Source organism: Sulfitobacter sp. BSw21498, from assembly GCF_006064855.1.
Classification (GTDB): Bacteria; Pseudomonadota; Alphaproteobacteria; order Rhodobacterales; family Rhodobacteraceae; genus Sulfitobacter.
In genome coordinates this window covers 2,273,195-2,329,329 of sequence record NZ_CP040753.1, presented here as the reverse complement: position 1 = coordinate 2,329,329, position 56,135 = coordinate 2,273,195, and the positions used below count along the sequence as shown (strand labels likewise).

Annotated in this window: 57 protein-coding genes, 1 tRNA gene and 2 pseudogenes (2 of these 60 running past the window's edge); 30 read left to right on the top strand and 30 right to left on the bottom strand. The window is 56.6% G+C overall.

The window, feature by feature from the left end; genetic code table 11:
- The 12 genes from ureG to E5180_RS11270 form a co-directional block, all read right to left on the bottom strand.
- A protein-coding gene (gene ureG / locus E5180_RS11325; protein ID WP_138924469.1) for an urease accessory protein UreG crosses the window boundary here: on the bottom strand, positions 1-265 show its start. The gene continues 365 nt to the left of window position 1, outside the view; 265 of the gene's 630 nt are visible here — the first part of the coding sequence; its start codon is at positions 263-265; the stop codon falls past the left edge of the window.
- Positions 262-897, bottom strand: coding sequence for an urease accessory protein UreF (locus tag E5180_RS11320; protein ID WP_138924468.1), 636 nt, complete (start codon positions 895-897; stop codon positions 262-264). The genes ureG and E5180_RS11320 overlap by 4 nt, the downstream gene beginning before the upstream one ends.
- Positions 898-909: 12 nt before the next feature.
- Entirely contained in the window at positions 910-1,362 is a 453-nt protein-coding gene (locus E5180_RS11315; protein WP_138924467.1) for an urease accessory protein UreE, read from the bottom strand.
- Positions 1,363-1,371: 9 nt separating this feature from the next.
- On the bottom strand, positions 1,372-3,081 hold the full coding sequence (ureC, locus tag E5180_RS11310; protein WP_138924466.1) for an urease subunit alpha: 1,710 nt from the start codon (positions 3,079-3,081) through the stop codon (positions 1,372-1,374).
- A gap of 24 nt (positions 3,082-3,105) precedes the next feature.
- Positions 3,106-3,411 carry an urease subunit beta gene (locus E5180_RS11305; protein WP_138924465.1) on the bottom strand — a complete coding sequence of 102 codons (306 nt, stop codon included), beginning with the start codon at positions 3,409-3,411 and terminating at the stop codon, positions 3,106-3,108.
- Positions 3,408-3,593 (bottom strand): DUF6732 family protein, encoded by a 186-nt coding sequence (locus E5180_RS11300; protein WP_138924464.1) that lies wholly within the window; start codon positions 3,591-3,593, stop codon positions 3,408-3,410. Before E5180_RS11300 ends, E5180_RS11305 begins: the two co-directional genes overlap by 4 nt.
- Before the next feature lie 27 nt (positions 3,594-3,620).
- On the bottom strand, positions 3,621-3,923 hold the full coding sequence (locus E5180_RS11295; protein ID WP_005851167.1) for an urease subunit gamma: 303 nt from the start codon (positions 3,921-3,923) through the stop codon (positions 3,621-3,623).
- A gap of 1 nt (position 3,924) precedes the next feature.
- Positions 3,925-4,797, bottom strand: a complete 873-nt coding sequence (locus E5180_RS11290) for an urease accessory protein UreD (RefSeq protein WP_138924463.1) — start codon at positions 4,795-4,797, stop codon at positions 3,925-3,927.
- Between the two features lie 154 nt (positions 4,798-4,951).
- Entirely contained in the window at positions 4,952-6,265 is a 1,314-nt protein-coding gene (locus tag E5180_RS11285; protein WP_138924462.1) for a TRAP transporter large permease, read from the bottom strand.
- Positions 6,262-6,828 carry a TRAP transporter small permease subunit gene (locus E5180_RS11280; RefSeq protein ID WP_138924461.1) on the bottom strand — a complete coding sequence of 189 codons (567 nt, stop codon included), beginning with the start codon at positions 6,826-6,828 and terminating at the stop codon, positions 6,262-6,264. Before E5180_RS11280 ends, E5180_RS11285 begins: the two co-directional genes overlap by 4 nt.
- Positions 6,829-6,940: 112 nt before the next feature.
- A complete protein-coding gene (locus E5180_RS11275; protein ID WP_138924460.1) occupies positions 6,941-7,978 on the bottom strand; it encodes a TRAP transporter substrate-binding protein in 1,038 nt (345 codons plus the stop codon).
- Positions 7,979-8,172: 194 nt separating this feature from the next.
- A complete protein-coding gene (locus tag E5180_RS11270) occupies positions 8,173-9,024 on the bottom strand; it encodes a helix-turn-helix domain-containing protein (RefSeq protein WP_138924459.1) in 852 nt (283 codons plus the stop codon).
- A 93-nt stretch (positions 9,025-9,117) separates the two neighbouring features.
- On the opposite strand from E5180_RS11270, the gene pobA reads away from it, so the two are divergent.
- Positions 9,118-10,287, top strand: a complete 1,170-nt coding sequence (gene pobA / locus E5180_RS11265; RefSeq protein WP_138924458.1) for a 4-hydroxybenzoate 3-monooxygenase — start codon at positions 9,118-9,120, stop codon at positions 10,285-10,287.
- A gap of 98 nt (positions 10,288-10,385) precedes the next feature.
- On the opposite strand, the gene E5180_RS11260 is transcribed toward pobA, so the two are convergent.
- On the bottom strand, positions 10,386-11,366 hold the full coding sequence (locus E5180_RS11260; protein WP_138924457.1) for a zinc-binding dehydrogenase: 981 nt from the start codon (positions 11,364-11,366) through the stop codon (positions 10,386-10,388).
- A gap of 21 nt (positions 11,367-11,387) precedes the next feature.
- Positions 11,388-11,981, bottom strand: coding sequence for a TetR/AcrR family transcriptional regulator (locus E5180_RS11255; RefSeq protein ID WP_138924456.1), 594 nt, complete (start codon positions 11,979-11,981; stop codon positions 11,388-11,390).
- Positions 11,982-12,742: 761 nt separating this feature from the next.
- Between E5180_RS11255 and E5180_RS11250 the strand changes: the two genes are divergently transcribed.
- From E5180_RS11250 to E5180_RS11225, 6 genes are all read left to right on the top strand, one after another.
- Entirely contained in the window at positions 12,743-14,872 is a 2,130-nt protein-coding gene (locus E5180_RS11250) for a hypothetical protein (protein ID WP_138924455.1), read from the top strand.
- Positions 14,869-17,598, top strand: coding sequence for a hypothetical protein (locus E5180_RS11245; protein ID WP_138924454.1), 2,730 nt, complete (start codon positions 14,869-14,871; stop codon positions 17,596-17,598). The genes E5180_RS11250 and E5180_RS11245 overlap by 4 nt, the downstream gene beginning before the upstream one ends.
- Before the next feature lie 253 nt (positions 17,599-17,851).
- Positions 17,852-18,508 carry a thermonuclease family protein gene (locus E5180_RS11240; protein ID WP_206338722.1) on the top strand — a complete coding sequence of 219 codons (657 nt, stop codon included), beginning with the start codon at positions 17,852-17,854 and terminating at the stop codon, positions 18,506-18,508.
- A 12-nt stretch (positions 18,509-18,520) separates the two neighbouring features.
- Positions 18,521-18,964, top strand: a complete 444-nt coding sequence (locus E5180_RS11235; protein WP_138924453.1) for a hypothetical protein — start codon at positions 18,521-18,523, stop codon at positions 18,962-18,964.
- Between the two features lie 302 nt (positions 18,965-19,266).
- Positions 19,267-20,118, top strand: a complete 852-nt coding sequence (locus E5180_RS11230; protein ID WP_138924452.1) for a hypothetical protein — start codon at positions 19,267-19,269, stop codon at positions 20,116-20,118.
- 263 nt (positions 20,119-20,381) lie between these two features.
- Positions 20,382-21,095, top strand: a complete 714-nt coding sequence (locus E5180_RS11225) for a hypothetical protein (protein ID WP_138924451.1) — start codon at positions 20,382-20,384, stop codon at positions 21,093-21,095.
- A 141-nt stretch (positions 21,096-21,236) separates the two neighbouring features.
- On the opposite strand, the gene E5180_RS11220 is transcribed toward E5180_RS11225, so the two are convergent.
- Both E5180_RS11220 and E5180_RS11215 read right to left on the bottom strand, forming a co-directional pair.
- Positions 21,237-22,109: a TIR domain-containing protein gene (locus tag E5180_RS11220; protein WP_138924450.1), complete on the bottom strand. Its 873-nt coding sequence runs from the start codon at positions 22,107-22,109 to the stop codon at positions 21,237-21,239.
- 350 nt (positions 22,110-22,459) lie between these two features.
- The gene (locus E5180_RS11215) at positions 22,460-23,479 is read right to left on the bottom strand and encodes a hypothetical protein (RefSeq protein ID WP_138924449.1); all 1,020 of its coding nucleotides are present in this window, start codon (positions 23,477-23,479) and stop codon (positions 22,460-22,462) included.
- A 115-nt stretch (positions 23,480-23,594) separates the two neighbouring features.
- Here E5180_RS11215 and E5180_RS11210 point away from each other — a divergent pair, with 115 nt between their 5' ends.
- Entirely contained in the window at positions 23,595-24,527 is a 933-nt protein-coding gene (locus E5180_RS11210) for a hypothetical protein (RefSeq protein ID WP_138924448.1), read from the top strand.
- Positions 24,528-24,610: 83 nt separating this feature from the next.
- Positions 24,611-25,740 (top strand): IS3 family transposase gene (locus E5180_RS11205; protein WP_441351448.1). Its coding sequence is split into 2 segments (ribosomal slippage): positions 24,611-24,884 and positions 24,884-25,740, totalling 1,131 coding nucleotides; the frame shifts between segments, so codons are not numbered across the junction.
- 247 nt (positions 25,741-25,987) lie between these two features.
- On the opposite strand, the gene E5180_RS11200 is transcribed toward E5180_RS11205, so the two are convergent.
- Positions 25,988-26,956 (bottom strand): hypothetical protein, encoded by a 969-nt coding sequence (locus E5180_RS11200; RefSeq protein ID WP_138924447.1) that lies wholly within the window; start codon positions 26,954-26,956, stop codon positions 25,988-25,990.
- A 280-nt stretch (positions 26,957-27,236) separates the two neighbouring features.
- Positions 27,237-27,429 (bottom strand): annotated as a pseudogene (locus E5180_RS11195) (integrase core domain-containing protein); the annotation flags it as partial.
- Between the two features lie 69 nt (positions 27,430-27,498).
- Here E5180_RS11195 and E5180_RS11190 point away from each other — a divergent pair.
- Positions 27,499-28,658 (top strand): IS3 family transposase gene (locus tag E5180_RS11190; RefSeq protein ID WP_138922942.1). Its coding sequence is split into 2 segments (ribosomal slippage): positions 27,499-27,748 and positions 27,748-28,658, totalling 1,161 coding nucleotides; the frame shifts between segments, so codons are not numbered across the junction.
- Here E5180_RS11190 and E5180_RS15960 read toward each other — a convergent pair.
- From E5180_RS15960 to E5180_RS11165, 3 genes and pseudogenes are all read right to left on the bottom strand, one after another.
- Positions 28,627-29,845 (bottom strand): annotated as a pseudogene (locus E5180_RS15960) (DDE-type integrase/transposase/recombinase); the annotation flags it as partial. The gene E5180_RS11190 and the pseudogene E5180_RS15960 sit on opposite strands and share 32 nt — an antisense overlap.
- 292 nt (positions 29,846-30,137) lie before the next feature.
- Positions 30,138-30,213 (bottom strand) — tRNA-Ala (locus E5180_RS11170).
- Positions 30,214-30,329: 116 nt separating this feature from the next.
- A complete protein-coding gene (locus E5180_RS11165) occupies positions 30,330-30,656 on the bottom strand; it encodes a TIGR02300 family protein (RefSeq protein WP_138924444.1) in 327 nt (108 codons plus the stop codon).
- 112 nt (positions 30,657-30,768) lie between these two features.
- Here E5180_RS11165 and E5180_RS11160 point away from each other — a divergent pair, with 112 nt between their 5' ends.
- On the top strand, positions 30,769-31,461 hold the full coding sequence (locus E5180_RS11160) for a M48 family metallopeptidase (RefSeq protein ID WP_138924443.1): 693 nt from the start codon (positions 30,769-30,771) through the stop codon (positions 31,459-31,461).
- 61 nt (positions 31,462-31,522) lie between these two features.
- Entirely contained in the window at positions 31,523-32,173 is a 651-nt protein-coding gene (locus E5180_RS11155) for a GntR family transcriptional regulator (RefSeq protein ID WP_138924442.1), read from the top strand.
- Between the two features lie 22 nt (positions 32,174-32,195).
- On the opposite strand, the gene E5180_RS11150 is transcribed toward E5180_RS11155, so the two are convergent.
- The 3 genes from E5180_RS11150 to E5180_RS11140 all read right to left on the bottom strand — a co-directional run bounded on the left by E5180_RS11150 (position 32,196) and on the right by E5180_RS11140 (position 34,887).
- On the bottom strand, positions 32,196-33,158 hold the full coding sequence (locus tag E5180_RS11150; RefSeq protein WP_138924441.1) for an acetyl-CoA carboxylase carboxyltransferase subunit alpha: 963 nt from the start codon (positions 33,156-33,158) through the stop codon (positions 32,196-32,198).
- Between the two features lie 64 nt (positions 33,159-33,222).
- Positions 33,223-33,822: a LysE family translocator gene (locus tag E5180_RS11145; RefSeq protein ID WP_171048943.1), complete on the bottom strand. Its 600-nt coding sequence runs from the start codon at positions 33,820-33,822 to the stop codon at positions 33,223-33,225.
- Between the two features lie 105 nt (positions 33,823-33,927).
- Positions 33,928-34,887, bottom strand: coding sequence for an L-malyl-CoA/beta-methylmalyl-CoA lyase (locus E5180_RS11140; protein ID WP_138924439.1), 960 nt, complete (start codon positions 34,885-34,887; stop codon positions 33,928-33,930).
- A gap of 249 nt (positions 34,888-35,136) precedes the next feature.
- Here E5180_RS11140 and dgcN point away from each other — a divergent pair, with 249 nt between their 5' ends.
- Genes dgcN through E5180_RS11125 form a run of 3 tightly spaced genes read left to right on the top strand, consistent with a single transcriptional unit; the run spans position 35,137 to position 38,013 of the window.
- A complete protein-coding gene (gene dgcN / locus E5180_RS11135; protein WP_138924438.1) occupies positions 35,137-36,138 on the top strand; it encodes an N-acetyltransferase DgcN in 1,002 nt (333 codons plus the stop codon).
- Positions 36,139-36,183: 45 nt separating this feature from the next.
- The gene (dgcA, locus tag E5180_RS11130) at positions 36,184-37,149 is read left to right on the top strand and encodes an N-acetyl-D-Glu racemase DgcA (RefSeq protein ID WP_138924437.1); all 966 of its coding nucleotides are present in this window, start codon (positions 36,184-36,186) and stop codon (positions 37,147-37,149) included.
- Positions 37,150-37,152: 3 nt separating this feature from the next.
- Entirely contained in the window at positions 37,153-38,013 is an 861-nt protein-coding gene (locus tag E5180_RS11125) for a D-amino-acid transaminase (RefSeq protein ID WP_138924436.1), read from the top strand.
- Positions 38,014-38,044: 31 nt separating this feature from the next.
- Here the strand turns inward: E5180_RS11125 and E5180_RS11120 are convergent, their stop codons facing one another.
- Positions 38,045-38,356 carry a DUF1244 domain-containing protein gene (locus tag E5180_RS11120; protein WP_138924435.1) on the bottom strand — a complete coding sequence of 104 codons (312 nt, stop codon included), beginning with the start codon at positions 38,354-38,356 and terminating at the stop codon, positions 38,045-38,047.
- A gap of 263 nt (positions 38,357-38,619) precedes the next feature.
- On the opposite strand from E5180_RS11120, the gene pyk reads away from it, so the two are divergent.
- From pyk to rplT, 4 genes are all read left to right on the top strand, one after another.
- Positions 38,620-40,065 (top strand): pyruvate kinase, encoded by a 1,446-nt coding sequence (gene pyk, locus E5180_RS11115; RefSeq protein WP_138924434.1) that lies wholly within the window; start codon positions 38,620-38,622, stop codon positions 40,063-40,065.
- Between the two features lie 44 nt (positions 40,066-40,109).
- Positions 40,110-40,337 (top strand): hypothetical protein, encoded by a 228-nt coding sequence (locus tag E5180_RS11110; protein ID WP_138924433.1) that lies wholly within the window; start codon positions 40,110-40,112, stop codon positions 40,335-40,337.
- A 131-nt stretch (positions 40,338-40,468) separates the two neighbouring features.
- Positions 40,469-40,669 carry a 50S ribosomal protein L35 gene (rpmI, locus tag E5180_RS11105; protein ID WP_093731493.1) on the top strand — a complete coding sequence of 67 codons (201 nt, stop codon included), beginning with the start codon at positions 40,469-40,471 and terminating at the stop codon, positions 40,667-40,669.
- 15 nt (positions 40,670-40,684) lie between these two features.
- Entirely contained in the window at positions 40,685-41,050 is a 366-nt protein-coding gene (gene rplT, locus E5180_RS11100; protein WP_093731492.1) for a 50S ribosomal protein L20, read from the top strand.
- A gap of 61 nt (positions 41,051-41,111) precedes the next feature.
- On the opposite strand, the gene E5180_RS11095 is transcribed toward rplT, so the two are convergent.
- Positions 41,112-42,335, bottom strand: coding sequence for a YbfB/YjiJ family MFS transporter (locus E5180_RS11095; RefSeq protein ID WP_138924432.1), 1,224 nt, complete (start codon positions 42,333-42,335; stop codon positions 41,112-41,114).
- A 138-nt stretch (positions 42,336-42,473) separates the two neighbouring features.
- Between E5180_RS11095 and pheS the strand changes: the two genes are divergently transcribed.
- The 6 genes from pheS (at position 42,474) to mscL (ending at position 48,535) form a co-directional block, all read left to right on the top strand.
- Positions 42,474-43,547, top strand: coding sequence for a phenylalanine--tRNA ligase subunit alpha (pheS, locus tag E5180_RS11090; RefSeq protein ID WP_138924431.1), 1,074 nt, complete (start codon positions 42,474-42,476; stop codon positions 43,545-43,547).
- 146 nt (positions 43,548-43,693) lie between these two features.
- A complete protein-coding gene (locus tag E5180_RS11085; protein WP_206338720.1) occupies positions 43,694-44,062 on the top strand; it encodes a hypothetical protein in 369 nt (122 codons plus the stop codon).
- Between the two features lie 255 nt (positions 44,063-44,317).
- The gene (locus E5180_RS11080) at positions 44,318-44,995 is read left to right on the top strand and encodes an alpha/beta hydrolase family esterase (protein ID WP_254700458.1); all 678 of its coding nucleotides are present in this window, start codon (positions 44,318-44,320) and stop codon (positions 44,993-44,995) included.
- A gap of 83 nt (positions 44,996-45,078) precedes the next feature.
- Entirely contained in the window at positions 45,079-47,478 is a 2,400-nt protein-coding gene (pheT, locus tag E5180_RS11075; protein ID WP_138924428.1) for a phenylalanine--tRNA ligase subunit beta, read from the top strand.
- 16 nt (positions 47,479-47,494) lie between these two features.
- Positions 47,495-47,944 carry a YtoQ family protein gene (locus E5180_RS11070; protein ID WP_138924427.1) on the top strand — a complete coding sequence of 150 codons (450 nt, stop codon included), beginning with the start codon at positions 47,495-47,497 and terminating at the stop codon, positions 47,942-47,944.
- 159 nt (positions 47,945-48,103) lie between these two features.
- Positions 48,104-48,535, top strand: coding sequence for a large conductance mechanosensitive channel protein MscL (gene mscL / locus E5180_RS11065; protein WP_138924426.1), 432 nt, complete (start codon positions 48,104-48,106; stop codon positions 48,533-48,535).
- A gap of 71 nt (positions 48,536-48,606) precedes the next feature.
- Here the strand turns inward: mscL and ald are convergent, their stop codons facing one another.
- Positions 48,607-49,725, bottom strand: a complete 1,119-nt coding sequence (ald, locus tag E5180_RS11060) for an alanine dehydrogenase (RefSeq protein WP_138924425.1) — start codon at positions 49,723-49,725, stop codon at positions 48,607-48,609.
- A 144-nt stretch (positions 49,726-49,869) separates the two neighbouring features.
- On the opposite strand from ald, the gene E5180_RS11055 reads away from it, so the two are divergent.
- Positions 49,870-50,331: an Lrp/AsnC family transcriptional regulator gene (locus E5180_RS11055; protein WP_138924424.1), complete on the top strand. Its 462-nt coding sequence runs from the start codon at positions 49,870-49,872 to the stop codon at positions 50,329-50,331.
- Here E5180_RS11055 and trhA read toward each other — a convergent pair.
- Positions 50,328-50,978: a PAQR family membrane homeostasis protein TrhA gene (trhA, locus tag E5180_RS11050; protein ID WP_138924423.1), complete on the bottom strand. Its 651-nt coding sequence runs from the start codon at positions 50,976-50,978 to the stop codon at positions 50,328-50,330. The genes E5180_RS11055 and trhA overlap by 4 nt on opposite strands.
- 156 nt (positions 50,979-51,134) lie before the next feature.
- On the bottom strand, positions 51,135-51,341 hold the full coding sequence (gene rpsU / locus E5180_RS11045; RefSeq protein WP_005851231.1) for a 30S ribosomal protein S21: 207 nt from the start codon (positions 51,339-51,341) through the stop codon (positions 51,135-51,137).
- 113 nt (positions 51,342-51,454) lie between these two features.
- Between rpsU and E5180_RS11040 the strand changes: the two genes are divergently transcribed.
- The 4 genes from E5180_RS11040 (at position 51,455) to E5180_RS11025 (ending at position 54,628) form a co-directional block, all read left to right on the top strand.
- Positions 51,455-52,153 (top strand): COQ9 family protein, encoded by a 699-nt coding sequence (locus E5180_RS11040; protein ID WP_138924422.1) that lies wholly within the window; start codon positions 51,455-51,457, stop codon positions 52,151-52,153.
- A gap of 83 nt (positions 52,154-52,236) precedes the next feature.
- Complete coding sequence (locus E5180_RS11035; RefSeq protein WP_138924421.1) at positions 52,237-52,962, top strand: energy-coupling factor ABC transporter ATP-binding protein; 726 nt, start codon at positions 52,237-52,239, stop codon at positions 52,960-52,962.
- Positions 52,937-53,533 carry an energy-coupling factor transporter transmembrane component T family protein gene (locus E5180_RS11030; RefSeq protein ID WP_138924420.1) on the top strand — a complete coding sequence of 199 codons (597 nt, stop codon included), beginning with the start codon at positions 52,937-52,939 and terminating at the stop codon, positions 53,531-53,533. Before E5180_RS11035 ends, E5180_RS11030 begins: the two co-directional genes overlap by 26 nt.
- A gap of 102 nt (positions 53,534-53,635) precedes the next feature.
- Positions 53,636-54,628, top strand: a complete 993-nt coding sequence (locus E5180_RS11025; RefSeq protein WP_138924419.1) for an NAD(P)H-quinone oxidoreductase — start codon at positions 53,636-53,638, stop codon at positions 54,626-54,628.
- Between the two features lie 68 nt (positions 54,629-54,696).
- Here E5180_RS11025 and E5180_RS11020 read toward each other — a convergent pair whose 3' ends face one another.
- Positions 54,697-56,135: the 3' portion of a hybrid sensor histidine kinase/response regulator gene (locus E5180_RS11020; RefSeq protein WP_138924418.1), read on the bottom strand. It continues 1,111 nt past the right edge of the window; only the last 1,439 of its 2,550 coding nucleotides appear in the window; its start codon lies off the right edge, out of view; it ends in the stop codon at positions 54,697-54,699.

The following is a 56,135-nucleotide window of genomic DNA, read 5'->3' as shown; positions in this document are numbered from 1 at the left end:
CGATGGCGGCAAGATTGATCGAGGCATCTTCGCGAATGGCAGTATGTGGGCAGCCGCCGGTTTCGACACCGATGATCCGGTCTTGCGGCAGGACTTGAAGCCGCATGAGCGCTTCGGCGTCTTCTTGGGTGTAGATGTCGTTTGTGATGACGCCGATTGACCAATGGTCGCGCATGGCGCGGCACAGCGCGGCGGTCGTCGTGGTCTTGCCCGCGCCAACGGGGCCACCAATTCCAATGCGAAGCGGTCCATGGGGAGAGGTCATGTCTGGAACATCCTAGAGTAAAGCGTTTCATGTTGCATCGATGCGATATCAGCCAGAAAACAGGCGCTGCCGATATCGTCGACGGTTTGTGACAGGGCCAGCGTCACCGTTTGGTAGCACAAAGGGGCGAGCGCGGTGATGACCCGCTGCCCGTCCGTTTGGCCCAAAGGCACCGCACGGATCGCGGCCGAGACCAGCGCGCTGACAAAGGCATGCAGGAACAGGTTCGCGCCTTGCTCTACGGGCAAGCCCTGTGCTGTGCAGGCCGCACCAAAGGCAATGGGTAGGGTCAGGTCGGGCAAGTCATGCCCCCAGACGTCATTAACCACCCGTACGAAAGCCGCGCCCTGCTGGGTCATCTCGGTCAGTCGTTCCGACGATGGTGCCAGCGCGCGCGCCAGCGCATCCACCTCGTGCACCCCGTCGCCCGCAAAGCCAGCGTTCAGCAGGATCGCATCGGTCCGGCCTGCACCGTGGGCGATAATATCCGACAGCCAAGCCTGAAGGCTGGCCGCATCGTGAATGGTACCGTCCTGCACCGCCATCTCAAGCCCGTGGCTATAGCTGAATGCGCCGATGGGAAAGCTGGGGGACAACCATTGGGCCAATGTGATCAGCGCTTGGGTCTGCATCGTCAAAGCGGCCTAATGCGCGTGGCTGTGGGTGCGCCCGTGGCCATAGGCACCGCCTTCGGGAATGAACGGTTCGGACACATCGCGCAGCGTCGCGCCGAGCTTGGTCAGCATGTCGCGGATCACGTGGTCGTTCTGGATCAACAGCCGACCCGGTTCAAGCTGGCAGGGGCAGTGCCGGTTGCCGATATGCCACGCCAGACGCACCAGATCGGCGCCGGTGATCTCGAGCAGGGCTTCGCGTGCGGCGATGACTTCGATGATCTTGCCGCCTTCGAGTTCGAACGCATCCCCGTGGTTCAGTGATTCCGTATGCGCCAGATCCACCAGAAAGCCGCGATTGTGACTGGTGAGCAACCGCTTGCGGCGTAAAAAACGGTCGTCGTAGGTCAACACGCAGCTGTCATCCGCGTGGTCCCACTGGCCGTGGCGTTTGATCATATGGGCGGGGGGGAGATCGGTCATCTTGGGGCCTCAGAACATGAAATAGCGTTGCGCCATGGGGACGGTTTCAGCGGGCGCGCAGGTTAGCAGCTCGCCATCTGCGCGGACTTCGTAGGTTTCGGGGTTTACCTCTACCTTGGGGGTGGCCGAGTTATGGATCAGATCGGATTTGCCGATGTTGCGGGTGTTTTGCACCGCGATGGTCTGTTTGCGCAGGCCAAGTCTGTCGCGCAGTCCGCCCGATTGCGCGGCTTCCGAGATAAAGGTCACGGCGCAATGTTGAAGCGCGCTGCCATAAGCCCCGAACATCGGGCGGGTATAGACTGGTTGCGGCGTGGGGATCGACGCATTCGGGTCGCCCATCTGGGCCACGACGATCATGCCCGACATCAACACCATCTCAGGCTTCACTCCAAAGAAGGCGGGATTCCACAGCACCAGATCGGCCTTTTTGCCGACCTCTATCGAGCCGACCTCGCGGCTGACACCATGGGCGATTGCCGGATTGATCGTGTATTTCGCGATATATCGTTTGACGCGGAAATTGTCGTTGTCGCCGGTTTCTTGCGGCAAGCGCCCGCGCTGCTTGCGCATCTTGTCGGCGGTTTGCCACGTGCGGATCAGCACCTCGCCCACACGTCCCATGGCCTGACTGTCGCTAGCGATGATCGAGAACGCGCCGATGTCATGCAGGATATCCTCGGCGGCAATCGTCTCGCGTCTAATCCGGCTTTCGGCAAAGGCGACGTCTTCGGGGATGGATTTATCGAGGTGGTGACAGACCATCAGCATGTCCAGATGCTCTTCGAGCGTGTTCACCGTAAACGGGCGCGTGGGGTTGGTCGATGACGGCAGCACGTGTTCTTCGCCGCAAATCTTGATGATGTCGGGGGCGTGGCCGCCGCCTGCGCCCTCGGTATGGAAGGCATGGATCGTCCGGCCCTTAATCGCGCCGAGCGTATGTTCGACAAAGCCGGATTCATTCAACGTATCGGTGTGGATCATCACCTGCACGTCCATGTCGTCCGCGACCGACAGGCAGCAATCAATCGCGGCGGGGGTGGTGCCCCAATCTTCGTGCAGCTTCAGCGCACAGGCCCCGCCGTTCACCATTTCGATCAGGGCACCGGGCTGGCTTGCGTTGCCCTTGCCCGCGAGGCCGATATTCATCACCACGCCGTCCATCGCCTGCAACATGCGCCCGATATGCCATGGGCCGGGGGTGCAGGTGGTGGCGAGCGTGCCATGCGCAGGACCGGTGCCGCCGCCAAAGCAGGTGGTCACACCGGAATGGAGCGCGTCCTCCATTTGCTGGGGTGCGATAAAGTGGATGTGGCTGTCGAAACCGCCGGCGGTCAGGATGCGCCCTTCGCCGGCGATGATCTCGGTTCCCGGTCCGATGATGATGTCGACGTTGGGCTGGGTGTCGGGGTTGCCCGCCTTGCCAATCGCCGCGATGCGCCCGTCCTTCAGCGCCACATCCGCCTTGTAGATACCGGAGTGGTCGACGATCAGCGCGTTGGTAATCACGGTATCCACCGCACCATTCGCCCGCGTGACCTGCGACTGGCCCATGCCGTCACGGATCACCTTGCCGCCGCCGAACTTCACCTCTTCGCCATAGGTCGTCAGATCGCGTTCGACCTCGATGATCAGATCGGTGTCAGCCAGCCGTAGCCGGTCGCCCGTGGTGGGGCCGTACATCGCTGCATATTCAGAGCGGGGGAGTGTGGTGGTCATCGGTGTCTCTTTCCTCGAAGCGCCTTAGAGCGCGCCCATCACTTCAGCGTTGAACCCGTACACCTTGCGGTCACCGGCAAGCGGGATCAGATGCACCTCTCGGCGTTGACCGGGTTCAAAGCGCACGGCGGTGCCTGCGGCGATGTCCAGACGGTGGCCGCGTGCAGCGGTGCGGTCAAAATCAAGCGCGGGGTTGGTTTCGGCGAAATGATAATGGCTGCCGACCTGCACCGGACGGTCGCCGGTATTGGCGACCATCAGGGTGATGGCCGTGCGATCCGCGTTCAGGGTGATGTCCCCCGCGGCACAGAGCACTTCGCCGGGGATCATTGGCGCGCCTTGCGGGGGGCCTTGGTCCGCCCGCGCAGGGCGACGATCGCGGCGGTGGCGATGACGGCAAGGCCCATAAAGACAGGCATCCATTCAGCACCATGGGGGGCGATGTGCGCACCGGGGTGGGCAAGGGCCGGGCCGGCCAAAAGGGCGGCGGGCAGGATCATCAGATATTTCATAACGGGGGCCTTTCTTGCGAATGGGGTCTAGCGGATGGGGTTGTGCACGGTGACCAGCTTGGTCCCGTCGGGGAAAGTGGCTTCGACCTGCACGTCGTGGATCATCTCGGCGATGCCTTCCATACAGTCGTCGCGGGTGATGACTTGGGCACCGGCCTGCATCATCTCGGCCACGCTGCGGCCATCGCGTGCGCCTTCGACGACGGTATCGGTGATCAGGGCAATCGCTTCGGGGTGGTTCAGCTTGACGCCGCGGGCCAAGCGCTTGCGCGCGACTTCGGCCGCCATGGCGATCAGCAGTTTATCTTTTTCACGGGGGGTCAGCTGCATGTCAAAGCATCCATGTTTTGGGAGGGGCCGCGCCATGCAGGCGGGCGATGACCGGCACCAGCGACTGGCGCAGGATGTAACTGTCAGGCGCGAGGATGCGGGCATAAAGAATGCCCTCGCGGATCAGGCTGGCACCGGCGCTGGCGGGCAGCAGGGCGCGCAGGGGGGCAAGCAGCGCCTCGGCATCGGGGGCGGCATAGATCACGCTGGCCATAGCGCAGTTTCCGCCCGCCGTGGCGGTGCCCGCCAGCTGCGCGTGGATATTGCCAGACAGGCGCACGGCGTCGGCAAAGACAGGACGCCCGTCGCGGCGGATCGTGATGTTATCGGCAAAGCGCGCGTCAGTTAGCGTCTCGCCCATGGACACGCGTCCAAAGACCAGCGGTTCGACGCCAAAGAAACAGGCATCGTCAGCTAAATCTACGTCCAGCTTGCGACGCAGGGCAGAGCCGTTGAACAGGATCGTTTCCTGTGGCAACCAATCGACCCGCGCCCCGCCTTTTGCGACCAGCCGCGTCGTCATCTGTGCCATCGGGCCGGGTTGCGCCAGATAGACACGTTCGGCAGCCTGACTGGTCAGGGTCAGGCGGCTGTCCGCACCGGCAGTGGCGTGGATCGACAGCTCGTCGCCGCCCGTCATCCCGCCAGAGGTGTTGAGGAAAACCCCCGTCAGACCACCCGCCGCCGCCCGCGGAAAGAGCGCCTTGAAGCAGCCCTGCTGGTACAGATCGTCGATCACCGACGTCTCGCCATAGGTCTTGCTGCTGATGCGCAACGCCCCGCGGGCGCGGGGTTGCATCGGCACGGCGAAAGCCTGATCGGTATGGGCGGCGATGTTGATGGGGGGCCTCGTCCAGTTGAAAATAACTCCCATCTGGATAGCGTGATTCCCGTCGGGTGCGATCCGAAACGGGCATTTTTGGCGCAATTTGAGGCTGCTTCGCGACGGATGCCTATAATTTGGGCATATCCCGTCAGTGGCTTTGACCCGCAGCTTGGGCGCGGGTCAAAGCAGTTTTGCGGTCGGCCTACCCGTAGAAGTACTTGGGCAGATAGGTCGCGATCTCGGGGATCAGGATGATCAGCAAGACCCCGATCAGCGTGACGATCACATAGGGCGTCACAGAGGCATAGATGTCGCCCATCGTCACATCCGGCGGGGCCACCCCTTTGAGGTAAAAGAGGTTAAAGCCGAAGGGCGGGGTCATATACCCGACCTCCATCATGATGATGAACAGAATGCCGAACCAGATCGGATCAAAGCCATAGCTCTGCACCACAGGCAGGAACACGGGCAGGGTGATCAACATGATCCCCACCGGATCCAGCACCATGCCAAGGATGAACAGAACCGCGAGCATAAAGATCAGCGACCCCCAACGCCCACCGGGCACAAGGTTCATCATGTCCTGGATCAGGCTTTGTGCCCCAAGCGCCGTATAGGCCGTGCTAAAGGCGTGCGCCGCAAACAGGATCCACATGATCAGCGCCGTCAGCTTAAGCGTCGCAACCGACGCGTCGCGGATCACGACCCACGACAGTTGCCGGTTGATGCCGGTTGCGACCATCGCCCCAAAAACACCGATTGCAGCGGCTTCGGTCGGTGTGGCGAAACCGCCAAAGATGGCACCAAGTACGATAACCACGATCAGGATTGGCAAAATTACCGCTTTGAGAGAGCGGAACTTCTGGCCCCAACTTGCGCGTTCTTCCTTTGGCAGGGCAGGACCGAGTTCGGGCTGCATCCAGCAGCGCCCGCCGATATAGACGGACACGAGGAAAAACAGCAGCAGCCCCGGCCCGATGCCCGCTGCGAACAGCCGACCGACAGACACCTCGGTGAGCAGCGAATAGAGCACCATGAGGATCGAGGGCGGGATCAGGATGCCCCAGCCGCCGCCCGCGTTGATCGCCCCGAGTGCGAGCTTTTTGTCATAGCCCCGTTCCAGCATCTTGGGCAGCGCGATGGTCCCCATTGTCACAACCGCCGCACCCGAGATGCCCGACATGGCGGCAAAGATCACGCAGATCAGCACCGTGCCGATGGCCAGACCGCCACGCAGGCCGCCCCACCATTCGTGCATCATATCGTAAAGGTCATTCGCGACCCCCGATTTCTCGAGCAGGATCGCCATGAAGACAAACAGCGGGATCGCCATAAGGGTGGGTGATTGCATCGTCTCCCACATTTTAGAGGCGAGCAGATAGAACCCTAGATCGCCCATTTCGGCGTACAGGAAGATGACTGAAATCCCCCCAAGGGCAAAGGCAAGCGGCGTGCCGAGCATCACAAACAGCAGCAGCGCGCCAAAGAATAGCATGGTCAGAATTTCGACGCTCATGAGTGGCCTCCAGCGGCTTGGGCGGCTTCGGTGTCACCGGTAGCGGGTTGACCAAAAATTGCGGGATCATTGGGCAGTCCCATCAGGGTGCGCACATCGGCCCAAAGGCGTACGAACCCCTGCAACAGCAGCAGCAGCGCCGCGACGGGGATCAGGGATTTGGTCGGCCACAGCGGGGCCTTCCAGACGGAATTCGACCGCTCCATATCGGCGATGGCTTCTGACGCGATGTCATAGCCCTGCCACAGCAGCACACCGACAAAGATCACGAACAGCGGCCATGTTACGATGTCGACCAGCGCTTTGCGCTTGGGTGAAAACTGGCCATAAATAATATCGACGTTCACGTGACCGCGTTCGGTCAGCAGGTACCCGCCCCCGATGATCGCATAGACTCCAAAGATCAGCGTTGCCAGTTCGGCAGTCCAGATCGCGGGCTGTCCGATCAGATAGCGCATGACCACATCGGCCAAGAGCAGGGCAAAGATAATCAGCACGCAAAAGCTGATCCAATAGCCGATAATGCGGTTCAATTGCGTGATGAAGCGCGCAAGTTTAAACAAAACGTTTCTCCCTCAGGACAAAAACGAGCCGCCAGAAATGCAAAGACATATCAGGCGGCTACAATGATTTTCAGCGCGGCCTTACCGGGGGGTATCCCCCCGGATCAGACGCTTAAAGATAGCCGAGGTCGGTCATCAAGGTTTTGTAGATGTCTGCCGCCTTCGCCGCGCGTTCGCCTTTCTGCGCCTCTGTATCGAGGATCTTGGACGACGCATCCGCAAGGATTGCCAGCACATCGTCGGGCAGTTGCAACACCTCTACGCCATTCTCGGCAACGCCCTCGGAAATCGCGATGGCTTCGGCGTGTTGATATTCGGCCGAGCGTTGGAAGAAACGCGTCTCCATCGTGTCGAGCAGGGCGGTACGCAGATCGTCTTCCAGCCCGTCGACGGCATCCATGTTAAGGATGAAGGCGTCAGTGGTTTGACCAAGCGCGGGTTTGTAGTGGTATTTGCAGACCTCCCACAGGGACATGGATTGCGCCCCCACGGCGGCCCCCCAGTGTGCGCCATCCACAACGCCCGAGCTGAGCGATTGATAAAGCTCGGACCCCGGAATGTATTGCGGTGCGGCACCGGCGGACTGGAGGTAATCCAGCATCGTCCCCGACGACCGCAGCTTGAGTCCTTTGAAGTCTTCGGCGGATTCGATTTTCTTCGAGACGACGATTTCGACGGGCAGTACTTTTTCCGTCTTCATCATCACGCCGTCGGCGTTCAGGTCTTCGTTCACCAGCGCCTCAAGGCCAAGGTTCTTGATCGCGTGTTCCATTTCCCACGCCTGACGGAAGGTGCCGGGGATGCCGAACAGGAAGGACGCGGCCTGCGCCTGATCCTGCACATAGGACGGGCTGACCGTCCCCATGGGCACAACGCCTTTGCGCACGATGTTGTAGATGTCGGGGCCTTTGGCGAATTCACCCGCACCCAGCAAATCCATCTTGAACGCGCCTTCGGTGCGCGCCTCAAGCACTTCTGCCAGTTTACCGAGGCTGTCGTTGAAAGAGCTGGACGCCTTGGGCCAGTGCGCTTGCACGCGCCAGTTTACCTTACCTTGTGCGATACCCTTGCCAACCAGCGCCGGTGTTGCCAGCGCGCCAAGAGCGGCCCCACGCAGCATGGTGCGGCGGTTCATATTGCCTTTAGTCATTAGATTTCCTCCCAGAAACTTTGGTTTCTTTATTCTGCGCAACACGATTTGCGCAGGCTCCCTGACGTCACCTTCACGCATCGTCAGGGGGAGGTCAAACGGCTGTTAGCGATAACGGTTAATAAATCTGACGTTTGTCAGTTTTGGGGCGCGGAATTGCCGACTCTTCAACCTGTGGTGCAGGGAAGCAGTGGTCAGGTTGCGAACTGATGGCGGTATTGCGACGGGGTGACGCCTTGAACGGTACGAAATCGCCGCGAGAAATAGGACGGGTCGGCAAAGCCCAGACGGTAGCCCACCTCGGCCACTGAAAGGCGCGTGAATGCCAACATGCGGCAGGCTTCTTCGACGTGGCGGGCTTCGATATAGGCGGTGGCGGACTGGCCCTTGGCTGCACGGCACAGGCGCGACAGATGTCCTGTGCTGACGCCAATGCTGCCGGCAAAATCCTTGGCCGTCCAGCCCGCGCTGGCCGGATCACTGATCAACTGGTCCAGTCGCGACAGCCGGTCGTCGAGCGGGGCGCTGCCGTCCTTTTGCGTCGTCCCCCATGCCGCGATGCTGGACAGAACCGCTTGCCCTAGCCCCACAGCGATCTGAGCCCGAAACGGGGCGCCGGTCTGGGCGGTCACGGTTTCAAGCTGTGTCATCAGCGCAACCAAGGTGCCGGCCGCCCGCCCGACCGTGGGTTTGGACAGCGCTTTGCCCAGTTCTGCATTTAGCGGCCCTATGCTGTGCAGGATCGCGATGGGAAAGGACTGCACCATGCCTTGGGTGTTGGGGGTAAAGTCGAAGCTATGCACCATGCGTGGTGGAATAAACACGACCGAACCCTGTGTCAGGGCAAAGCGGTCACCCTCGATATTTGCGGTGCCACCGCCCGACAGAATATACAACACCTGCGCGAGCCGAGCGTGGCGATGCGGCGCGATATGCCAAGCGTGATCCGGTGCGCGGTCCTTGATCCGTTCGCAATGCAGCACATCGGGAAACCCTTTCGTTTCACCAAAAAGCGCATAGCTGGGGATCGGGGAAAGCTTTGTCATGCACGAATAGTACCAGCAAATGCAGTCGCGATCCATTTATCCTGCACGTTTCGTACAATAGGTTAATTCGATAGTCGGGCAGGGAAACCTAAAATGAAAACTCAAGTCGTCATTATCGGTGGCGGACCATCTGGTCTGTTGTTGTCGCAACTGCTGAATAATGCAGGTGTCAGCACTGTCGTTCTTGAACGGACCACCCGCGACCATGTTCTGTCTCGAATCCGCGCCGGTGTGTTGGAAGACGGCACGACGAACCTGCTGCGCCACGCCGGTGTGGGCGCGCGGATGGACCAGCAGGGCTTGGCGCATCAGGGCTGCTATCTGACCGACAACGATCTGATGGTGCATATCGATTTCCAAAAGCTGATCGGGAAACAGGTCATGGTTTATGGCCAGACCGAAGTCACCCGCGATCTATACGAGGCTCAGGACAGAATGGGTGCGACGATCATCCACGAGGTCGAGGACGTGGTCATTGCCGGCGCAGACACCAACGCGCCCACGGTGTCCTTTCTCAAGGATGGTCAACACCAAGAGATTACCTGCACCTACGTCGCAGGCTGTGACGGATTTCACGGTGTCAGCCGCAAGACGATCCCTGCCGCCAAACGCAAGGAATTCGAACGGGTCTACCCCTTTGGCTGGCTGGGGGTTCTGTCGCGTACGAAACCGGTGAATGACGAATTGATCTATGCCAGCTCCGAACACGGCTTCGCCCTTGCCTCTATGCGCAGCGAAAGTCTGAGCCGGTATTACATTCAGGTGGCCTCCTCAGAGAACGTCGCAGACTGGAGCGATGACCGTTTTTGGGAGGCGCTGAAGCAACGGCTGCCTCAGTCCGTGGCCAGCGCATTGATCACCGGTCCGTCGATCGAAAAATCCATCGCGCCGCTGCGGTCGTTTGTGAGCGAGCCGTTGCGGTGGGGCAATCTGTTTCTGGTGGGCGACGCTGCGCATATCGTCCCCCCGACCGGCGCCAAGGGGCTGAACCTTGCGGTGTCGGATGTGTTCTATTTGCACGACGCGTTGATCGCGGCGCTCAAGCGAGGGGATAAGCGCGGTATTGATGGCTATTCGGCACATGCGCTGGCGCGGATATGGAAGGCGATGCGGTTCAGCTGGCAGATGACGACCATGCTGCACCAGTTCGAGGGCGAAGACAGCTTTGCACCACAGATGCGTCGGGCGTCGCTTGCCCATCTGGCACAAAGCGAAACGGCGCGGCGGGATCTGGCCGAGAATTATACAGGGCTGCCGTTCTAAAAATCGCGGCCTAAGATCGACCTGCGATACGAAAACGGCCCGCCCTCTGACGCATGATCAGGGGGCGGGCCGCGCCTTTGTTTTCGGTGCAGCTGCGTTTAGCCGCGGATCATCACTTTACCAGAACGACCCGGTGTCAGCGACGCTTTCAGTGCGCCAGACAGATCGTCCAACCCGAACTGCCCGCCATCTTCCAGCACCAGCTCGCCTTTGGCGACCAGCGTCACCAGCTCTGTGATCAGGCGCTTGCGCTCTTCGGGGTCCATCTCGCCGCTCACGCGGGAACCCCAGAAGCCTTTTACCGTGATGTGCTTCATGATCAGCGCACCCGAATTCAGCGGCATCGGCGCACCGGTGGCTGTCCCGAAAACGACAAGCTCGCCGTCCAGTCCCAGCAAATCGACCAGAACGGCAGAGATGTCACCACCGACAGAGTCGATTGCTGATGCGGCCCCCTTTTCACCGATGATCGCGCGGGCTTTGTCCTGCCAGCCGTCTTCGGAGGTCGACAGTACATTGTCGATGCCCAGATCGGTGAGCTCTTTCACTGCCTCTTCGCGGCGCACGAGGTTCAGCAGGTTGATGCCGCGGCTTTTGGCGAGTGTGGTCATGATCTTGCCCACGGCCCCGTTCGCAGCGGTCTGGACGATCCAGTCGCCCTTCTTTGCCTTCAGCGTTTCCAGCAAGGAAATCGCGCTGAACGGCATGGCGATCAACTGCGCACCGGCGACATCAGAGATCGCGTCGGGCAGGGGAAGAACGCCAGTGGCGGGGGCAACAAAGTAGTCAGCCCATGTGCCATGCACGCCCGCAATCGACACGCGCTGGCCGATCATTGCCTCATCCACGCCCTCGCCAACGGCCTCTACCGTGCCAAGCGCTTCGCTCCCGCCAATCGCACCGGGAAGCTCGGGTTTGTAGCCGTAGTTGCCGCGGATCGTCCACAGATCGTGGTTGTGGATCGGGGACAGGGTCATCTTGACCAGAACCTCGCCCGCGCCTGCGGTGGGGGTGTCGACTTGGGTGCTTTCAATGACGTCGATGGGTTCGCCAAAGCTGTTGTGGACTGCTGCTTTCATAGGGGTCTCGCTTTCTTGTGTTTATCGTATGGCTAGAAAATCGGTGGTTTCTGACAAAGCCTGCTGTAGCGGGATTTGATCCTGCGAGAGTTTTGACAGGATCGCGGCCCCTAGGAATTTGGCATAAAGCATCTGCGCGGTCGCACGCGGATCACTGATCGGCGGGACGGAGCCGTCGTTCGCTCCGGCAACCAACAGGTCCGCAATACGGGTCACAAGTTCTGCCACGCCGTCATTTAGAATACGGCGCATGTCATCTGACAAATCGGCGACCTCGGCACCCAATTTGACCACAAGGCACTGGTTGGCGATTCCTTCGGAGTGCGCATGCGCCAGCCATGCTGACCAAAAGGCCGTAAGCTTGTCATGCGCAGACCCCGCCCCGCTGCACAGGGTATCGATGCGCGCCAGATAGTCGGCGACATAATCATGCAATAGCGCCTGACCAAAGCCGTCCTTGGACGGAAAGTAGTAATAGAACGACCCTTTGGGAACGTCGCTTTCCTTGAGGATGCGCGCCAGCCCGACGGCGCCGAACCCGTGCTTGCTGATGAGCGATCGTCCGGCGGTCAGGATCTTCTGCCGCGTTTGATCTGATTTCTTTTGCTCTGTCATAGGAGGGAGATAGGAGCTATTAGACCGGTCGTCTAGTACAGGAGGAAAATATCTTTGTCCGCGTTGAGCCGCGCTAAAGATGCGCAGCACATGTAACGCCTCGCGAACGCGCGTCAGTCAGCCCCGAAGGGTGCGAAACATTTATGCTGGATTTTTGGTAGGTGTATGGTGGAGCCTATACCTGACGAACCGAAGCCTCGAATTTATTTTTTAAAAACTTAGTGTTACGTAGAATTGCGTTAACAATAGAAAAATAAAGTTGAACGACCACGTTAAAGGTGGATTTTTATCTGTAAAGGAAAGGCTTTTTCTAACACCTTTATCGGCGATGTTCGAGCGCCGTAAATCAGTACAGTATATCCATTAAATCCTTAGAAATAGTCGCAATGGGGTGGGTGTGGATTGTGGTAGAGAATGTGTCGGCCCGCCGCCAGTGAGAATTAGAACCCAATTCCTTGCGCCTGTTCTGCTACGCTAACGATATATATTTATTCAATAAATTATTATTGGAGTGTCGGTTCAGTACCTGTGTCGCTCTGTGTACCGGATAGCTGAAAAGTGTGTCGGTAGCGTTGTCCCAGTCTAAAGTGCCGACACAGCGCGGGGACAGCTATCAACACAAATATTTTATCTAATTAAATCAGATTATTAGACGTAATTATGTTTGGTTTTTCCGCAAACGTACCGATTTTCTCACATTTGAGCTTTGGATTGCAAACATTCCGCCAAAATAAACTCCGAATGACACAGGAGGAGAATAAATGAAGGGCGAATTTGAAACCCCCAAGGCTTTGGTTGCGGAAACAAACGGGAAATCAGGCATTAGCTATCACATGCTACTTCAGCACGTAAAAGATCGTCGACGTGTGGAACTCGAGATCGAGCACCCTGGGCGTCCAAGTAACGCGAATGCCGTATCGAACACTACGCGGTCACTAACTGCATTTATGGAAGCCAATTCAATTTCAAAAGACGACATAGTTCGCGACGAACTGGTTGGCACTTTACAGTGGGACCTTTCGAAAAAAGCTCTTGGAAATGATAACACGGCAAGACGTTGGAAGGGTGAATTGCGTACGCGTATTCGTCCATGGGCTAAAGAGTTACTCCAATTTTCCGATACGACGTACAGCAAAGAAACTTTTGGTGAGCGACTTACACGGCTACGGATTTCATCTTTGCTAACAAGGCGCAACTTAGCCTGTGAAATCGTTAAGGACGGCGCGAAACCTGATAGTACCAAAATCCGAAATTGGGAACAGGGAAGCAAGCTTCCACGTCCATCCAGCCGGCATGATATCCAACGGCTTGAAAAGCTATTTAATGTTCGTCCGGGATATCTGTTAGAAAAGCTTCCGAAGATCCCGATGTCAGCTCTTAGCCATGAGACCGGACTACCTGCGAGCATTCAGCGGAGGGTGTCAAAACATCTCCCTGACAACTATATGCAGAGATCTTTGACTGAAAGAGACGAAATTCTGAGCTGGATCTCGGAAAATATCTTATCGACGCCGAAAGAAATTCTGGAAGACGGATCTTCCACATCGCCGGGGCAGTCACTGGATATTTCAGCTTACGCGCTCGCAAGGAAGCCGAGTGGGCGTTTAACCATGGCACCCGCTCATCTTTTAAAAGAGCTGGACGAGTTAATATCGTTTAAGATGGCAGCGATGGTTCCGTTTAGTAAAAAGAGAAATGAGAAATGGGGCCGAGTATCGGCAGACAAAGCCGACTACGAATTGCGCGCTTTCCTTGGTTCACTTCAACAGATGGGTCTTCCGGAAGAAATTATTTCCCTCTCAATATGTCTTTCACCCGAGGCAGTTGATCGCTTCATCGAATGGAAAAGAGCGCGCAGAGGAGGGTATACAAAAGCAATAGAAACTCCTCTCATACTTTTGGAGTCTTTACTCCATGCCAAATTTGGCCTTGTTGCCCAAACGCCCAATTTTGGACAGCATCTTATTCATGTTCCGGGGCTAATTTCTAAAGCGACTATTGAAAAAGTTAAGAAAAATTGGGGTGACGCATGCGCTGATGCCAAGGAGCATCTAAATCAACGAATAAAAAACGTTGCACAGGCATCAAGTAAAGGCCGTGATCCTTTCGAGGCATTACTGCCGGTACTAAACGCTGATGCTCCCCTTAACGAATATTACAAGATAGTCTACGAAATTCGACGTCGCATGCCGGATCAAACTTATCCTGTCAGAAGGGCGGAGGCACTACGTGCGCTAATGTTATTGCGAATAGGCTTGGAACTTGGGTTCAGACAAAAGAACCTCCGGGAGCTTTTGCTTTGCCCTCGACAGCATAAGCCTCGTAGTTGGAAGGAGTTGATACGTATAAAACGTGGAGAACTGTCGTACGAAGATTCCGGGTGGAAAGTTAGAATCCCCGGGTCTGCTTTCAAGAATTCAGGTTCCAATTCAGTTGAAGAAGAAAATACATTTCTCCTTAGCGATCGAGATCATCTGTTTACCGAAATTTCTGAGTACATCGATGCCAGGGCCGATCTTATCGGCAATGAAAATTGTGCAGATGAGTTCTTTGTTAAGAAAACCACCAAAAACTCTAAGAGCTGCGCATTGAGTTCCTCTGCATACTACGAAGCTTACCGCTCTATGGTAACGACATATGGGATATACAACCCTTACACTGGTCGTGGTGCTATTGCAGAACTTCGTGCGCACGGGCCACATTCTATACGCCATGTTTTGGCGACAGCAGCAGTCAGGAGTACAGGCGGATACTCTGACGCAGCGGCTCTGCTTCTTGATGGCGAAGCAACGATACGAGAAACGTATGCGCGTTTTTTGCCGGGCCAGAGGCATGCGCGTGCTCGAGATATTCTGTGGTCAAGCCTGCCCGCTGATGGGAGCAAAGTATGAGCCGTCGTTACGACATTTCAGTGATTCGTACACTTCTTACAAATGCGCGCCACATTGAGCGAGTCATTCATGACTTATACGGGAAGGACGCCGCTAAACACAAAACTTCCTATATGGTAGCTGACGCGGCGGGTGGAATAGGTCAAAGCTGTCGATTCGAAACTGTTGGTCAAGAGGCTGGGCGTTTTAATAACTGGAATCCATCTGGGACAAAAGCATATGGAGATTTGGTAGATGCAACGCAAATAGTTCGTGACTGCACAACTGCGGATGCGATCCAATATTTAGGCGACCTATTGAATGCATCGCCACGCTTAGAGGTAGTCGACGACATTTCAAAGCCGTTGCCCAAATTGCCTGAGTTGGTGAAAATTTCTTCGGACACGCTCCGAAAGCTGCGCGCTCGCCTCTCGAAATCTCCATGGGCTTTGGACTATCTTAAAGGGCGAGGACTGGATCCTGACTTTCTAATGGATCACTTCGGTGTTGGCCTTTCGGGCCTCGATTTTTCCCACGGCGGAATAAAACGTGGCAATTGGATAACTGCGCCAGTTGTCGGCCGAAATGGCGTGCTATCAAAACGAATTATGAAGATTACAGTTCCAGGGTTTAGCCTGAACCCTCTTGATGAGGATAGTTGGTGTGCGGGTGCCCCGGAGACTACGTGGAGCGGTTCAATTGAGGGAAAACGTTGGCTCTTCGTGATACAGGGAGTGAGGGATCTATGGCATGTCCGCCAAGCAATCCGCGGCACATCGCTTGAAGCCAAAATGTCGATAATCTCGTCCACTCATAGCACAGAGAAACCCGCGGAATGGGACGACGTAAAATTTTGGGCACCATGGGAGCGCATTTTCCTCGGACAAAATAACGATGCCGCTGGGGAGGATCTCGCTAAACAGGTGCGTGAATTAGCATGCCGTGAATTTTTACGTGCTGAACCCCCGCGCGACCTCGGGAAGAACTGGGCCGCCTTTTTCGAAGCAGATACCCAAAAGCGCGGTGTTGTAGAATTTGAAGCCCTATTAAATGCTGCACCGGCCATAGGATTGCCTATGCCGATTACAGATAACTCGGTTCCACTTAGCGAACAGGACGATGGGGTTTACGAGGATCAGCGCATTAATATCAACGGTGCTTTCGTGAACGGGAAAATGTACTATCCATTTCAAGTTCGCCGAGTGGCTACGATAAAAAGAAAACGGCAGATGCCGGATGGAAGCTCCCGTATGTTTCCCGAAAAAGCAAGCTACTATGAGACTCGGGTAGTCCGTTCAGATGGTGTAATTTTGGGAATGAACACCGCACCCGCGCCATATGGGGTTGAGGAAGAGGATAAAGTGACTGTCCTTGATGATGGTACCGAAGTTCTAACCATTCCAAAGCCACGCGACTATTCAACATGGTCTTGGAAAAACATAGATACATTCGTCACAAACTCAAAAAGAGGTCAACCTTGCAGCCGTTCAACAGGTGAGGTCATGGAGGACATCATTGCATTTCTGCGCCAACTAACTTGGTTGCCCAATGATACCGATTATCATCTTATTTCAGCATACGTGATGATGAGTTACTGCTACAATGCATTCGAAGCCATCCCACTTTTATTACTTAATGGGGAAAAAGGTTCGGGCAAAACATCACTTGCCGAAGGAATTGCAGATTTGTCCTTCAACGGTAAAGTACTTGGTGGAGGCTCAGAAAAAGCGTTTGTGCGCTTTATCGATCAGGGACGCGGTCTATTAGTCCTTGATGATTTGGAATCTGTTGGGCGCAGAAGTAACGACGAAGGTGGTTACGGCGACATTAATCAAGTTCTCAAAGTCAGCTATTCTAAATCAACAGGTCTAAAATCAGTGGTTGAAAAAAACGGCACCACGCGGACCTTGAATTTTTATGGACCAAAAGTCATTACCAACATTTCTGGTATTGATGCCGTTAACGCGACCCGGATGTATCAGATAGGCTGCAGACCAATGCCTGCTGCTGTACAAGAATCTGGTCTTATTCGTGGTCGAGATTTGAGTGTTTCCGAAGTACTACGCCAAGAGCTCCACTCGTGGGGCATGTCCAATATCGTTGAAGCCGATCGGATTTACCGGCAGAGAGTAGCATCGCGCGGCGGCCGGGCTGAACAGATCGCCGCACCGCTCGAAACTATCGCAGAGATGACCGGAAACCCCAGATTCTTAGAGGCAGTTCAGAGCGCCATTCGGCGATTAGCATACAGTAAAGCCGACAACCTATCGGCAGAGGATTTTTTAATTCAGGCTGTCGAAGCCATCATCGAGCGAGGTGCAAGGAATTTCATTTCACTTTCACAGATTCAGGCTGAGTTGGCCTTAATGCCCGAGGCTCGGGTGCTCGACCCCGCTTCGGCTGTGCCACGCGATCTTTTATCACTACAAGATCTCACCACGATTGGACGTATGTTGAAGACGCTGGCTATCCGTACTGGGCAATCAAGCAGAGCCCGTTTAAGTGGCCAGGCTGTCCGCTACTATGCTCTCGACGATGAATTCGTGGCTAATGTTATCGAAAATGCCAAGCAGGAGCGTCGCGTGGTAGGCGAACCCGCCGAGGTTTTTAGTCCAGATGCGGCAAGGCAGGCATTCGCTTTTTGCGAGACAAAAACCTGCAGATCATGTCCCTACAATGTAGTCTGCGACGCAGCCCTGCCAGGTATTCGCGCGGGAAAGTCGCCAGTAGATAAAGTTCGATCTTAGCGAAGCGACCGCATTATGATCTGTTCGGCCCAGCTCATAGCTCTCTCAGTCCACTACAATACTTATAGTTATATTCACTCAATCTGACCAATCCACACTGAGTTGGAATGATCGCGCACAGGAAGAAATTTACCTTTTATACTTCTTCATTAACCGAGTTTTTGCGCGTCATCGTTCTGTATGCGTCAATCAAAGATCGTTATCGTGTGGCATAGATGCGCCTTTCGCAACCTGAAGTATTGCGTTCTGACGAATGGACTATCTGGGGTGGCGGAAACCTTCCAAACGAGTCAGAGTGGTGCTGACTTTGATTGGAAATGAGATGGATAGCTCGACGAAAATAGGACTTTTCGCGCTCGCAGTACCAGGTTTCGTAGCCTTGGTGTTGTTGGGTTATCAAAATTACCGCACTCCAGAGGCATTTGCTCGCGGGCTTTCGCAAAGAGATAAAACATCACTTAATGCAGAAGTATACGAGACATCTGGTCAAGCCGATGCCGACATCACAGGTCGCGCTTCAATAATCGATGGCGACACGATCGAAATTCAGGGCCAGCGTATACGTTTGCACGGAATAGATGCCCCTGAGACCAGCCAGTTTTGCAAGAACTCAACGGTTCGCTATTCGTGCGGTCGGGATGCAACGAACTTTCTCAGCAGCATTGTAATAGGACGGATTGTGGCCTGTTCGTCCAAAGATACAGATAGATACGGAAGAACCGTGGCTGTCTGCCAAGCCGATAATATCGATCTTGGGATTACAATGATCCTAAACGGGTGGGCGCTGGCATATAGAAAATACGAACCATCCTACATCCTGTTTGAAGACGAGGCGCGGCGTGCTCGGAGAGGGATTTGGGCTGGCGAATTCATTAACCCAAAGCGCTGGCGAGCCGGCGAAAAATTTTAGAGAGGAAATACTGTGTCTGATAAAGAAGATCGAAGAGATGTATTGGTCAGAGTCGAGCATACCCCTACGAAAATAAGTTTTGGTCCTTCCCAAGAGATCGATTTGTCTGGAATTCCAGAAGCTCAGCGTGCGGCTATGCTTGTCGAATATCAGAGGGGAATATTAGACGTTAGCAAGAAGGCTCATGATATGAAGGTTGACGTGGACGCCCTTCATGCCACGCTAAGCCACTTAGGTGGCGCTACACATGAGGCAGCGAAAGATGGAACGTCAGTCACGATTACCCATACTCAAGACACCTCCATCGGTCGCACTGAAATAATAATGGGCAACACCGCCGAAGCTCAACGGGGACAGCTGTCTCGGTCGCAAACCGGAGATACTAATTGGACCCCTTACTACATCTTCGGTGGTCTCGCGGCACTTGTCCTGGTTGTCGTCATGCTTGCGGGTTAGCGGATGGAGTCCCATAATTTTAAGGTTCCGATCGGAAAAGGCCCCAAAGAATTGCGGGTGGACTTCTACCGTTTCCTGACTCCCATACCACTCAGTTCAAATGAAGAACAGGCGGTGTTGAATGCATTCGACACCGAGGTTCTCCCTAATTTGGAGCGAACAATTGCACTGATAGGTGGTGGAAGTCATGTAAACTTCTCCAAAGTATTAAAGACTTCGGTCGGGGATATCGTGATTGGATATGACACAACGAAGAAGGGGCTATTTTCGAGATTCATTTCTATGCTTGGGATGAATTGGATATGACACGCCGCCAAAGTAATTATGGTTATAGAGCCCGCGGCCGTGTGCGAAATAGATCGAAAAATCCGGGGATGGAGCGAGCACGCCAGCATATCGCTGAAGCAGAGGCGCTAACCAAAGAGTTAGGCGGAACTGACAAGGATGTGAAAGAATATTTTTTCTCCCTATCCGCGGGGGACATAAAGCCAATTCTTGACGAATACGGGCGGCTTTACGGATCATCTGCTCGAGATTACGCAGAAAAAACGATACCAAATTGGCGTATCGGCCGCACCCACATGAGCGGAATGGTGGCAGAGCGTCTATTTGGACTTCTGCCTCCAAAGATGCCGCTGGCCAAAAAGTATGAGTTGGTAGAAAATCTGTGGACTCACCTTGGGCCCAAATCGAACACAACTTTTACTGTAGGCTACAATACATCGATTGAAGATATCCTTTCCACTATCACATCGCACTCAGAAAAAGTTATCACTGATTTTCAGATGCCTGAGAACTTAGAAAATCGCTTCAAGTGGATTTCGTCTGGAGACGTCAAGACAAAACAGAATATTTTAAACCACCTACAGAAGATGGAGCGCAAAACTGTTTTCGATGGTGTCCAAATGCAAGTTCCAGTCCTTCAGTCTCATCTCAGCTCGCCAAATGGCCAATATTCAAAGTCCGCGACTCAAGCATTTCAAGTCGGTAGCCATTATATCAGGCTTGAGTTTGAGGCTTCCGCTGAAGGTGTTTCAATAGGCAGCATTCGGACCAATCCCTCGTTGGATCCAGATGGTAGTTCCGTTTCCGGTCTTGGTTGGGTTCTTTGGGTTTTGGGAGCGATCGCGCTATTTCTTATTTTTGGTGGGTAGAATGTTGGGATTTTGGTCCTCCCCAGTGCAAAGGTACGAGGTGTGTTAGTCAGGAGTTTGTACGTATAGTGGGTTGCGGTGTTTTCCTAAGGTGGGCCGAGGTTGATGGCGCTAAGCACTTTCCGTCAACGCTTATCCAGAGCTAAACTCAGCTTTTTATATTAATTGGAGCGTGGAGCGAAGCGTGTTGACATCTTACTGCGCACTGATCGTTGATCGGGATTATGGCTCGGACTATTTAAATTTCAATTGTTAGGTTGGTTATGGGACGAGATACCTTTGCTCTCATTATCTCGATATGCGCTTTACTCGTAGCCGCTTGGGAGCCAATTGAGAGACACATTCTCCGCAAGGAAACAGCGCTCCTTAACAGAAATTGGAATATTGATATTGGCTTTGATATTGGTGTTTCGTATCGTGAAGATTACGTTTTCATAAATACGTCTGAGCGCGAAATTACAGTAGTTGACACCGAATGTGATGTCGCGAGCAAGTTGCCCAAGCCCGAACTTGCGGGGCCATTTCATCTGCGTGATGGCGCGAGCCTTGGAATCTGTGAAATTCAGACCAGCGAGCCTCTACCGATAACATTACAACCGGGTGCGTCGACAGTGTTCGATCTTCATCTGTCGCTGCTGCCATTCGGCGACCTTGGTCAACTATTATATAAATTTAGACAGGCAAAGCCAGACGCGTCCCCACATGATTTTGTAGCCTACCTCTACTATGAGTATGGCATAGACTATGCTGGCAACCCAGTTAGGCCTGAGTGGGTGCTGCCGACCTCGGAGGACAAGATTAATGGCGACGTTTCTAATGTAGGCTTGAATTTTATGACGACGGCGGGGGCAACTGCATTTGATGAAGATAGCGCCCCGGAATATTTCTACGTGCATTTTATGGCTGTATCCACGGCGCGAGGAACCACTTTCCATACGGGATTACAGTCTGTTCAGTTGGCTCCAGGGGGGCTTTAGGTCGTTAAAAAAAGCGGGGTTAGGTATGAAGTTGGAAAATTAACAGCATAGTTTCAAAACGCTAAAATATTTTTGAATCACACTATATTTGATGATGGTTTTTTATGTCATCGCCCGATGGCCATTTCGCCAGACAGAACGTCACGTCCGAAGCAGATTCACTCGCTCATCGATAAATGACGCGATCTCTGCGGGTTCGTGTTGTCTGGCGTCGACATACCCGTCGTGGCCAAAAATACCTTCGACCTCACCATCGTCCATTCTTACGAACATGATCCGATCATGGTCGCGTCCATTAATGATCTCGCGTACCGCCCTGAACTCGATCCCGCACCAGTTTTTCCGTTGATAGTCGCCGCCGGCAAACACCACAATTAGTCGAGAACGATCACGGTAAATCCCCTGAAGAAAGGTATCGAGAGAAGGGCGTGCGAGCTGCGCAGTATAGTTTCGATCATAGAAGTATCGATCAGGACCGAGCAGCCGCTCCAAGTGCTGCGCGACCTGCTCTACATACTGGCGAGCCTCGCCGGGAAACGACAACGCGACGTCAAACTGATGTTTCGACAGATTTATCCTCGGGCCCGCGCTTGAAGCCCAACGGGGAAGTGAAATGCCCTTCCGGCTTAATTCGGCCGGTAGATCGACGTTCTTTACTGCCCAATGTGTCCGGTTCAACTCCCACTTCTCAATCTCCAGTTCGAAAGTCATTTCGTCGAGTTGCGATGCTGTCAGGAATGTATCGAGCGGATAAATCTCGTAGTCGATGCGGACATCTTTACCGCGGACGGTCACATCCCGGATCAGCCCAAAATGCGGATCAAGTCCTTTGGCTGCTTCATATGCAAAGATGCAGGGAAAGCGACGGAGCTGATCTATCTCTTCCACGCCAAGCGCTCCAAATTCATTTTCAAACGCTTCGCTGGTATATTCCCGAACACACCTGCTGCGCTCGATCAGCCAAGCGTCCCCATTCCAAGATTCACTTCTGGAGGAAACAAAAAGATTATACATGGAGGCCCTATTCAATCCGTTTCGTTGAAACATATCAGGTTTCAATGGGTTGTCACGATAGCGCACCTAACGTCAGCTTCGGTCCGCATACCGGACCTTAGTGAGAAATGCAGCTTCCGCCCGTCAATCCAGAGGTATTCGCAACGGCATCGAAAACTGAGCGCTTGCAGACCGAACGATCCCCGCATCACTCAACGTTAACTTTTCTTACGCTCGTAGTTAAAGTCCGGTCTAAGCCCTCTTTGGCCGTGCTAAGCAGGTAGCTGTTCTCAGTTGCAGCTTCGCATGTTATTTAATGGCCGACCCACTTCAGGCAGACAATTCCTCGACGCTCATCGCAGTGAGATTTCCTAAAGCGGACATCTTGCTGTGTCTATTTCCTGCTCGCCACAGTCGGGACAAACGGTCTCGTTTTTCGGATAGGCGAACCCACAGGACCTGCATGGTTTTGCATCGGTCATGTCTTCAAGAAAGGCGCAGCGTTTACACAAGGTCTTGGTGTCGCGTAGAGACAGGTACCTCCTCATATCAGAAATCCATGCAAGCATCGCATCTCGCATCCAGTCGTATTTGCGAGCGAGAAGCTTACGGTGATAAGCTTCGTATATTTCAGCTTTGACGGCTCTTCGCTGGTTCGCTGTGGTGCCTGGCTTTTGGGCCGGTGTGGCAAATACATGAGCGCAGTAATGTCCTCCGACGCTACCGTTACAAATCCAAGTTGCAGCCTTCTTGCGAAATTGAATTGAAAGGCTTGCGCAGATCGGGCAGCAATCCCTCAGGACGGGCACGACTGCATTCTTTATCTCTGCATATTCTTCATAAAGGGCGGGGCGATAATCAGGCTGTGGTTCTTTAGATTCAAATTCCTTTTTTGCCTGCTCAATGTACGGTTTGACACGAGGCACGCGGAATGTGTGTTGCACGTAGAGGATGGCTTCCTTCCCCGCGCCACAGGTCTCGCAGTGTGTTCCCAAGACTCTTGCTCGAGCAGCCTTCCAAGACTTCCAGTGCCAAGGTGGGCCGAGTTTTTTTCGTGACACGAAGACGATTCTTGAGGCTTCATGACCTGTCATCGTTCTATTGCGGAGGCCTGCGTCCACATGTTCAAATTCATCAGGAAGTGGGATCATTGGGCTCTGTTTTCTATCGCTCAACGTAAAATAGGGCGCATTGCTTTTGCCGCGCAAGCTATATTCTTTATTCCGAACGCCAAGGTGCAGGTTGAGGAGGCCGTTGATGAGGGTGACCGCAATTGAAGAAAAAACTGAGCTTCCACAGCGGACGGTGGGAACGTCCGTATCGAGATCATCAATGAAATCTGTAGCGAATGACTGCAAGAGGCTCAAATTTTCCAATGCTGCGGTAAACATTAATGCCGTGCCCGTAAATCATGTTGGGAATGAGTTTTTCGGCTCAACACGAAATCATCTTTGCCTTTTCTTGCCTTACGATCGTATATTCGAAGCATAGAAAAACGGTGCATAAATGAATTTATCTGGCAAAGCATTACTCAACATTCACGAGCGCGAACTCGAAGAACGCCATAACGCCTTCAATAAATCCGCCAATACCCGGAAACGGGTAGTTTATTGGATTGGTTTTCTCGATGGCGCTTTGTCCTCGCAGCGTATTGAGGAGGGTGAAGAAGACGCCATCTTGGCCGAAGCTGGAAAGTTTGCTGAGTTCTTCAACGACCCGGATGCCTCCGATCTGGCGGATGACATTCGGGCGAAGTGCTTTTCGTCCGAAACAGACCTGGTGGATCAGCTGAAGCAAGTGATCGACGACAAACGGGCAGAACTTGGTTCAGGATCAACTTCCGTTGAAACTGATGAAATGAATGAGTTTCTCGGGTTTTGTGCTGGAATCATCTGTGATGGGAGGGTTCTTGAAGCCGAAGTTCGCGCCATTCTCCAGCGTTTCAAATCTTCACACATCCTGATGAATGCATCTCCGTTCTCACCCCTGAAAGCTGCAGTTGAAACGGCAATGGATGATGACATCCTAACGGACAATGAAGCCGAGGAAATCCAGGAATGGATTGCACAACTGGTGGGAGACGGCTTCATCGACACCGGTATCCCCAACATTGGGTCAGTTGCAAAACTTGATGAGCCGATTACAGATCCAAACGAAATAGAAATTGTGGGTTCTGTATTCGTCCTGACTGGTCCAATGCGTATGGGGCCTCGGTCTTTCATTATGTCCGAGATCGTAAGCGTTGGCGGAATCTGCGCATCTCGGACAACGAAGAAAACTGACTTTGTAGTGATCTCCTCAACAGCTTCACGCCACTGGCGCACCACTCACTTCGGCACAAAAATCGAGCGTGCCCGTGAGTTGATCGAGGAAGGGCAGAAGCTGCGTTTTGTGTCCGAGGTTACCCTCGAAAACGTCATTAAGGCCGCCAGGGCTTAATTCACAGACTGGCAAAGTGAAGTGGTCCGGCAAAATTGGACAGCGTGCTAAGATGTATCCACCACTGATGAATGGATACGAGAATGACGAAGCGACGGAACTTTTCAGACAAGTTTAAGGCTGCTGTGGCGCTTGAGGCGCTACGTGGTGACAAGACAGTTCAGGAGATTGCAGCCAAGCGCCAACTTCACCCGACGCAGGTGAGCACATGGAAACGGCAGGCGATTGAAGGCATGGCCGGGGTGTTTTCGGACAAAATCAAGAAGGCTGAGAACAAGGACGGCGAGATCAAAGATCTGCACGCCAAGATCGGCCAGCTTGCGGTGGAGAACGATTTTTTGTCACAAGGGCTGAAGCGATGAGCCCGTCTGAACGTCGCGAGATGATCCGTAAGAAGAACACGAAGCTGAGCCTGACGCGCCAATGCAAGTTGCTGAGGATCAGCCGGTCGTCGCTGTATTACACGCCCGTAGGTGTGAATACTGAAACGTTAAAGCTGTTGAATGAGATTGATCGGGTCTTCACGAAATACCCGTTCTTTGGCAGCCGCCAGATTGCAGCTTACCTTCCCCAATCTGGGTTCTCGGCTGGGCGGCATCGTGTGCGTCGCCTGATGGGCATTATGGGATTGCAGGCCGCATACAAGGGGCCAAACACCAGCAAGAAGCATCCTGAGAACCGCATTTACCCGTACCTGCTGAGAAAGCTGGCAATCACGCGACCCAATCAGGTTTGGTGTAGCGACATCACCTACATCCCGGTCAAGCGCGGCTTTTTGTATCTGGTGGCAATCATGGATTGGGCAACGCGCAAGGTGCTGTCCTGGCGGCTCTCAAATACGCTGGATGCCAGCTTCTGTGTTGAGGCGCTGGAGGAGGCAATCGCCAAATATGGAAAGCCAGAAATAATGAATACGGATCAAGGCAGCCAATACACAGGGGCGGGCTGGATCACCACTTTGACCAAGACTGACATCAAAATCTCAATGGATGGCCGCGGCCGCTATTTAGACAACATCTTCATTGAACGGTTGTGGCGGTCACTCAAACAGGAGGCTGTCTATCTGCACGAAATCACTGACGGCTTCCAAGCAAAACGCATCATCGATAACTGGATCGGGTTCTACAACTCAGAGCGCCCTCACACCGCCCTTGATAAGCGCACGCCGGACACCGCATACTTCACCCAAGCAGAAATACGAAAAGCGGCATGAACATAGACCAGATGCATCTTAGCAGAGCCGCAAAACTGTCCTAAAAAGCCGGACCACTTCACATGGTAGTGGGGTAATCCCTAAAAAAATGGGGGGATTACTACCAGACTGTCTGGTGAAAAGCGTGCAAATTCCTTGCTACGATCACGCGCTTTTCAAGCTAAGCACAGCAAACTCGACATTGATTTCTGACGAATGACCGAAGCCAAAATCCCTTTAATCGTTGGGCGAGGCTTCGGCGTTTATTTTATCTTTTAGGCTCAGCTTTGCAGTACCAGCTACCATTGTTTGAATTGCAGTACTCGATCACACAGTATTTGTGAGTGTTCTTGAAACCGAATTTTTCAGCTACATAATAGTCATGACAACGTTGTAGCTCTGATCGTTTAGCATCTTCTCTCGAAATTTTAACTGAAGACGAATCTCTCAGGGTTTTTGCGCCAGCGTTCAGTGCTTTTACAAAAAGGTGGCTTCCCTTTTTGCCAACCTTCTTCAGACGCATTCCTGTATCCGAAGCTATGTCTGTTCCATCAGTACAGCGCGCTGTTGGCAGAAGCCTACCTCCGGTCCTGTCTGAACTCACTTTTCTGAGTTTTTCTCGGTTCAACTCAGGATAATACTTTGGATACTTTGGTAATTTGAACATTGTTTCGGCAGCTGCGTATTCTCCGTTTTTTAGCTTATAGACGCCGATTTCGTACTCCCATCGGCCTCGTTTTTCCATTTGTTGCTGTACTGGTTCGAGCAGGCCGTTTGGGGATTTTCCTTGGTTATAAATCATTCGGCATAATCCAGCGTTTACAAAGGATCTATCGCTGTTCGAGTTAGATCTTTTCGGTGACTTAGTGCTGACTGACGTGTGCTTTGCCGGTACGGTTTTCCCGGTTTTCCAGTTGTACTCAGTGACGAACTTTTCACCAGTTGAACAAAACGAGTCCTGTGGGATTCTTCGGTTCTTTTTCCACTCAGTGATGATCTTGTCCTCTTGATGAGGCTTCAATGATCCTATCGAGACTGCGTACCAGCCGTTTTGCGTCTTGAATATTTTTGCATTTTTATTGTTCGGCGTGCTTCTTACATATTGCCGAGCGAGGTCGTATGTCTTCTTTGAAGAAATTATAAGTTCGCATGTACCTGGTTTGATTAGTGATTGGGCGTTGACACTGTTTAAGCTCACACCGAGAAAGAACATCGCTAAAGCAATCATTTTTTTCATTAATTTTTCTCGTATATTATGGATGAAATATATTTTCGCACCTCATATTTTCGTTCACAGAAGGCCTTATAGCAACATTTTATTGAACAATTGCATTTTGTAGCTGGATGGTTTGGCACTGACCGCAGTGATATCCCTTCCTTTGACCCTATGGCTAACCGACTGATAAAATTGATAATCTATTCTAAGGTGCGTCTGTTCTGAATTGTCCGTTGTCAGGGTTTTTGGCACCAAGTGTGGCTTAAACTAAGAGAGAGTTTGGCTCATCTGGTTGGCTTGATTATGCAGCGCGCTGTCGGTGGTGCAATCGTCGCGTTTCGACTGTCTTACGTTTTATCCTTTCTCGTTATTGGGGGAATGGCTTTGTCGCGACCGAAGTAGACGTCGGCGGGCATGACATTGTTGATGCTCTCGTGGTAGCGGCGGTGATTGTAGTGATCGACGAAGTCTTCAATCTGGGCTTCGAGATGACCGGTGACCTGCCCCCCGAAACTTCCCTCAGTTTAATGTAGAGTTTGCTCAACCTTCGAAGGAGCAAACAGATGCGACAGAGCCGTTTTACTGAAGCCCAAATTATCGGAATGATCAAAGAACAGGAAGCTGGCATGCCGACGGCAGAGGTGTGCCGCAGGCATGGCTTGAGTCCCGCGTCGTTCTACAAGTTCAAAGCCAAATATGGTGGCATGAACGTTTCTGATACTCATCGCCTTAGATCGCTGGAGGATGAGAACGCCAAGCTGAAGCGCCTTCTGGCGGACACGATGTTGGACAATGTTGTGTTGAAGGATTTGCTGGGAAAGAACTGACGACACCGAATGTGCGACGGGCCGCAGCACGCAAGGCAATGCGAGACCATGATATCTCGCAGCGCCGGGCGTGCAGGCTTGTCGGTGTCGATCCCAAGACCGTCCGGCGCGATCAGTCACCGGATAATCCAGAAGTTCGCGAAGAGATGAAAGCGATTGCCAGCAAGCGACGGCGCTTTGGCTACCGCCGGATCGGTGTGCTGCTGGAACGCAAGGGAAGGATCATGAACCACAAGAAACTGTATCGCCTTTATACTGAAGAAAAGCTGGGCGTTAGACGGCGCAGGGGCCGCAAGCGTGCGCGTGGCTCGCGGACACCAATGCCGGTTGCTTTGCGTCCTGGCGAGCGTTGGTCCTTAGATTTTGTGTCGGATACGTTCGGCGCGTCACGCAAGTTCCGCATGCTGGCTGTAAACGACGATTGTTGCCGCGAGAACCTCTGCTTGGTGGCTGACACCAGCATCTCGGGCGCTCGTGTCGCGCGGGAACTTGACGCGCTTGTCCGTATTTATGGAAAGCCTGCCTGCATTGTCAGTGATAACGGCACGGAGTTTACCAGTCGTGCGATCCTAAAATGGGCCGGTGATAACGACGTTGATTGGCATTACATCGACCCCGGCAAACCCCAGCAGAATGGCTTCATAGAAAGCTTCAATGGCAGCCTGCGCGACGAGCTGTTGAATGAGGAAATCTTCGATACGTTGGATGACGCCCGTCGCAAGCTGGCACTCTGGCGATACGACTACAACAACGTCAGGCCGCACTCATCGCTTGGGAACCAAACACCGGCAGAAGCTCGTCGAGCGCTTGAGCAATTTGAGGGCTCCGCGCAAGACGCGCTTGCCCAAACTGACGACGAAGAATATGAAACCCAGACCCGCAAACTCTCGTTATGAATGAGGGAGCCTCGGGGGGCAGGTCACCGGGAAGAAAGTAGTTTTCGAGTTAAGATGCGGTTCTTCGTGGTTTTATGCCACCGCTCTATCTTACCTTGGGTTTATGGGTGGTATGGTGTGCCGCCCGAGTGCTTCATGCCCTTGTCTTGCAACCACTCAGTCCGATTCCCAGAGACGTAGCCGGATCCGTTGTCGCTCAGCAGGCGCGGTTTGTGAACGACATGCACTTGATCACAGCCGGACGCCTGCAGCATCAAGTCGAGGGTGTCTGTCACAATTTCAGCAGCATATTTGTGCAGAGTTTCCATGAGATGATGTGGCGTCTGTAATCATCCAGGATCGTGCTGAGGTAGAACCGACGCTACCCAATGATCTTGAGATAGGTGAAGTCGATCTGCCAAAGCTAATGGATGGCCGTCGTCTTGTCTTTGTACTCACTGGCCTCCTTGATCACGATGAAGGCAGGGCTGGTGATCAGGTCGTGCGCTTTCAGAATTCGATACGTTGAATTTTTGTTACAAAGTAACTTTCCTTGTCTGTAAGCGTCACCGCCAACTCGCGCGGCGATAGTTCGGTCTCTTTCAATGCCAATTTGATCACCTTGCGCCGCACCTCGTCAGGGATGCGGCTCCAGACGTGTTTTGGCTTGGGGGATTCATCTTGCAGCTCAGCCTCACCACGCTGAAGGCACCAATTCTCCCAGTAGTAGAGCCTGGTGCAGGGAACTCCCAGCTTAGCCAGTGTCTTGCGGGCTGACAGATGGCTTTCTTCAACCAGTCGAATCATCTCTAACTTTTCAGGAGCAGCATACCTCATTCGTGGTCGCCCCCATCGCCTGTCATGCTTTTTTTGAGCAGACGGAGTTGGAGCGTTTGTTCCGCCACGATCTCCTTCAGGTCACGGGCATCTCTGCGCAGATCTTTGACTTCGTCAGTCGTGGCAGTAAGGGCCATCTCGCCAGCCAGTCGGCGCTTCCGAGCTTGCACGAAGTCCTTTGACCATTTGTAATAGATGCCTTGGGAGATGCCCCCGCGGCGGCACGGCTCAGAAATGCTGTCCTCACCGCGCAGACCGTCCAAAACGATCCTGATCTTCTCTTCGGATGAATTGTGCTTGCGTGTCGCCCGTTTGATATCTTTGACGATCTTCTCGCCAAGGCTTTTGCGTGTTCCAGCTGTCTGTCTCATCTTCCACTCCTCAGTGGTTACGATGAGCCAAGAACACTCGCTTAACAAATACCGCTACTTGGACCCATAAGCGCTGTCGTCCGACAAGACCGAATCGATATCGGCCCTCTGCCTCCGATCACAATCTCACCAACGGGAGATGCGGACGCCGCCAAAAGTTTTAACGCAATATCTCGCCCTATTGTCCGGCGGATAAAATCTGTCGATACATAATATCAATATATAGATCTAAAATCGACGCTTGCACTAAATGTGGTGTTGTTTTGGTGCATTTTAACGCGTCGAATGGTTATGGTGGAGCCTAGCGGGATCGAACCGCTGACCTCCTGCATGCCATGCAGGCGCTCTCCCAGCTGAGCTAAGGCCCCATCGTGGATCAGGGATCCGGGAAGTGTATCAACCGTGTAAGGCCGATGCGCCGCTGAATAGGCGGTCGCGAGGGCGGGATCAAGAGGAAAATCTATCCCGCCATCGCAAAATTCAATTAATCTTCGTCTTCGGAGGCAACGTCCGCGATTTCTTCGAGAGGAACAGTATCCTCATCGTCGTCATCATCGTCCAGAATGTCGTCGTCCAGATCTACGTCTACGTCGTCATCATCCACCAGCGACTCTTCATCATCAGAGTTGCCTTTCTTGGATTTGGCTGTGACGGCGTCTTCTCTATCGGCGGCGATCATGCGGGATTTGGAGTTATCTACCTCGACCACTTCGCCGGAGTATGGGCTGATGATCGGATCTTTGTTCAGGTCGTAGAACCGTTTGCCCGTTGTGGGGCACAGGCGCTTGGTTCCCCATTCTTCATTGGGCATCGAAGACCCCTTTTTGAAAGTGTTGTTGCGTATAGATGATTCAGGCCAAGTGCCATATGAGATAGGCACTGTCAAAGGCAATCGCCACCCCATCGCGACCCGGAACCCTGAAATGCCTGATCCTGTCCTGCCCGGAAACCCACCTATCCCGCTGATCCTGCGCCGCTCTGCGCGGGCGCGGCGCATATCGCTGCGGATATCGCAGCTGGACGGGCGGGTGACCCTGACCATGCCAAAACGTCTGAAAGAGGCCGAGGGAATCGCCTTTGCACGCGAGAAAGAGGCGTGGATTCGGCAGCATCTCGACGCGCGCAGTGAGGATGTGGTGGTGGGCATCGGGGCAGAATTTCCTTTGGGCGGGCGGATGCTTCGAGTCGAGGTAGGGCAGGGCAGGCGGGTGGTTCTGGGGAGCGATACGATCTGTGTCCCCGGTCCGGCGGATCGCGTGCCCGTGCGGCTGGCTGCCCATCTAAAGGAGCTTGCGCGCGACCGGCTGACGGGGGCCTGTGACGACTATAGCGCGTTGCTGGGGCGTCCTTATGCCAAGCTGACGCTGCGCGATACGCGGTCGCGGTGGGGGTCCTGCACCTCTGACGGGGGGCTGATGTTTTCGTGGCGGTTGATCCTGACCCCGCCCGACGTGCTGGACTATGTCGCCGCCCACGAGGTCGCACATCTGGCGCAGATGAACCACTCTCCGGCCTTCTGGGCCGAGGTCGAACGGATTTACGGACCCTATCAAGAGGCGCGTGGCTGGTTGCGCAGGCATGGCAGCGACCTGCACCGGTTCAAGTTTACCGCGTAGCGCAGCGCCTCGGCGCGTTTACCACATTGACGCACCGGCGATTCGTGATCACAACGGCGATATGAACCTGAACCCTCGTCCTCTTGATGCGCATCCATTGGCGCATGACCGCGTGTACCGGCAGTTGCGGACCCGTATCATGTACGGGGATCTGCCACCGGGACAGGCTTTGACCCTGCGGGGGATCGGTAAGGAATACGAGGTGTCGATGACCCCTGCGCGCGAAGCCGTCCGGCGGCTGGCGGCAGAGGGGGCGCTGACGATGTCCGCGTCGGGCCGGATTTCCACACCCGAGCTGAGCAACGAACGCATCGAGGAACTGGCCGCGCTACGTGCGCTGATCGAGGTAGAGCTCGCCAGTCGTGCCTTGCCCCGTGCCCACCTTGCGCTGATTGACCGGATGCAGGCGATCAACAATGCTATTTCCGACGCGGTGAACAATCGCGACGCCGTGAATTATATCCGTATGAACCTCGAATTTCACCGCACGTTGTATCTGCGGGCGCAGGCACCGGCGATGCTCGCGATGGCAGAGACCGTCTGGTTGCAGATGGGCCCGACGATGCGCGCGCTCTATGGCCGGCTGCGACGGACAGAGCCGCCGCATTTTCACAAGCTGATTATCGCAGCCCTGCGCGCCGGGGATGAACCCGGTTTGCGTCTGGCGGTGCGTACGGATGTGACGCAAGGCTTGCGGATGCTGGTGTCGTAAGGCCCTGCGGGGCGGCGTAGAGTTACGCCGCCAGTCCCTTGGCCCCGAGGCCGAGGAACTTTTGGCGGCGATCCGCGACCAGTGCCTTGGCGTCTTTGCCTGACAGGTCATCCAGCATCGCGGTAATCGCGCTGCGTACCGATGCGATGGCGGCTTTGGGGTCACGATGCGCGCCGCCACGGGGTTCGGGGATGATGCGATCGTTCACGCCGAGCTGTTTCAAATCTTGCGCTGTCAGGCGCAACGCTTCGGCGGCTTCGCGCATCTTTTCGGCGTCTTTCCACAGGATCGACGCGCAGCCCTCGGGCGAGATCACGGAATAGACGGAATGTTCCAGCATGGCGACACGGTTTGCCGTGGCAAAGGCCACAGCCCCGCCCGATCCGCCTTCGCCGATAATGACCGACACGAGCGGCACGCCGACTTGCAAACATTTTTCGGTCGCACGGGCGATGGCTTCGGACTGGCCGCGCTCTTCGGCACCTTTACCGGGGTAGGCACCGGGGGTGTCGACCAGCGTGATCACGGGCAGGCCGAATTTATCCGCCAGCTCCATCAGGCGCACGGCCTTGCGGTAGCCTTCGGGGCGGGCCATGCCGAAATTGCGTTCGATGCGGGATTTGGTGTCGTTGCCCTTTTCGTGGCCGATCACGACGACAGGTGTGTCATTGAACCGCGCCAGACCGCCCATGACAGCCAGATCATCGGCAAAGTTCCGGTCGCCCGCCAGCGGCGTGAATTCGGTGAATAGGGCTTCGATGTAGTCTTTGCAGTGGGGGCGGTCGGGGTGACGTGCCACCTGACATTTGCGCCACGGCGTCAACGACTTGTACAGATCGTCCAGCATTTGATGGGCTTTTTCGTCCAACGTCTTGGCTTCGGCGCTGACGTCCATCCCTTCAGAGGTCCGCGCCAGTGCGCGCAGCTCTTCCGCTTTGCCTTCAACTTCGGCCAGTGGTTTTTCGAAATCCAGATACTGTGTCATCACCTGCTCCGCGCTTTGTTCAGGGCTATATGGCGTTGATTTGCGGTCTTTGCAACGTGACCTGTCAGCTGGCCGGCCAAAGGGCAGGCAACAGCGATGCCACAAGCAGCGCGGCCATGGTCACGTTAAACACCCGCAAACGTCGGGGATTCGTCAGAAAACGGGCCATCTGCCCGCCAAGAAGGGTCCAAAGCGTTACCGAAGGCAGCGCCATCACCGCCACGACAAGCGCCGTGATCACCAGCGGCAAAAAGCCGGCGGAAGGCACATAGATCGTGATGACGCTCAGCCCGAAAGCCCAGGCCTTTGGATTGACCCACTGGAACCCAGCGGCTTGCAGAAAGCTGAGCGGCTTGGCGTTCGGGTCGGCGGTTTGTACCGGCGCAGCGGTGGCGATCTTGAAGGCGAGGAAAGCCAGATAGATCAGGCTCAGCAGCTTGAGCACGGTATAAATGACGGGGAATGCGTCGAACACGCGGATCAACCCAAAGCCGGCAAGCAGCAGCATGACCATAAAGCCAAGGGTGATCCCCAGCATATGCGGCACCGTGCGCGCAAAGCCGAAATTCGCCCCGGACGCCATCAACATCAGGTTGTTCGGCCCCGGCGTGATAGAGGTGATGAGGGCGAAAAGCGCGAGCGCGGAAAGGACATCAATGGACATGCCGCCTTGATGCCCCAAGCCGCGGGGTATGCCAAGCCCGCTTCGCTACGGGGGGGCAACAGCGGCGCAGGAACAAGGCCCGCGCCGCTGTGTCGTATTGCGGGGCTAGCGCGAGGCGATCATCTCGGACTGGCGCACGATGACCTCGGCCTGTTTGATGCTGGCGATATCGACCAGACGACCTTTGTAGACGGTCGCACCTTCGCCGTTGGCCTTGGCTGTTTCCATCGCAGCCAGAATTTCGCGGGCTTCGGCGACGGCTTCCTCCGAGGGGGTAAAGACCTCGTTCGCGACGGCGATCTGCTTGGGGTGGATGGCCCATTTGCCGACCATGCCCAAAGTTGCCGACCGGCGTGCCTGCGCGCGGTAGCCTTCGTCGTCCGAGAAATCACCGAACGGACCGTCGACCGGCAGCACACCGTGGGTCCGGCAGGCAGCTACAATGGCGGTCTGCGCCCAATGCCACGGATCGGACCAATGCTTTGTCCCGTCGTGCAGCATGTAATAGTTCTCTTGTGTGCCGCCGATGCCGGTCGTCTGCATCCCCATAGAGGCAGCAAAGTCGGCCGCGCCAAGGCTCATCGCTTGCAAGCGCGGGCTGGCAGCCGCAATTTCTTCGACATGGGCGATGCCCGCCGCCGATTCGATGATGACCTCGAACGAGATCTTCTTGCTTCGGCCCTTGGCGGTTTCAATCGCAGTAACCAGCGCGTCAACGGTATAGACGTCTGCCGCGCAACCCACTTTGGGGATCATAATCTGGTCCAGACGCTCGCCTGCTTGCTCCAGCAGGTCGACGACATCACGGTACCAGTAAGGTGTGTCGAGGCCGTTGATCCGTACGGACAACGTCTTGTCGCCCCAGTCTACGTCGCTGATCGCTTTGATGATATTGGCGCGGGCGCTGTCTTTGTCCGAGGGGGCAACGCTGTCTTCCAAATCCAGGTTGATGACATCTGCGTCAGAGCTTGCCATTTTCTCGAAGATTGCCGGGCGCGAACCCGGGCCGAACAATTGGCAGCGGTTGGGGCGTGCAGGGGCTGTGGGCTGGATGCGAAAGCTCATATGCGAACTCCTTGAGTAATAAAGTTACGACTTGATTGCCTTGGGTGGTATTAAATTGCGCTGCGCCCTGCAAGAGTGATCTCGCAGCTGCAGCATCGAGCGCTAAATTTCTATGCACAATTCTTGCGCTAATGGGCGAATCTTTGCAAATATTCTGCGGTCTCTCTTGCGTCGGCCATTCATTTGCAACCTTATCGCGCCGAAAGGCTGCGAAACTGAGCCAAAGCCAAATTACAGGAGCATGTGATCATGATCAAAACACCATACCTTCTTTTCCTGGGCGACGCGCCAGATCATCTTGCTGCTAAAGTAGCGCAAGGCATCAAGGACTGGCGTCCCGATAATGCCGTCGGCCAATTGCGGCTGGACGGGTGTAAGGCGGATCTGGGCCTGACCGATATGACCCTAGCGCAGGCGAAAGAAGCGGGCGCAAAGACGTTGGTCATCGGTGTCGCAAACCGCGGTGGCACCATCAGCGCCACATGGCGCGCCGTGCTGGTCGAAGCGCTGGAGGCCGGCTTTGATTTGGCATCCGGCCTGCATAACCTGCTGCGCAACGAACCAGAACTGGTTGCCGCCGCCGAGAAACACGGCCGCACCTTGCATGATGTGCGCATTCCGTCGGTGCAATATCCCATCGCGAACGGTGTCAAACGCAGCGGCAAGCGGGTGCTGGCGGTCGGCACTGATTGTTCTGTCGGCAAGATGTATACCGCGCTGGCATTGGACGCGGCAATGAAGGAAAAGGGGCTGAAAAGCAGCTTCCGCGCCACAGGCCAGACCGGTATCCTGATCACCGGCGAAGGCGTGCCCTTGGACGCCGTGATCGCGGATTTCATGGCCGGTTCGATCGAGTATCTGACGCCTGACAATGATGACGACCACTGGGATATCATCGAAGGGCAGGGCAGCCTGTTCCACGTGTCCTATTCCGGCGTCACCATGGCGCTGATCCACGGCGGCCAACCCGATGCGCTGATCCTGTGCCACGAGCCAACCCGCAAAACCATGCGCGGTCTGCCCGACTATACGCTGCCCACGCTGGAAGAAGTACGCGACGTGGCGCTGACGCTTGCACGGGTCGCCAATGCCGGATGTCAGGTGGTCGGCATCTCGATCAATACGCAGCATCTGTCGGAAGTAGAGGCAGACGCATATCTCGCCGAGGTTGAGCATCGCTTGGGCTTGCCAGCCGTGGACCCGTTCCGCCAAGGTGCCGCGAAACTGGCGGATGCTTTGGCAGCCCTCTGATCGGCCCTTCGGGGAGAGTTTAAGTGGCAAAATGAAGGAGCGGATATGCGTATCGAGGTAAGCCGGGATGTGTTCCGGCTGGCGCAGGTCTTTACGATTTCGCGCGGGTCGCGGACCGAGGCGCAGGTGCTAACGGTTCGGATTACCGAATGCGGCGTGACGGGGTGGGGCGAGTGTGTGCCCTACGCCCGTTATGGAGAGACGTTGGAATCGGTCGCGGCAGAGATTGAAACGTTAAGCGGGTCCCTGACCCGCGAGGCGCTGTACGATCTGCTGCCCGCCGGGGCCGCGCGCAATGCGGTGGACTGTGCCTTGTGGGATTTACAGGCTAAGCAGGCAGGCAAACGTGTGTGGGAACTGGCGGGTTTGGCCCAGCCGGGGCCCGAGGTCACGGCCTTTACCCTGTCGTTGGATAGCCCCGAAAAAATGCGCGAACAGGCTGCATTGCATGCGCATCGTCCGTTGTTGAAGATCAAGCTTGGTACGCCGGACGATATGCCTCGCCTTGAGGCCGTGCGCGCCGGTGCCCCCGATGCGCAGATCATCATCGATGCGAATGAGGGCTGGTCGGCAGAGGTTTATGCCGATCTGGCACCGCATCTGGTACGGCTTGGAGTGTCATTGGTGGAGCAGCCTTTGCCTGCAGGCGATGATGATGAGCTGATCGGGATGGATCGGCCTGTGCCGGTCTGTGCGGATGAAAGCTGTCATGACCGTGCGAGCCTCGCTGCGCTCAAGGGTAAATACGATGTGGTCAATATCAAGCTGGACAAGACCGGCGGCCTGACAGAGGCGCTGGCGCTGCGCGATGCCGCTGTCGCGCAGGGCTTTGAGGTGATGGTCGGCTGCATGGTCGGGTCTTCGCTGGCAATGGCACCGGCGACCTTGGTAGCGCAGGGGGCCAAGGTGGTGGACCTTGACGGCCCGCTGCTTCTGGCCGAAGACCGCGAGGACGCTTTGACATTTGACGCCGCCGGGGTGCATCCGCCTGCGGCCAAGCTTTGGGGATAAGACATGCGGACTGTATATGTGAACGGCGAATACCTGCCCGAGACCGAAGCCAAGGTTTCGATCTTTGATCGCGGGTTTCTGATGGCGGACGGGGTCTATGAGGTCACCAGCGTGCTGGACGGCAAGCTGATCGACTTTGACGGCCACGCCATCCGGCTGAGCCGGTCGCTGAATGAATTGCAGATGCGCAACCCGATCTCGAAAGAGGATCTGTTGGAGGTGCATCGCGAGCTGGTCCGTGTGAACGAGATCGACGAGGGGCTGATCTATTTGCAGATCACGCGCGGGTCGGACGGGGACCGAGACTTTGCCTTCCCCGATCCCGAAACAACCGAGCCTACGATCGTGTTGTTCACCCAATCCAAGCCCGGTATGGCCGACAGCCCCGCCGCCAAGAAGGGGGCGAAGGTCATCAGCATCGAGGACATCCGCTGGGGCCGCCGCGACATCAAGACGGTGCAACTTTTGTACCCGTCGATGGGCAAAATGATGGCTAAGAAAGCGGGCTGTGACGATGCGTGGATGGTCGAGGACGGGTTTGTCACCGAAGGCACCAGCAACAACGCCTATATCGTCATGGGCAACAAGATCATCACCCGCGCCCTGAGCAACGAGATTTTGCACGGCATCACCCGCGCCGCAGTCCTGCGGTTTGCAAAAGAAGCGCAGATGGTGGTGGAAGAACGTAACTTTACCATCCACGAAGCGCAGCAGGCGGATGAGGCGTTCACCACATCAGCCAGCGCCTTTGTCATGCCCGTGGTCGAGATCGACGGCGTGGCTTTAGGTGATGGTACACCGGGCCGGGTCGCGCCGCGTCTACGCGAAATCTATCTGGAAGAAATGCGCAAGGCGGCGGTGTAACCCGCCTTGCCAAGGGGCTGGCCGCGTGCGGTCAGCCCTTTTCCACGTTCTGTTCAAACGCAACCTTGAACGCTTCTTTCTGCGTGTCTTTCGCGTCGGTCTGATAGCCGGCTTTCCATGCGTCCATGGTCATGCCGTAGAACAATTCACGCGCTTCTTCTTTGCTCATGTCGATGCCGCGTTCGTTCGCGGCCTCTTGGTACCAGCGCGACAGGCAATTGCGGCAAAATCCGGCCAAATTCATCATGTCGATATTCTGAACATCCGTGCGGTCCTGCATCAGATGTTGTTGCAGCCGGCGGAACGCCGCAGCCTGCAGTTCGATTTCCTGTTGTGTAGGCATTATGCTCTCCTCGGTGTGGGTGCCGTAAAGCTATGGGTTGGTCGGGGCGGGTTCAAGGCGGGTGCCTGTCTGCGTGTCTTGCGGTGTGCTTGCAATCGTCATGGTGCTGTCACATTGACGTGCGCATAGACGGAATGGGCGAGCTTCGCTAAATGTTAACGCTAACTTATTTGCTATCCACTCTGATCGCTGCGCGTGTTAAACCAAGGTAATCAGAGCGCGGGGGCTGCCAAAGCCCACAGATGAAAAGGGACGTCACCAGTATGAAACGCACGCGAAATGTCAAAATAGTTGCCACCTTGGGTCCAGCTTCGGATACCCACGAGACGATCTCGGCGTTGTTTCAAGCGGGCGCGGATGTGTTCCGGTTGAACATGAGCCACGGCAGCCATGATGAGATCAGGATCAAGCACAAGATCATCCGCCAGATCGAAGAGGAAACGGGTTCCACGATCGGTATCCTTGCGGATCTTCAGGGGCCGAAGTTGCGTGTGGGTGTCTTCGCTGGTGACAGCGAACTGCTGGTCGAGGGTGCGTCGTTCCGGCTTGATCTGGACGAGGCAGAGGGCAACGCCCGCCGCGTGTGCCTGCCGCACCCAGAGATTTTTCAAGCGCTCGAACCGGGTGCGTCGCTGTTGGTCAATGATGGTAAGATCCGTTTGAAGGTTAAGGAATGCGGGCCCGATTTCGCGGAGTGCGAAGTGATGATCGGCGGCGTGATCTCTAACCGCAAGGGCGTGAACGTGCCTGACGTGGTTCTGCCGCTTGCCGCCCTGTCTGAAAAGGACCGTGCGGATCTGGAATTTGTTTGCGATCTGGGGGTCGACTGGCTGGCGTTGAGCTTTGTGCAGCGTCCCGAAGATGTGACCGAGGCGCGCGAACTGGCCAAGGGCCGTGCCGCACTGCTGAGCAAGATTGAAAAGCCGTCGGCGGTGGACCGGTTCGAGGATATCCTTGCTGTCAGTGACGGGATCATGGTGGCGCGCGGTGATCTGGGGGTTGAGCTGCCGGTGCAGAATGTGCCGCCGATCCAGAAACGACTGGTGCGCAAGTGCCGCGCGGCGGCCAAGCCGGTGATCGTGGCGACGCAGATGCTGGAATCGATGATCGAAAGCCCGGTCCCCACACGGGCCGAGGTGTCGGACGTGGCGACCGCGATCTATGAAGGCGCGGATGCCGTGATGTTGTCGGCGGAATCTGCTGCCGGTGCCTATCCGGTCGAGGCCGTGCGCACGATGGACAACGTCGCCACCGAGGTAGAGCAGGACCCGACCTATACCCAGATCATCGAATCGTCACGCAAGGTAGACCGCATGACGGTGGCGGACGGTATCGTTGCCGCTGCCCGCGAGATTGCGGAAACCGCGAACATCAAGGCGATCTGCTGCTTCACGCAAAGCGGCACTACGGCGTTGCTGACAGCGCGCGAACGGCCACGGGTGCCGATCATTGCGCTGACGCCATTAGTCAGGACCGCACGTCGTCTGGCGCTAACCTGGGGCGTCAACTGCGTGCAGACCGGCACGCTGGAGCGGTTCAAGATGGCTGTGGTCAGCGCTGCACGGGTCGCCCGTGACGAAGGCTATGCCGGACCGGAAGACATGATCGTGGTCACTGCAGGCGTACCCTTTAACGTCGAGGGCAGCACCAATATCCTGCGCGTCGCCCCTTGCGACGAACGATTGATTTTTAATACCGATCCGGAATAACCTCTGATCAGCTAATAAAAATATATCGAGCAGGGGCAAAGACTATGGATACTGATCTGATTTTGGTGATTGGTCTTGCCCTTGCAGTCCTATCGATCCCGTCTGTGGTGTCGGCCTTCTCCGATAGCCGTGCGCCGCGGGCGTCGGCGTTGACGGTTCTGATCGCGGGCGGGATGATCGTCTATGCGATTAACACCCATCCGGGTGGCTATGCGCTGGAAGATATCCCCAACTCCGTCCTGCATGTCGTGGCGCGCTATAAGTTCTGGTAACCGCCAGCGTTTCGCGCTTTTGCCCTTGCTTTGAGGGGCGGTCCCTCCTATACGCCAGCTTCGTTCCGCGCGTCCGGCCTTCGTGGCATGCCGAGTCGCGCACTTACCGAACTCAAGTTAAGGAGACGGAAATGCCCAAGATGAAGACGAAATCGAGTGCAAAAAAGCGCTTTAAGATCTCGGCGACCGGCAAGGTCATCGGCGGTCAGGCTGGCAAACAGCATGGTATGATCAAACGGTCTAAGAAATTTATCCGTGACGCGCGTGGGACAACAGCTTTGTCTGCTCCCGACGCCAAGATCATCAAGGGCTTTATGCCCTACGACCGCTAAGATAGGAGAGCCGATATGTCCCGTACAAAAGGTGGTGTGGTCACCCACGCCCGTCACAAAAAGGTAATCAAGGCAGCCAAAGGTTACTACGGCCGTCGCAAGAACACCTTTAAGGTCGCCCGTCAGGCGGTCGACAAAGCCAACCAATACGCCACGCGCGACCGTAAGAACCGCAAGCGGAACTTCCGCGCATTGTGGATCCAGCGGATCAACGCCGCTGTGCGCAGCCACGACGAAGCACTGACATACAGCCGCTTCATCAACGGTCTGTCCTTGGCTGGTATCGAAGTGGACCGGAAGGTTCTGTCCGACCTGGCAGTCAACGAGCCCGAAGCATTCGGTGCCATCGTAAAGCAAGCACAAGACGCACTGGCCGCATAAGCGCCCTTTGACGATCCAGAGTTTTAGAATGCCGCCCTGACACCGGGGCGGCGTTTTTCGTTTAAGCGGGGTCTTGCGCCGTCAGGGGCTTTTGAAAGGCAACGACAGCCGCCCCCATCAGCAGGATCGCAGCTGCGACCAGCAGGCTCGATCCGATGTTGCCGGTCAGATCCCCCAAGGCACCGGCGGCAAAAGGGCCTGCGGTCTGCGCAACGGCAAAGACAACGGTGAACAGGCTCATGGCGGCGGCCCAGCTTTCTGCGGGCAGGTTCTGGCGGATAAAGCTGGTGATCGCGCTTGGGGCCATGAAAACGCACAGCCCGAAAACGATAGCCGAAATCACAACGGCCCCGCCTGCGGGCAAGACCAGCGGCAGCGCCGACCCGATTGCGATACCGGTCAGGATCATCGCCAAGGGCTTGCCGGAGGCGTGCTGCGCCAACACTCCGCGCCACACAAAAGGCGAGGCGATCAGGGCCACCCCCATGATGATCCACACAGCCGAGATCAGCAGCGCTGGCGCCTGCTGGTCGGTCATCCATGCCGACAGAAATGTCAGATACACGATATACCCCATAGCAAAGCCGATATAGCCTGCCAGCTCTTTCCAGATCAGGCGTAGCTTGATGCCGCCCGCTGCCGTGTTGCGTTGCGCAGGGACCGACAGCCGCGCCGCGGCCCATAGGGACAGGGGCAGGCAGGCCACGCTGATCGCGCCGATTATATACCAGCCATAGCGCCATGATCCGGTGCCCCAGACTTCTATCATCAGGGGCAGGGACGCCCCCGCCAGCATGATCCCGATGCCGCCCCCCGCGCCGAACAGGATCGCAATCGCCAGCGCATTGCGCCGGGCATCGCCGGGAAACAGCCGCGCGGTCAGCACGCCAGCGGTAGAGAATGACATCGCCCCGAACACCCCTGCCGCGAACCGCCAGAAGGTTTGCCAGCCCATTGTCGCCTCGTATCCCGTGGCCAGCAGGGTCAGCGTGGTCGCAACCATACCAAAACTGAACAGCCGCGCCGGCGCGATGCGCCCGATCAGCAGCAACGTCAGCACCGCGCCAATGATATAGCCAAGCGCATTCGCCGTGTTCAGCCAGCCCGCTTGCGCATAGGTCCAGTCCAGCTCGGTCTTCATCGCGGGCAGGATCAGCCCGTAGGCAAAGCGCGCAAACCCGTTAGTGACGGTCACCCCGAGCGTCAGTCCCAGAAGCGCCAGCCAAGGCCGTGTGACGGGTCGGGGAAGCGTCAGGTTACCTATGGGGGGTGAAGTCTCTGCCACGCTCTGCTCCCTTTTGGTGGTTTGCCGCACTATGTGCCCGCAGTTTCGTCATCACAAGACCCGCATCAGATAGCCCTGCCGCTTGTATTCGGGCCCAATTCTGCTAGCACCAGCCCGAGCAAAAGACATGAGGCCGATATGGACGACCTGAAAGCGAAATATCTGGGCCAGATCGCTGGTGCCGCCGACGAAGCCGCGTTGGAGGACATCCGTCTGACCGCGGTGGGTAAAAAGGGCGAAGTCGCCCTGAAGATGCGCGAGTTGGGCCGCATGACGCCCGAAGAGCGCCAGACGGTCGGGCCAGCGCTAAATGCGCTCAAGGACGAGATCACATCGGCCATCGCCGCCAAGAAAGCCGCTTTGGGCGATGCCGCACTTGATGAACGCCTGCGCAGTGAATGGCTGGACGTCACACTGCCCACGCGCGCGACGCGGCAGGGCACGATCCACCCCGTCAGCCAAGTGACCGAAGAAGTGACCGCGATCTTTGCCGAGCTGGGGTTTTCGGTCGCCGAAGGGCCGCGCATCGACACCGATTGGTATAACTTCGACGCGCTGAACATCCCCGGCCACCACCCTGCGCGTGCCGAGATGGATACGTTTTATATGGCGCGTGCCGAGGGCGACGACCGTCCGCCCCACGTGCTGCGCACCCACACCAGCCCCGTGCAAATCCGCACGATGGAGGCCGAAGGCGCGCCCTTGCGCATTATTTGCCCCGGTGGCGTGTACCGTGCCGACTATGACCAGACCCACACACCGATGTTCCATCAGGTCGAAGGTCTGGCGATCGACAAAGACATCTCTATGGCGAACCTGAAATGGACGCTTGAGGAATTCTTTAGCGCGTTCTTCGAAGTTGAGGGCATCAAGACCCGCTTCCGCGCCTCGCACTTCCCCTTCACCGAACCTTCGGCAGAGGTCGACATTCAGTGTTCGTGGGTCGACGGCCAGCTGCGCATTGGCGAAGGCGACGGCTGGATGGAGGTGCTGGGCTCCGGCATGGTCCACCCCAAGGTGCTGCAAGCGGGCGGGATCGACCCGAACGAATGGCAGGGCTTTGCCTTTGGCATGGGCATCGACCGCATCGCGATGCTGAAATACGGCATCCCCGATCTGCGGGCATTCTTTGATTCAGACCTGCGCTGGTTGCGCCACTATGGGTTCGCGAGCTTGGATCAGCCGACGCTGCATGGTGGTTTGAGTAGGTGAGAAGCGAACCTCGCTACTCAAGATTCGCCGGCTGGATCGATAAAGTCGTGCTTGGGGTGCTAGTTTCCGGTGCGCTAATAACCTTTATGACGCTGTTCGGATACAAACTGTATGTCGCCCCACTGGAGGCAGGCCTCCGGACCGAAATGAACGATCTAGCGACGCGTTTTGATCAGTATACTCAGAACGTGGAGTTAGTGCTGGAATCTCTAGCGCGCATTGAGAATGTAGATATGGCTGACACCAATGCCACTGCATTCCTAGTTAGACAAAATGGGCTTATCCAGCGAATCTCCCAAATCGAAGAGACGTTAGATAAGAACCCTCGTGAGGTAATTGACCTAGTTCAAGTCAGAGCGCAGTTATCGTCACAGCAACGACAACTTGATGCCGCACTAGCAAGCTTCGACCGTGAAAATCAACGCTCGTTCACGACGGTCCTTTCTCTGATAGGAGCACTTTTCACCAGCTTCTTGCTCTTGGTTTTAACAAAATTCCTTCAAAGGGGAAGCTGAATGAAGTTTCCCCTTTCCTGGCCCAAGGACCATCTCGACCACATGAGATGGATTAATGTGATAAGCTAGCTCGCACTGGACCGGCCTTTTAACCCACTAAGTCTTCAACCCCTTCTGTGAGCTGCGCTGGTGAAATACTTAATACTCCTATTCTGCTTCAGCGTCCTCCTCGCATCTTCCGCCACCGCCCAGTCCCTCCCGCCCTGCGGCGGCGATACGGTCTGCAAGGTCGGTGACCGCAGCTACAGCATCCTGATGCCCGACGACTGGGACGGGGTTACGCCTCTGCCCGTGATGATGCATTTCCACGCTTTCCTGCGGCGTGGGCGTACCGTGATCAACCATCCGCGTATCGGGTCTGAAACAAAGCCGCGTGGCGTGATGCTGGTCGCCCCTTCGGCGCAGCATCGGGCGTGGCGGTTCTGGCAGGAAGATCCGGCGGATATCGACTTTGCTGACGCGGTGCTGGCGGATGTGGCCAAGCGCTTTCCGGTGGATCAAAGCCAGATTTACATCTCGGGGTTCAGTTTCGGGGCGGCGATGGCGTGGCGCTATGCCTGCGCGCGCGGCGACAGGATCGCGGGGCTGATGACCATGTCGGGGACCATCAAGCAGGCCAGCACCTGCGCCAACCCGCCGCGTCAGGTCCGCCATGTGCACGGGCTGAACGATCTGTGGATGAGCCTGCCACGCGGACCGGACCATGATGCCACCAACGTCGTCGCGCTGTGGCGCAAGGCGCTGCGCTGTGGCGCAGGGCGGCTGGACGGTGCGCTGACGCTGGCGCCGGGGGTCGAGTTCGCGCATTTCACGTGGGACACCTGCGCAGGCAATCGTAGCGTCACACTGGACATCCACACAGGCGGGCATTTCATCCCGACAGGATGGCTTGGCTACCAGCTGGACGGGTTGATGTCCAAAACACCGGGCTAGGCGCAAAACGCACCCGCACCGCATTGAAACCGCGCCGATTAAACGCTACGCCCTAGCGCAAGCATTGCATGAGGATCACCGCCATGAAATTCACACTGTCCTGGCTGAAGGAACATCTCGACACGACCGCGTCGATTGATGAAATCACCTATGCGTTGACCGATCTGGGTCTCGAGGTCGAAGGCGTCGAGGATCGCGGCGCAAAGCTGGCGGATTTTACGCTGGGCTACGTGCAGTCGGCTGAAAAGCACCCTGACGCGGATCGCTTGCAGATCTGTCAGGTGGATACCGACGAAGGCGTCCAGCAGATCATCTGCGGTGCACCGAACGCGCGTCAGGGGATCACCGTGGTCGTGGCGAAACCGGGCGTTTATGTGCCGGGCATAGATACAACAATCGGCGTTGGCAAAATCCGTGGCGTCGAAAGCTTTGGCATGATGGCCTCCGAGCGCGAGCTTGAACTGTCCGAAGAACATGACGGTATCATAGAGCTGCCCTCGGGCAACGTTGGCGACCGTTTCATCGACTGGCTGGCGGAAAATGACCCCGCCAAGGTCGACCCCGTGATCGAGATCGCGATTACCCCCAACCGCCCTGATGCTCTGGGAGTGCGCGGGATTGCCCGCGATCTGGCGGCCCGTGGTCTGGGCAAGCTGAAACAGCGCGATGTGGCCGCAGTAGAGGGGCAGTTCCCGTGCCCGATCACCGTGTCGATTGACGATGACACGCTGGATCAGTGTCCGGTGTTCTACGGCCGCGTGATCCGCGGCGTCAAAAACGGCCCGTCGCCCGTCTGGTTGCAGGACAAGCTGCGCGCCATCGGGCTGCGGCCGATCTCGTTCCTTGTCGATGTGACGAACTTCTTCACCTATGACCGCAACCGCCCGCTGCACGTGTTTGACGCCGATAAGGTCGCGGGCAACAGCCTGCGCATCCACCGCGCCAAGGGCGGCGAGACGCTGATGGGGCTGGACGACAAGGAATACACCTTCAGCGAAGGCATGACCTTGATTTCGGACGCCGAAAAGGTCGAAAGCATCGCGGGTGTAATGGGCGGCGCGGAAAGCGGCTGTTCCATGGACACGGTGAATGTGTTTGTCGAGGCGGCCTATTTTGATCCGGTCCGCACCGCCTACACAGGGCGCGCGCTCAAGATCAATTCTGATGCGCGCTACCGGTTCGAACGGGGCATCGACCCCGAATGGACGCCCTATGCCATCGAACATGCCACGCAGATGATTTTGGACATCGCGGGCGGCGAAGCGTCCGAGGTCGTGGTGGCCGGTAAGGTGCCAGACTTTTCCCGCGCCTATAAGCTGGACGCCGCCCGCGTGCAGTCGCTTGTGGGGATGACCATCTCGGAGAGCGAACAGCGCAAGACACTGACAGCGCTTGGCTTCCGGCTGGAAGGCGATATGGCCCATGTGCCAAGCTGGCGCCCCGATGTGCAAGGCGAAGCCGATCTGGTCGAGGAAGTCGCGCGGATTGCCTCGCTGACCAAGCTCGAAGGACGCCCCTTGCCGCGTTTGACCGCCGGCGTGCCCAAGCCTGTCCTGTCGCCCATGCAGCGCCGCGAGGCCATCGCGCGCCGTTCTTGCGCCGCGTTGGGCTATAACGAATGTGTGTCCTACAGCTTTATCGATCAGCCATCCGCCGCGCTGTTTGGTGGCGGCACCGATGACACCCGTCTGGAGAACCCGATTAGCACCGACATGAGCCACATGCGCCCGTCGCTGTTGCCCGCGTTGTTGCAAGCCGCTGCCCGCAATCAGGCGCGTGGCTTCCCCGATATGGCCCTGTTCGAGGTCGGCCCTGTGTTCACCGGCGGAGAACCGGGCGACCAGCATTTGCAAATCAGCGGTCTTTTGATCGGTCGTACGGGCCCCAAAGACGTGCATGGGGCATCGCGCCCTGTCGATGTGTTCGACGTAAAGTCGGATATCGAGGCGGTGCTTGCCTCTATCGGTGCCCCGACCAAAGTGCAGATCAACCGCAACGGGTCCGACTGGTTCCATCCGGGCCGTCACGGTCAAATCTGCCTTGGCCCGAAAAAGGTGCTTGGTGTCTTTGGTGAAATTCACCCGCGGGTGCTGGCGGCGATGGATGTGAAAGGGCCTGCAATGGGCTTTACCATCTGGCCCGCCGAAGTGCCTTTGCCGCGCAAAGCGGGATCCACCCGTCCGGCGCTGAACGTCAGCGCGCTGCAAGCGGTTGAACGCGACTTTGCCTTTGTGGTGGACGCGGAGGTGGATGGGCTGACCTTGGTCAATGCGGCGATGGGGGCGGACAAGGCCCTGATCGACGATGTGCGCGTGTTTGATGAATTCATCGGCGGGACTTTGGGCGAGGGCAAAAAATCGCTCGCGCTGACCGTGCGGATGCAACCCAGCGACAAGACACTGAAAGACGCGGATATCGAAGCTGTGAGTGCCAAGGTGATCGACAAAGTCACCAAAGCCAGCGGCGGCGTGCTGCGCGGTTAAAGCGAACGGAGGCGGTATGACGTTGCATGTTTATCTATCGGGTGAAATCCACACCGACTGGCGCGATCAGATCATTGATGGCGCGGCGGAGCTGGATGTCGTGTTCACCGGCCCTGTCACCGACCACGCGGCCAGCGATGACTGCGGTGTGGCTATTCTGGGCGCCGAGGCGGACAAGTTCTGGCACGACCGCAAGGGTGCTCAGCTGAATGCGATCCGCACCCGCAAGGGCATCGAAGAGGCGGATGTCGTCGTCGTCCGCTTTGGCGATCAGTACAAACAGTGGAACGCGGCGTTTGATGCGGGTTATGCGGCGGCTCTGGGGAAATCTTTGGTCATTCTGCATGGCGCTGATCATGCGCACGCGTTGAAGGAAGTCGACGCTGCAGCGATGGCAGTTGCCGACGACCCCGCGCAAGTCGTTCAAATCTTGCGCTATGTCCTGACGGGCAACCTACCCGTATAGCCAGACGCTGGCGCGGATTGCGCGGTTTTCGCCTCCATGCAGGGGAAAACTGTGCTTAGTCGACAAAAAGACCTCGCTCGTTTGAAAACCTGTGCTAACGCATCTGCAGTATGTCGTGCGACGTAACAGGCACGGCTTTTAATCTTGCGAGGGACGAATATGCTTCAAGAATTCAAGGATTTCATTGCCAAGGGCAATGTGATGGATCTGGCGGTGGGTATCATCATCGGTGCCGCATTCACGGCGATCGTGAGCTCGCTGGTCAGCGACCTTATCAACCCTGTCATCGGTCTGGTGCTTGGGGGCGTTGATTTCACCAGCATGTATGTCGTGCTGTCCGGCGATGTGCCCGCAGACTCCGGGCTGGATGCCGCCCGCGAAACCGGTGCTGCGATCTTTGCCTATGGCGCGTTCATCACCGCCTGCATCAACTTCCTGATTATCGCCTTTGTGGTCTTTATGCTGGTTAAATTTGTCAACCGGATCAAATCGTTGGCGGAACGCCCCGATGATGTGGCACCAGAGGTGGCAACCGGCCCGAGCCAATTGGACGTGCTGCTGCAAATCCGCGACGAGCTTGCCAAAAAGTAAGTCCGGCTCAACTGTCGAAATCTAAAAGGCCCGCAGGTTCACTGCGGGCCTTTCCTTGTTGTCGGGATCGCTTAACCGGCGATGGCTTGATCGGCGGTGATCGCCTCTAGTCCAAGCGCTTCGGCCACGGCGGCATAGGTCAGCTGGCCCGCATGGATATTCAGCCCCGCCTTGAGGTGGGGATCGTCGGCGCAGGCTTGCTTCCAGCCTTTATCCGCAAGCGTCAGCATGAAGGGCATTGTGGCATTGCCAAGCGCGATGGTAGAGGTCCGCGCGACCGCGCCGGGCATGTTGGCAACGCAGTAATGCATGATGCCATCGACCTCGTACACCGGATCTTGGTGCGTGGTCGCCTTTGATGTTTCAAAGCAGCCGCCTTGGTCAATGGCCACGTCCACCAGCGCTGCGCCGGGCTTAAGCTCGGACAGTTGCGCGCGGCTGATCAGTTTCGGGGCTGTGGCTCCGGGGATCAGGACGGCGCCGATGATCATGTCGGCCTCGCGCGCCAATTCGATGGTATTCCCCGCCGAGGCATAAGACGTGCTGAAAACGCCGCCATAGATATCATCCAGATAGCGTAGGCGCGGCAGGGACCGGTCAAGCACGGTCACATCCGCGCCCATACCCGCTGCGATACGGGCCGCATGGGTACCAACAACGCCACCGCCGATCACGACCACGCGGGCAGGGCCAACACCGGGCACGCCGCCCAGTAAGACGCCGCGCCCTCCATTGGCTTTTTGCAGCGTCCATGCCCCCACCTGCGGGGCCAGACGGCCCGCGACTTCGGACATCGGTGCCAGCAGGGGCAATCCGCCATTGCGGTCGGTAACGGTTTCATAGGCGATACACGTCGCACCAGAAGCCAGCAGATCTTTTGTCTGTTCGGGGTCAGGGGCGAGGTGCAGATAGGTGAACAGGATCTGCCCCTCGCGCAGCATCTTGCGTTCTGCCGCTTGGGGTTCCTTGACCTTGACGATCATGTCGGCGCTGGCGAATACCTCTTGTGCAGTGGCAAGGATTGTCGCGCCGGCATCGGTATATGCTGCGTCATCAAAGCCCGCGCCAACGCCGGCACCGGTTTCTATAACGACCTCATGTCCCTTGGTCACCGCCTCGTAGGCGGCGTTCGGCGTCATGCCGACGCGAAATTCCTGTGGTTTGATTTCTTTCGGGCAACCGATTTTCATACTGTTTGGCCTATCAAAAGGGTTAATGTGGATTACGGTACGCCTCTGATTGCGCAATTAAGCACGGTTTACGCTGCGCTCTCCCTTGCTCTGTTCGAATAAAACGTTGTATTTGTGCCATTTCACGCGAAAGTATTGTGTAGCATGAACCTTGACGACATTGATCGCCGCATCCTGACCGCCTTGCAACGCAACGGGCGTATGTCAAATTCCGACCTGTCGGAAAAGGTACACCTGTCGGCCTCGGCCTGTCACAGGCGCGTGCAGCGGCTGGAATCCGACGGCTACATCCGCGATTATGTCGCCCTGCTGAATCCACGCAAAATGGGGGTCCCGACAACGGTGTTTGTCGAGATTACGCTACAGGGGCAGGCAGATGAGGTGCTGGACGCCTTTGAAAAAGCGGTCGCTCGTATTCCCGATGTGCTGGAATGTCATCTGATGGCAGGGGCGGCGGATTATCTGCTCAAGGTCGTGGCCGAGAACACCGAAGACTTCGCCCGTATCCATCGTCAACATTTGGCGCGGTTGCCGGGCGTCGGGCAGATGCAATCAAGCTTTGCGTTGCGCACCGTGTGCAACACCACTGCACTGCCGGTCGGTTAACCCGCAGGCGGAAACAGCGCCATCCAGATGCCCACAAACATCGCGATTCCGCCGATGTTCACCCACGCGTGCCAGATCGCATAGCGAAAACGCATGGCACGGCGCACATAAAATCCGACACCGATGACGTAAGCCAAGGCACCCACTATGATGCTCCAGAGCGTCGCCAGCGGTACGCCTGTTAGGTCCGGCAAGGCGCCTAGGCCAACGGCACCAAGACCCAGGTATGACGCGGTAGACCATTTGCCCTGCACCTGCGGGTCGGTGATCTTTTTATACATCGCGATCAGGGCCAGCCCCCATGACACACAAAGCAATGTGATCGTCCATGTGGTGCCCGCCTGCACGAAGAACGGGGTAAAGGTACCTGCAATACTGGGGTAGATCGCGGCGTGGTCAATCCGGCGCATCAGCTTGCGGGCATCATGCCACGGCGCGAAGTGATAGGCGCAGGACGCGAGGTTCGACACCAGCGCACACAGGACATAGACCGTCACCGCGACGGTCACGCCCGTGGTTAGTGACGTAGCGGTTTTGACCACCAGCGCGCCGCCCGCGCCCAGAATCAGTGCCAAGCCGACAAGGTGAACGATCAGATCAGCCCGCCGGTGTGTCGGGGCAACGCTGGGGTAGGTGGGCTGGGTCATGGTCTGTCCTGTGTCGTGGCCGTTCCGCGATAGGCGCAGTCGCGGGGCACTGTCCACCGTACCGGTACGTCACCACAAAGGCGAAGGCGGACAAAAGAAAACCCCCGGCACCTAAAGGTAACGGGGGTTCATATCCTTATGCGTCGCTTGGATGATTTACATCATGCCTTCGCGCTGCAATTTTTTCCGTGCCAATTTGCGGCTACGGCGGATCGCTTCGGCTTTCTCGCGTGCTTTTTTCTCGGAAGGCTTCTCGAAATGTTGCTTGAGCTTCATTTCACGAAACACACCCTCGCGCTGAAGTTTCTTCTTCAGGGCGCGCAGCGCTTGATCGACGTTATTATCGCGAACACTAACCTGCATGTGGTTTTCACCACCTTTCTAGTTTGAAGTTGCAAGGATTTGCAGGAGCTGGCCATATAGCAACTGAAACCTATATTGTCTAGAGCAAAGCCAATCACCTTGAGGAGGCCGCTATGACGAACACGTCCCAGACACCGAAAGAGCAACTGCTGGATGCTGCACTGATCCATGTCGCGTTTGACGGCTGGTCAGAGACAACGTTCAAGGCCGCTGTCCGCGACACAGGCATGGACCCGACCGTCGCCCGCGCCGTTTGTCCGCGTGGTGCCGTTGATCTGGCCGTTGCCTATCACAAACGCGGCGATCAGCAGATGATTGACCGCATGAAGTCCGAAGACATGAGCCAGATGAAGTTCTCGGCCAAGGTCGCCGCCATGGTCCGCTTCCGGCTTGAAGCTGCGACAGACAAGGAAGCGGTACGTCGTGGGACAACTCTGTTTGCCCTACCGCAATATGCACCCGAGGGGGCCAAATTGGTTTGGGGTACTGCCGACGCCATATGGAACGCATTGGGCGACACGTCCGAAGACGTGAACTGGTACACCAAACGCGCCACGCTGAGCGCGGTCTATTCCTCGACCGTGCTGTTCTGGCTGGGTGACACTAGCGAAGGCCATGCAGACACATGGGCCTTCCTTGATCGCCGGATAGAAAACGTGATGCAGATCGAAAAGGTCAAGGCGCAGGTCAACAGCAGCCCCACGCTGAGCATGCTGATGGCGGGGCCCAACTGGTTGCTTTCCCACGTAAAAGCGCCCTCGCGCACGGCGCGCAGCGACCTGCCCGGCAGCTGGGGTGGGCCGCGCTCTTAGGCTGGCTTCACTCGTCAGGTCAGACCTGCTAGGTGCTGCGCGTCCGCACCCGGCGCGGGCGCGGCTAGTTGGTATTCACACACATGCAACCGTTTCTGATTGATCTCGATGACGTCACCTACACGCCTGACGGCGTCAATGTGCTGTGTGATGTGACACTGCGAGCCTCCGAGCGGCGGATAGGTATCGTGGGGCGCAACGGGTCGGGTAAGACATCTCTTGCGCGGGTGTTGGCGGGGCTGGTGGCACCGTCGTCGGGCAAGCTGCGGATCAACGGGGTGGATGTGGTCAAGGATCGCAAGGCCGCGCTGCGTCAGGTCGGTATCCTGTTCCAGAACCCCGATCACCAGATTATTTTTCCCACAGTCGAGGAAGAGATCAGCTTTGGTCTGACGCAGCTAAAGCAATCACCGAAAGAGGCGGCGCAGAAAACGGCAGATATCCTCGCCGGCTTTAACCGTAGCCATTGGGCCAAGGCGGCGATTCATCAGCTATCGCAGGGGCAGCGGCAACTTGTTTGTCTGATGTCGATCCTCGCCATGGAGCCGCGTTTGATCATCCTCGACGAACCGTTTGCGGGGCTCGATATCCCGACGATGCTGCATCTGACGTGGGTATTGCACGCGGTAGAGGCGCATCTGATTCACATCACCCATGATCCCGCGCATCTTGCCACCTATGACCGGATGGTCTGGATTGATCAGGGGCGGATTGTGCAGGACGGGACGGTGCCGGACGTGACCGACACCTTTGTGGCAAAGATGCATGATATCGGGGAAAGCGATGATTTCACTCACCTCACCGGTTGAGACTCGCGCCCACGGTTGGCCCGCGGGGGCCAAGCTGGCGGCGCTTTGTATCGCAACGATGGGGCTGTTCAGCCTGACCTATCCTGCGCTTCAGGCGGCGGCACTGGCGCTGACCCTGCTGCTTTACGCGTTGCCGGGGTGGCGCTTTTTCAAGGTCGGACTGTCGCGGCTGCGGGTGTTGTTGCCGTTCGTCGTGCTGATCATGGTATGGCACATCATCACCAACGACGTCATGGCGGGCGCGACAATTACCCTGCGGATGATGACGGCGGTGGCGCTAGCCAATCTGGTGACGATGACGACAAAGCTGGCGCAGATGGTGGCGGTGGTGACATGGTTGACCACACCGCTGCGCCGCCTGGGCATCCAAACCCGCGCCATCGAACTGGGCATCGCTCTGGTGATCCGCTTTACACCCGTGCTGGCACAAAAAGGTCAGTTGCTGGCGCAGTCTTGGCGCGCGCGGTCGACCAAACGGGTCGGCTGGCGGATGATCATTCCGTTTGCTGTGCTGGCAATTGATGACGCTGAACATGTGGCCGAGGCGCTGCGCGCCCGCGGTGGGTTGTGACGCGGAACACCGTGCCGGCCTGACGTCTGTCAGTTCGCATTGTATGCCGCGAAATCCGTGCCTATGGTGCGGCAACGCAGATTTACGGAGGAGACGTAGACAATGACAGACACAATGCGCGCGATAGAAATCACCAAAGCGGGTGGTCCCGAAGTGCTTCAGCCGACAGACCGGCCGATGCCGCAGCCAGCCCACGGGCAGGTTGTGATCAAGGTGGCGTATGCCGGTGTGAACCGCCCCGATGCGCTGCAACGCGCTGGCATGTACGCACCGCCCCCCACCGCCAGCGATCTGCCGGGCCTTGAAGCGTCGGGCGAGGTGTTCGCGGTAGGCGAAGGCGTTAGCGGTCTGGCCGTGGGCGACAAGGTTTGCGCATTGCTGCCCGGTGGTGGCTATGCGGAATATGTCGCAACGCCCGCCGCCCATTGTCTGCCCGTGCCCAAAGGCATGAGCATGAAAGAAGCCGCCTGCCTGCCCGAAACCTTCTTTACGGTCTGGTCCAACGTGTTCATGCGCGGCGGTCTGAAAGCGGGCGAGCGTTTCTTGGTGCACGGCGGGTCGTCGGGCATCGGGACGACAGCGATCCAGCTGGCACGCGAATTCGGCGCACGGGTCTTCGCCACGGCGGGCACAGACAGCAAGTGTGACGCCTGTGCGAAACTGGGGGCCGAGGCCGCGATCAACTACCGCGACACGGATTTCGTTGACGTGCTGAAAGCCGAAGGCGGCGCGGATCTGATCCTTGATATGGTCGGTGGCGATTACATCCCGCGCAACCTTCAGGCGCTGGCCGAGGACGGTCGCCTTGTGCAGATCGCTTTCCTTAGCGGACCGAAGGTAGAGGTGAACTTTGCCACGCTGATGACACGCCGTCTGACGATGACAGGCAGCACCCTGCGTCCGCAAAGCGATCTGGCCAAGGCCAAGATCGCCGAAGAACTGCGCGAAAAGGTCTGGCCGCTGCTGGACGCGGGCAAGATATCTCCGGTGATGGACAGCGAATATGCCTTCGAGAACGCAAGCGAGGCCCACGCCCGCATGGAAACGAGCGGCCATATCGGCAAGATCGTGTTGAAAGTTGACGCCAACGCGTAACCGGCAAGCAATGAGATATAGCAAAAGGGCGTTCTGATATCAGGGCGCCCTTTGTCGTTCAGGGGGCGTTACGCCGACAGGCGCGCTTCCCAAGCATCAAGGGTTTCGGCCCAGGCGGCAGGGACTTTGGTAACCTGGTCGCGGGCTTTCTGGACGTCGCCCAGTTTGCAGTCATTCTCTATTGTGGCAAGAAGGGCGTGCAGACGTTCTGCCCCGAACATCCCGCAAAGCCCGGCAAGGTCGTGGGTCTTGCGTTGCAATTCGTCACCGTCTTGGGCAGAGGCGAGCGGGGGCAACTGCCCCTCAATCCGTTGGCGCAGGTCGCCGATCCGGTCGGCAAGTTTCTCAGGTCCCAGAAGCTCGAATAATTCGTCAACCTGATGGCTGTTCAGCACCGGACGCAGCGGCGGGGTCTGTGCGTCATTCGGCGTTGATAGCGCCAAAGCGGCGGGCTGTACCAGTTCGCTAAGCGCGGTTTTCAGGGTCTGGGTGTTGATGGGCTTTTGCAAAAATCCGGTCATGCCGCCGGCCGTAAAGGCGGCGCGTTCATTGGGCAGGGCATGGGCGGTGACGGCCATGATCGGGGTGTTGGCATTGGGGCCTTCGCCTTGCAAAATCACCTGTGTCGCCTGAATCCCGCTGATCCCCGGCATGGAAATATCCATCAAGATCGCGTCGAAACGGTGCTCTGCCGCGCGGTCGATACCCTCTTGGCCGCTGTCGGCAAGCATGACCGTGTGACCCAGACGGGCCAGCATTGCCTTGAGCAGGTCGCGGTTGATTTCATTGTCATCGACAACAAGCAGGGTCATCGCTGGCATGTCTTCGCACTCAAGCGGCAGGGGGGCCACGGGCAGCGGTGTTTCCGTTGCAGTGAATTTCGCCGGCAGCCGCACAATAAAACGCGCCCCTTTACCAACTTCCGAGACGCAGGTGATGGTGCCGCCCAGCCGGTGCACTAGGCGCCGCACGATGCCCAAGCCCAGCCCGGTGCCCCCTGTGCGCCGCTCGTACCGACTGTCGAGCGATACGTAATCTTCAAAGATGCGTTTCAGGTCGTGGGGTGGGATACCGGGGCCATTATCGGCCACTTCGATGTGCAAAATCGGTACTTCGGCGTCTTCCATGTCATAGGACGCGCTCAGCACAATGTCGTCGTCGGGGCTGAATTTGATCGCGTTGCTGATCAGGTTGGCCAGAATTTGCTGCACGGCACGCAGGTCGGTCAGGATCGGCGTATCCGTCAGCCCGTCTTGATCCAGATGCAGCCGCGTGTCCGAAGTTCGCGCCAGGGGCGTCATGGTGTTGATCATACCCGAGGTCAGCGCGACCATATCGCTGGCTTGCAATTCATGCGCGTTGGTCTCGGCTTCGCTGCGTTCGATCGCCAGCACGTCGTCGATATGGCCGAGCAGGATGTCACCGGATTTCAGCGCGGCCTCCACGTAGTTGCGCTGCTCTGCGTCCAGCCGGTCGTCATGCAGCAGGTGGATTGCAGACAGGATTC

Excerpts from the sequence above, each read along its gene's own strand:
- E5180_RS11320 (WP_138924468.1), bottom strand. The coding sequence starts at position 897 with ATGCAGACCCAAGCGCTGATCACATTGGCCCAATGGTTGTCCCCCAGC.
- E5180_RS11315 (WP_138924467.1), bottom strand. The coding sequence starts at position 1,362 with ATGACCGATCTCCCCCCCGCCCATATGATCAAACGCCACGGCCAGTGG.
- ureC (WP_138924466.1), bottom strand. The coding sequence starts at position 3,081 with ATGACCACCACACTCCCCCGCTCTGAATATGCAGCGATGTACGGCCCC.
- E5180_RS11305 (WP_138924465.1), bottom strand. The coding sequence starts at position 3,411 with ATGATCCCCGGCGAAGTGCTCTGTGCCGCGGGGGACATCACCCTGAAC.
- E5180_RS11300 (WP_138924464.1), bottom strand. The coding sequence starts at position 3,593 with ATGAAATATCTGATGATCCTGCCCGCCGCCCTTTTGGCCGGCCCGGCC.
- E5180_RS11295 (WP_005851167.1), bottom strand. The coding sequence starts at position 3,923 with ATGCAGCTGACCCCCCGTGAAAAAGATAAACTGCTGATCGCCATGGCG.
- E5180_RS11290 (WP_138924463.1), bottom strand. The coding sequence starts at position 4,797 with ATGGGAGTTATTTTCAACTGGACGAGGCCCCCCATCAACATCGCCGCC.
- E5180_RS11285 (WP_138924462.1), bottom strand. The coding sequence starts at position 6,265 with ATGAGCGTCGAAATTCTGACCATGCTATTCTTTGGCGCGCTGCTGCTG.
- E5180_RS11275 (WP_138924460.1), bottom strand. The coding sequence starts at position 7,978 with ATGACTAAAGGCAATATGAACCGCCGCACCATGCTGCGTGGGGCCGCT.
- E5180_RS11270 (WP_138924459.1), bottom strand. The coding sequence starts at position 9,024 with ATGACAAAGCTTTCCCCGATCCCCAGCTATGCGCTTTTTGGTGAAACG.
- pobA (WP_138924458.1), top strand. The coding sequence starts at position 9,118 with ATGAAAACTCAAGTCGTCATTATCGGTGGCGGACCATCTGGTCTGTTG.
- E5180_RS11260 (WP_138924457.1), bottom strand. The coding sequence starts at position 11,366 with ATGAAAGCAGCAGTCCACAACAGCTTTGGCGAACCCATCGACGTCATT.
- E5180_RS11255 (WP_138924456.1), bottom strand. The coding sequence starts at position 11,981 with ATGACAGAGCAAAAGAAATCAGATCAAACGCGGCAGAAGATCCTGACC.
- E5180_RS11250 (WP_138924455.1), top strand. The coding sequence starts at position 12,743 with ATGAAGGGCGAATTTGAAACCCCCAAGGCTTTGGTTGCGGAAACAAAC.
- E5180_RS11245 (WP_138924454.1), top strand. The coding sequence starts at position 14,869 with ATGAGCCGTCGTTACGACATTTCAGTGATTCGTACACTTCTTACAAAT.
- E5180_RS11240 (WP_206338722.1), top strand. The coding sequence starts at position 17,852 with ATGGACTATCTGGGGTGGCGGAAACCTTCCAAACGAGTCAGAGTGGTG.
- E5180_RS11230 (WP_138924452.1), top strand. The coding sequence starts at position 19,267 with ATGACACGCCGCCAAAGTAATTATGGTTATAGAGCCCGCGGCCGTGTG.
- E5180_RS11225 (WP_138924451.1), top strand. The coding sequence starts at position 20,382 with ATGGGACGAGATACCTTTGCTCTCATTATCTCGATATGCGCTTTACTC.
- E5180_RS11220 (WP_138924450.1), bottom strand. The coding sequence starts at position 22,109 with ATGTATAATCTTTTTGTTTCCTCCAGAAGTGAATCTTGGAATGGGGAC.
- E5180_RS11215 (WP_138924449.1), bottom strand. The coding sequence starts at position 23,479 with ATGTTTACCGCAGCATTGGAAAATTTGAGCCTCTTGCAGTCATTCGCT.
- E5180_RS11210 (WP_138924448.1), top strand. The coding sequence starts at position 23,595 with ATGAATTTATCTGGCAAAGCATTACTCAACATTCACGAGCGCGAACTC.
- E5180_RS11200 (WP_138924447.1), bottom strand. The coding sequence starts at position 26,956 with ATGAAAAAAATGATTGCTTTAGCGATGTTCTTTCTCGGTGTGAGCTTA.
- E5180_RS11165 (WP_138924444.1), bottom strand. The coding sequence starts at position 30,656 with ATGCCCAATGAAGAATGGGGAACCAAGCGCCTGTGCCCCACAACGGGC.
- E5180_RS11160 (WP_138924443.1), top strand. The coding sequence starts at position 30,769 with ATGCCTGATCCTGTCCTGCCCGGAAACCCACCTATCCCGCTGATCCTG.
- E5180_RS11155 (WP_138924442.1), top strand. The coding sequence starts at position 31,523 with ATGAACCTGAACCCTCGTCCTCTTGATGCGCATCCATTGGCGCATGAC.
- E5180_RS11150 (WP_138924441.1), bottom strand. The coding sequence starts at position 33,158 with ATGACACAGTATCTGGATTTCGAAAAACCACTGGCCGAAGTTGAAGGC.
- E5180_RS11145 (WP_171048943.1), bottom strand. The coding sequence starts at position 33,822 with ATGTCCATTGATGTCCTTTCCGCGCTCGCGCTTTTCGCCCTCATCACC.
- E5180_RS11140 (WP_138924439.1), bottom strand. The coding sequence starts at position 34,887 with ATGAGCTTTCGCATCCAGCCCACAGCCCCTGCACGCCCCAACCGCTGC.
- dgcN (WP_138924438.1), top strand. The coding sequence starts at position 35,137 with ATGATCAAAACACCATACCTTCTTTTCCTGGGCGACGCGCCAGATCAT.
- dgcA (WP_138924437.1), top strand. The coding sequence starts at position 36,184 with ATGCGTATCGAGGTAAGCCGGGATGTGTTCCGGCTGGCGCAGGTCTTT.
- E5180_RS11125 (WP_138924436.1), top strand. The coding sequence starts at position 37,153 with ATGCGGACTGTATATGTGAACGGCGAATACCTGCCCGAGACCGAAGCC.
- E5180_RS11120 (WP_138924435.1), bottom strand. The coding sequence starts at position 38,356 with ATGCCTACACAACAGGAAATCGAACTGCAGGCTGCGGCGTTCCGCCGG.
- pyk (WP_138924434.1), top strand. The coding sequence starts at position 38,620 with ATGAAACGCACGCGAAATGTCAAAATAGTTGCCACCTTGGGTCCAGCT.
- E5180_RS11110 (WP_138924433.1), top strand. The coding sequence starts at position 40,110 with ATGGATACTGATCTGATTTTGGTGATTGGTCTTGCCCTTGCAGTCCTA.
- rpmI (WP_093731493.1), top strand. The coding sequence starts at position 40,469 with ATGCCCAAGATGAAGACGAAATCGAGTGCAAAAAAGCGCTTTAAGATC.
- rplT (WP_093731492.1), top strand. The coding sequence starts at position 40,685 with ATGTCCCGTACAAAAGGTGGTGTGGTCACCCACGCCCGTCACAAAAAG.
- pheS (WP_138924431.1), top strand. The coding sequence starts at position 42,474 with ATGGACGACCTGAAAGCGAAATATCTGGGCCAGATCGCTGGTGCCGCC.
- E5180_RS11085 (WP_206338720.1), top strand. The coding sequence starts at position 43,694 with ATGAACGATCTAGCGACGCGTTTTGATCAGTATACTCAGAACGTGGAG.
- E5180_RS11080 (WP_254700458.1), top strand. The coding sequence starts at position 44,318 with ATGCCCGACGACTGGGACGGGGTTACGCCTCTGCCCGTGATGATGCAT.
- pheT (WP_138924428.1), top strand. The coding sequence starts at position 45,079 with ATGAAATTCACACTGTCCTGGCTGAAGGAACATCTCGACACGACCGCG.
- E5180_RS11070 (WP_138924427.1), top strand. The coding sequence starts at position 47,495 with ATGACGTTGCATGTTTATCTATCGGGTGAAATCCACACCGACTGGCGC.
- mscL (WP_138924426.1), top strand. The coding sequence starts at position 48,104 with ATGCTTCAAGAATTCAAGGATTTCATTGCCAAGGGCAATGTGATGGAT.
- ald (WP_138924425.1), bottom strand. The coding sequence starts at position 49,725 with ATGAAAATCGGTTGCCCGAAAGAAATCAAACCACAGGAATTTCGCGTC.
- E5180_RS11055 (WP_138924424.1), top strand. The coding sequence starts at position 49,870 with ATGAACCTTGACGACATTGATCGCCGCATCCTGACCGCCTTGCAACGC.
- trhA (WP_138924423.1), bottom strand. The coding sequence starts at position 50,978 with ATGACCCAGCCCACCTACCCCAGCGTTGCCCCGACACACCGGCGGGCT.
- rpsU (WP_005851231.1), bottom strand. The coding sequence starts at position 51,341 with ATGCAGGTTAGTGTTCGCGATAATAACGTCGATCAAGCGCTGCGCGCC.
- E5180_RS11040 (WP_138924422.1), top strand. The coding sequence starts at position 51,455 with ATGACGAACACGTCCCAGACACCGAAAGAGCAACTGCTGGATGCTGCA.
- E5180_RS11035 (WP_138924421.1), top strand. The coding sequence starts at position 52,237 with ATGCAACCGTTTCTGATTGATCTCGATGACGTCACCTACACGCCTGAC.
- E5180_RS11030 (WP_138924420.1), top strand. The coding sequence starts at position 52,937 with ATGATTTCACTCACCTCACCGGTTGAGACTCGCGCCCACGGTTGGCCC.
- E5180_RS11025 (WP_138924419.1), top strand. The coding sequence starts at position 53,636 with ATGACAGACACAATGCGCGCGATAGAAATCACCAAAGCGGGTGGTCCC.